The 57,671-nt window shown below is 46.8% G+C and carries 41 protein-coding genes (2 of these 41 only partly in view); 17 read left to right on the top strand and 24 right to left on the bottom strand.

The window, feature by feature from the left end:
• Positions 1-6, top strand: the 3' portion of a protein-coding gene (locus KOE27_RS27430; RefSeq protein ID WP_215242047.1) for a response regulator. It extends 627 nt beyond the left edge of the window; 6 of the gene's 633 nt are visible here — the last part of the coding sequence; its start codon lies off the left edge, out of view; it ends in the stop codon at positions 4-6.
• 86 nt (positions 7-92) lie between these two features.
• Here KOE27_RS27430 and KOE27_RS27425 read toward each other — a convergent pair whose 3' ends face one another.
• Together KOE27_RS27425 and KOE27_RS27420 are read right to left on the bottom strand one after the other, a co-directional pair.
• Positions 93-3,302 (bottom strand): sensor histidine kinase, encoded by a 3,210-nt coding sequence (locus tag KOE27_RS27425; protein WP_215242046.1) that lies wholly within the window; start codon positions 3,300-3,302, stop codon positions 93-95.
• Positions 3,303-4,484: 1,182 nt separating this feature from the next.
• Positions 4,485-5,924, bottom strand: a complete 1,440-nt coding sequence (locus KOE27_RS27420) for an arabinose isomerase (RefSeq protein WP_215242045.1) — start codon at positions 5,922-5,924, stop codon at positions 4,485-4,487.
• Between the two features lie 216 nt (positions 5,925-6,140).
• Between KOE27_RS27420 and KOE27_RS27415 the strand changes: the two genes are divergently transcribed.
• From KOE27_RS27415 to KOE27_RS27385, 7 genes are all read left to right on the top strand, one after another.
• The gene (locus tag KOE27_RS27415; protein WP_215242044.1) at positions 6,141-6,647 is read left to right on the top strand and encodes a DUF2911 domain-containing protein; all 507 of its coding nucleotides are present in this window, start codon (positions 6,141-6,143) and stop codon (positions 6,645-6,647) included.
• 272 nt (positions 6,648-6,919) lie between these two features.
• Positions 6,920-7,570 (top strand): RNA polymerase sigma-70 factor, encoded by a 651-nt coding sequence (locus KOE27_RS27410; RefSeq protein WP_215242043.1) that lies wholly within the window; start codon positions 6,920-6,922, stop codon positions 7,568-7,570.
• A gap of 55 nt (positions 7,571-7,625) precedes the next feature.
• Entirely contained in the window at positions 7,626-8,621 is a 996-nt protein-coding gene (locus tag KOE27_RS27405; protein ID WP_215242042.1) for a FecR family protein, read from the top strand.
• 1 nt (position 8,622) lies between these two features.
• Positions 8,623-12,120, top strand: a complete 3,498-nt coding sequence (locus KOE27_RS27400; RefSeq protein WP_215242041.1) for a SusC/RagA family TonB-linked outer membrane protein — start codon at positions 8,623-8,625, stop codon at positions 12,118-12,120.
• A gap of 31 nt (positions 12,121-12,151) precedes the next feature.
• Positions 12,152-13,717: a RagB/SusD family nutrient uptake outer membrane protein gene (locus KOE27_RS27395; RefSeq protein ID WP_215242040.1), complete on the top strand. Its 1,566-nt coding sequence runs from the start codon at positions 12,152-12,154 to the stop codon at positions 13,715-13,717.
• The gene (locus tag KOE27_RS27390) at positions 13,704-14,663 is read left to right on the top strand and encodes a DUF4380 domain-containing protein (protein ID WP_215242039.1); all 960 of its coding nucleotides are present in this window, start codon (positions 13,704-13,706) and stop codon (positions 14,661-14,663) included. The genes KOE27_RS27395 and KOE27_RS27390 overlap by 14 nt, the downstream gene beginning before the upstream one ends.
• A 74-nt stretch (positions 14,664-14,737) precedes the next feature.
• Positions 14,738-16,906 carry a pyrroloquinoline quinone-dependent dehydrogenase gene (locus tag KOE27_RS27385; protein WP_215242038.1) on the top strand — a complete coding sequence of 723 codons (2,169 nt, stop codon included), beginning with the start codon at positions 14,738-14,740 and terminating at the stop codon, positions 16,904-16,906.
• A 7-nt stretch (positions 16,907-16,913) separates the two neighbouring features.
• Here KOE27_RS27385 and ligD read toward each other — a convergent pair whose 3' ends face one another.
• Genes ligD through ku form a run of 3 tightly spaced genes read right to left on the bottom strand, consistent with a single transcriptional unit; the run spans position 16,914 to position 19,188 of the window.
• On the bottom strand, positions 16,914-17,819 hold the full coding sequence (ligD, locus tag KOE27_RS27380) for a non-homologous end-joining DNA ligase (protein ID WP_215242037.1): 906 nt from the start codon (positions 17,817-17,819) through the stop codon (positions 16,914-16,916).
• Positions 17,816-18,415, bottom strand: a complete 600-nt coding sequence (locus tag KOE27_RS27375; protein ID WP_215242036.1) for a DNA polymerase ligase N-terminal domain-containing protein — start codon at positions 18,413-18,415, stop codon at positions 17,816-17,818. Before KOE27_RS27375 ends, ligD begins: the two co-directional genes overlap by 4 nt.
• Entirely contained in the window at positions 18,415-19,188 is a 774-nt protein-coding gene (gene ku, locus KOE27_RS27370) for a non-homologous end joining protein Ku (protein WP_215242035.1), read from the bottom strand. The genes KOE27_RS27375 and ku overlap by 1 nt, the downstream gene beginning before the upstream one ends.
• Positions 19,189-19,548: 360 nt before the next feature.
• On the opposite strand from ku, the gene KOE27_RS27365 reads away from it, so the two are divergent.
• Together KOE27_RS27365 and KOE27_RS27360 are read left to right on the top strand one after the other, a co-directional pair.
• Positions 19,549-19,887 carry a PadR family transcriptional regulator gene (locus KOE27_RS27365; RefSeq protein ID WP_215242034.1) on the top strand — a complete coding sequence of 113 codons (339 nt, stop codon included), beginning with the start codon at positions 19,549-19,551 and terminating at the stop codon, positions 19,885-19,887.
• Positions 19,884-22,526, top strand: a complete 2,643-nt coding sequence (locus KOE27_RS27360; protein ID WP_229253015.1) for an ABC transporter permease — start codon at positions 19,884-19,886, stop codon at positions 22,524-22,526. The genes KOE27_RS27365 and KOE27_RS27360 overlap by 4 nt, the downstream gene beginning before the upstream one ends.
• 24 nt (positions 22,527-22,550) lie before the next feature.
• Here the strand turns inward: KOE27_RS27360 and KOE27_RS27355 are convergent, their stop codons facing one another.
• The 11 genes from KOE27_RS27355 to KOE27_RS27305 form a co-directional block, all read right to left on the bottom strand.
• Positions 22,551-23,363: a sensor histidine kinase gene (locus tag KOE27_RS27355; RefSeq protein WP_215242033.1), complete on the bottom strand. Its 813-nt coding sequence runs from the start codon at positions 23,361-23,363 to the stop codon at positions 22,551-22,553.
• A gap of 8 nt (positions 23,364-23,371) precedes the next feature.
• Positions 23,372-23,584 (bottom strand): hypothetical protein, encoded by a 213-nt coding sequence (locus KOE27_RS27350; RefSeq protein ID WP_215242032.1) that lies wholly within the window; start codon positions 23,582-23,584, stop codon positions 23,372-23,374.
• Positions 23,585-24,289: 705 nt separating this feature from the next.
• Complete coding sequence (locus KOE27_RS27345) at positions 24,290-24,685, bottom strand: GxxExxY protein (RefSeq protein ID WP_310590085.1); 396 nt, start codon at positions 24,683-24,685, stop codon at positions 24,290-24,292.
• A gap of 399 nt (positions 24,686-25,084) precedes the next feature.
• Positions 25,085-26,560, bottom strand: a complete 1,476-nt coding sequence (locus KOE27_RS27340; protein ID WP_215242031.1) for a hypothetical protein — start codon at positions 26,558-26,560, stop codon at positions 25,085-25,087.
• Positions 26,561-26,584: 24 nt separating this feature from the next.
• Positions 26,585-27,586 carry a DUF6807 family protein gene (locus tag KOE27_RS27335; protein ID WP_215242030.1) on the bottom strand — a complete coding sequence of 334 codons (1,002 nt, stop codon included), beginning with the start codon at positions 27,584-27,586 and terminating at the stop codon, positions 26,585-26,587.
• Positions 27,587-27,626: 40 nt separating this feature from the next.
• Positions 27,627-28,946 (bottom strand): Gfo/Idh/MocA family protein, encoded by a 1,320-nt coding sequence (locus KOE27_RS27330; protein ID WP_215242029.1) that lies wholly within the window; start codon positions 28,944-28,946, stop codon positions 27,627-27,629.
• Between the two features lie 55 nt (positions 28,947-29,001).
• Positions 29,002-30,156, bottom strand: coding sequence for a four-carbon acid sugar kinase family protein (locus KOE27_RS27325; RefSeq protein WP_215242028.1), 1,155 nt, complete (start codon positions 30,154-30,156; stop codon positions 29,002-29,004).
• Between the two features lie 14 nt (positions 30,157-30,170).
• Entirely contained in the window at positions 30,171-31,205 is a 1,035-nt protein-coding gene (gene pdxA, locus KOE27_RS27320; protein WP_229253014.1) for a 4-hydroxythreonine-4-phosphate dehydrogenase PdxA, read from the bottom strand.
• Positions 31,206-32,126 (bottom strand): dihydrodipicolinate synthase family protein, encoded by a 921-nt coding sequence (locus KOE27_RS27315; RefSeq protein ID WP_215242027.1) that lies wholly within the window; start codon positions 32,124-32,126, stop codon positions 31,206-31,208.
• On the bottom strand, positions 32,123-33,280 hold the full coding sequence (locus tag KOE27_RS27310) for an iron-containing alcohol dehydrogenase (protein WP_215242026.1): 1,158 nt from the start codon (positions 33,278-33,280) through the stop codon (positions 32,123-32,125). The genes KOE27_RS27315 and KOE27_RS27310 overlap by 4 nt, the downstream gene beginning before the upstream one ends.
• 72 nt (positions 33,281-33,352) lie before the next feature.
• The gene (locus tag KOE27_RS27305) at positions 33,353-34,396 is read right to left on the bottom strand and encodes a LacI family DNA-binding transcriptional regulator (protein WP_215242025.1); all 1,044 of its coding nucleotides are present in this window, start codon (positions 34,394-34,396) and stop codon (positions 33,353-33,355) included.
• 448 nt (positions 34,397-34,844) lie between these two features.
• Here KOE27_RS27305 and KOE27_RS29930 point away from each other — a divergent pair, with 448 nt between their 5' ends.
• Positions 34,845-35,291 carry a sodium:solute symporter family transporter gene (locus KOE27_RS29930; RefSeq protein WP_255573987.1) on the top strand — a complete coding sequence of 149 codons (447 nt, stop codon included), beginning with the start codon at positions 34,845-34,847 and terminating at the stop codon, positions 35,289-35,291.
• Positions 35,288-36,415, top strand: a complete 1,128-nt coding sequence (locus KOE27_RS27300; protein ID WP_255573986.1) for a sodium:solute symporter family transporter — start codon at positions 35,288-35,290, stop codon at positions 36,413-36,415. Before KOE27_RS29930 ends, KOE27_RS27300 begins: the two co-directional genes overlap by 4 nt.
• Positions 36,416-36,509: 94 nt before the next feature.
• Here KOE27_RS27300 and KOE27_RS27295 read toward each other — a convergent pair whose 3' ends face one another.
• Together KOE27_RS27295 and KOE27_RS27290 are read right to left on the bottom strand one after the other, a co-directional pair.
• A complete protein-coding gene (locus KOE27_RS27295) occupies positions 36,510-39,596 on the bottom strand; it encodes a PVC-type heme-binding CxxCH protein (RefSeq protein ID WP_215242024.1) in 3,087 nt (1,028 codons plus the stop codon).
• A 316-nt stretch (positions 39,597-39,912) separates the two neighbouring features.
• Positions 39,913-41,076 (bottom strand): DUF1624 domain-containing protein, encoded by a 1,164-nt coding sequence (locus tag KOE27_RS27290; RefSeq protein WP_215242023.1) that lies wholly within the window; start codon positions 41,074-41,076, stop codon positions 39,913-39,915.
• Between the two features lie 676 nt (positions 41,077-41,752).
• Here KOE27_RS27290 and KOE27_RS27285 point away from each other — a divergent pair.
• The 5 genes from KOE27_RS27285 (at position 41,753) to KOE27_RS27265 (ending at position 51,022) form a co-directional block, all read left to right on the top strand.
• Positions 41,753-42,373 carry an RNA polymerase sigma factor gene (locus tag KOE27_RS27285; RefSeq protein ID WP_215242022.1) on the top strand — a complete coding sequence of 207 codons (621 nt, stop codon included), beginning with the start codon at positions 41,753-41,755 and terminating at the stop codon, positions 42,371-42,373.
• Between the two features lie 85 nt (positions 42,374-42,458).
• Positions 42,459-43,544 carry a FecR family protein gene (locus KOE27_RS27280; protein ID WP_215242021.1) on the top strand — a complete coding sequence of 362 codons (1,086 nt, stop codon included), beginning with the start codon at positions 42,459-42,461 and terminating at the stop codon, positions 43,542-43,544.
• A gap of 198 nt (positions 43,545-43,742) precedes the next feature.
• Positions 43,743-47,135 (top strand): SusC/RagA family TonB-linked outer membrane protein, encoded by a 3,393-nt coding sequence (locus KOE27_RS27275; RefSeq protein WP_215242020.1) that lies wholly within the window; start codon positions 43,743-43,745, stop codon positions 47,133-47,135.
• A gap of 41 nt (positions 47,136-47,176) precedes the next feature.
• On the top strand, positions 47,177-48,814 hold the full coding sequence (locus tag KOE27_RS27270) for a RagB/SusD family nutrient uptake outer membrane protein (RefSeq protein WP_215242019.1): 1,638 nt from the start codon (positions 47,177-47,179) through the stop codon (positions 48,812-48,814).
• Positions 48,815-48,901: 87 nt separating this feature from the next.
• Positions 48,902-51,022, top strand: a complete 2,121-nt coding sequence (locus KOE27_RS27265; protein ID WP_215242018.1) for an alpha/beta hydrolase — start codon at positions 48,902-48,904, stop codon at positions 51,020-51,022.
• Positions 51,023-51,118: 96 nt separating this feature from the next.
• Here KOE27_RS27265 and KOE27_RS27260 read toward each other — a convergent pair whose 3' ends face one another.
• The 6 genes from KOE27_RS27260 to KOE27_RS27235 form a co-directional block, all read right to left on the bottom strand.
• The gene (locus tag KOE27_RS27260) at positions 51,119-52,480 is read right to left on the bottom strand and encodes a DegT/DnrJ/EryC1/StrS family aminotransferase (protein WP_229253013.1); all 1,362 of its coding nucleotides are present in this window, start codon (positions 52,478-52,480) and stop codon (positions 51,119-51,121) included.
• Positions 52,481-52,525: 45 nt separating this feature from the next.
• Positions 52,526-53,401, bottom strand: coding sequence for an amidohydrolase family protein (locus KOE27_RS27255; protein ID WP_215242017.1), 876 nt, complete (start codon positions 53,399-53,401; stop codon positions 52,526-52,528).
• A gap of 44 nt (positions 53,402-53,445) precedes the next feature.
• Positions 53,446-54,363: an amidohydrolase family protein gene (locus KOE27_RS27250; protein ID WP_215242016.1), complete on the bottom strand. Its 918-nt coding sequence runs from the start codon at positions 54,361-54,363 to the stop codon at positions 53,446-53,448.
• A gap of 67 nt (positions 54,364-54,430) precedes the next feature.
• Complete coding sequence (locus KOE27_RS27245) at positions 54,431-55,930, bottom strand: DUF7133 domain-containing protein (protein WP_215242015.1); 1,500 nt, start codon at positions 55,928-55,930, stop codon at positions 54,431-54,433.
• Positions 55,931-55,934: 4 nt separating this feature from the next.
• Positions 55,935-57,050 (bottom strand): plastocyanin/azurin family copper-binding protein, encoded by a 1,116-nt coding sequence (locus KOE27_RS27240; protein ID WP_215242014.1) that lies wholly within the window; start codon positions 57,048-57,050, stop codon positions 55,935-55,937.
• A gap of 237 nt (positions 57,051-57,287) precedes the next feature.
• On the bottom strand, positions 57,288-57,671 hold the final stretch of the coding sequence (locus tag KOE27_RS27235; protein WP_215242013.1) for a RagB/SusD family nutrient uptake outer membrane protein. The gene runs 1,104 nt beyond the window's last position; the window shows 384 of its 1,488 coding nt (coding positions 1,105-1,488); the start codon falls outside the window, past its right edge; it ends in the stop codon at positions 57,288-57,290.

The raw sequence follows: 57,671 nt of genomic DNA, 5'->3' as shown, positions 1-57,671 counted from the left end.
CAATAGCTTTGGTCTCGTAACTGAGGGTAAATAACAGAGCCGGCAGTATTTCGCTGCCGGCTCTGTTATTTTGATATTGAGCCTGCCTCTTATTAATTAAGATGAAATGCATTGTTCTCCGGCAGGTTATCTGTGGGGAAGTTTTCGAATATCAAGTGGATTTTGGTTCCATTGTTGACTTCAACCAGTATTTTTATGTGAAGTAACGAGGAGATTTCCTTTACAATAATAAGTCCTAGGCCTCCAAACTGGCCCGACAGATTCTTCAGGTTATCAATATGATCAAATGCAGGAGGCGTATTAAGCCACTGGGTAAGGGGGGCAGGCATTCCGGGTCCGGAGTCGGAAATAATCAGCCGAAGCATACTTTTCTCAAAATAGGAATAAATTCTTATCTGCCCGTTCCGGCAGTATTTATTCGCATTGTCGAGCAGGTTATGTAAAACAATAGAAAGCAAATGAGCGTGTGATTCAGTTGAGAGTGTTTTGGGTACTTCATTGAGAATTATATTATTATGTTCCTGGATGACGGTACTGAAAAGGTTTATCTTTAATGCCACCAGGTTATACAGGTTAACCGGTTCCAGTTTTACAGTACCGCCGTATACCTGTGTTTTAATAAAGCCTGTCAGGTTCACCATCAGGTCGTACATGCCGCTAATGGTGTTTTCTATGGTTGCGTTAATTTCGGAGGCATACTCGAAATCCTTTTGCTGGATGATATTAGACATTCTTCTGGATGCGGAACGTACAAATTTGAGCGGTGTTTTTACATCATGTGAAATGGAGGCCACCAGTCGCGACTGGATATGCATTTGTCTGGAAAGCTCATTTTCCGATTCTCTCAGAGCGTTCAGCGTATGCTGAAGTTCGCCGGTCCTTGTGGTGATGGCCAATTCCAGTTTCTGATTCATTTTTTTCAAATAGCGGACACGAAGCCTGAAGTAAATGAAGATTGCCATTAAAATAATGAATACGCAAAAAACTCTGAACCATACTGTTTGGTACCAGTGTGGCGGAACAATGATCCTTATTTTTTTATAGGTGTAATTGCTGGTGCCAAAACCATTGGCTAACCGGATGGTAAGCAGGTAAGTGCCCGATTTAATATTACCAAGCTGGATACTCTTGCTGCCGCCGATCACCGGAAGCCAGCTCTGCGTAAGTCGTTCATTGCCGTTTTCAACCAATGAATAAGAAGCCTGCAGATTGGCTTTATGGCCAAAATAGGGCGTAGCAAAATAAATCACCACCTGTTCAGGGTCAAGGGGAAGTGTCAGTGTATCCGATGAGAAAGTCCTAACTTCGCCTTTTTCCCCGTACCGATCTGCTATGATGGTTCTGCCAGGCGTATCTGGATTTATTTTTTCGGGATTGAACCACACCAGACCGTCAAGCGAAGGTAGTGAGAGGTATCCGTTTGCCAGCCTCAAAGCACAGGGCTGGCATCCTCCGTTGAATTCATTGGTTCCAAAACCATAACTTTTATCATAAAACTGATAGTAAAGGTCGAAGGGTTTACGAGCATAGTTCAATAGGTCCTGATGAGAGATCTGGAAGAGCCCATGATTGGTAGGCATCCAGAAAAAACCCTTCTTATCCAGCACAATGCAGTGGGTTGCGGCCAAATATTTGTTCTGGTCCAGGGGAAAGGAGGTGAGTTTTTCACCTTGATATAAATGAAACCCATTTTCATAGGTCGAAAACCATACCTGTGCCTGTTTGCCGGGGTGGATATAAATACTCCTGATATACATCCCTTCAGTACCCTTGATGGGCTCCTTTTTGCCTGTTGCAGTATACAGACGGTACAAGCCCTTATTCGTTCCCACCCATAACACATTTTTGGATTCCTGCATGATATAGGATACACCAGCTCCTTTGTCAAGGTTGAATCTTTGCTTTGGGGCTGCTCCGGCCTTGGCAATACTATAGAGCCCACGGTTTTGGGTGCCGATCCAGATGATCCCATCCGGTCCTTCATACAACTGGCTGACTTGGTCGCCTATATCCCATACTGCCATTTTTTCGGTCCCGTTGCCGTTAAAGCACAGTACACGTGTTAATTCCTTAGTCCATATCTGTCCCCTTTTGTCCGTCAGGATACTGTATCGGTCCCAGTCCATATTTTTGGCGAATGCCGGTAACTTGGGGCGGTCGGATGGAGTGGTAAGGCCGGCAACCACGCCAAGAGGACTGAGTACCGCGTCTGGACCAAATGGCGTTTGAGCATAAAAAATATTCTCCGTAATACCCAGTTCGGATCTGACTGTCTGAAACGGCCGTTTTGTTAGTATCAGCAAACCTTTGGTAATGCTGGCCAGGAAAAAGCGCTGGTTAAATTCATCATAATATACGTAAGCGATACCGTTTGATATGAAATCTAAATCGTTGATTTCCATGGTTGTGTATATTCTTCCGGTGCTAATAACTCTGACTGCATACAGATTTTTGTCCAGGTAGATAAACGCTTGGTCACTCGCACTATTCCAGATAAGCTGCATATCGTTTTTTTTGTCCCTGTATCCAGGATGTAGTAGGATATCGCCCTCTAAAACGGTCGTGGAGACAATGTGCTGGCCTACGCGGGTAATTTTTCCCTCGTTCTCCAAATAAAAGAGCTGGTTTCCGATCGTAAAAAAGTCTGTCAGTTTTTTACGATTCATGGTTACCTCAAATTTTTTCTTCCACAAAGCGTAAAATTCAATTTTATCCGGATGGCATACGTAAAAGGATCCTTTTTCACCAGGGACCATGATGATGTAGTGCTTTGGAGGGCGTACCGATTTGTTTTCAAATGAAAGGCTGGCGGCTATATATGTGGAGTCTTTTCCAGCCTCCATGTATGGTAGTTTTTTAATCATTTGGGTGTATGTGGGATGCCTAACAATACGTCCGGCTTCTATCATATATGCCACGTTATCATCGATTCCGGCGACCAAGGGAATTTTAGGATACCTTCTTTCCGTTGAATCCGATTTTTTTATGGAGAATCGGGTATATGCCTGGTTTATGTCGATTCGGGGCTTCAGAGAAAAGAAACTGTTGGTAGTCAGCGGAAGATTGGATTTGTCAAAAATGTAAAATTGTTGTCCGTCAAACCTTACCAGCCCGTTTTCAGTAGAGAGCCATATAAAGCCATTTTCGTCAGCGGCAATACTTTTAATGGTGTTTTGAGGTAGTCCGTTTTCGTCCGTATACTGGGTAAGGTTAAATTTGGAACGATCGTATTCGATACCCGTTTGCGCGTAACCGGAACTTAAAATTCCGGCCAGGAAGAAAATTACATAAAGCGTTTTCATAATAACGTGAATAAGTGTGGTAGTAAATAAAAGTTAATGATCAAGCATCGGACTTGTTGTTAAAAAAAGCTTGGTAGTAGTGTTCATGAATTGATTTTGTAATTAAAAAGTTGAGACCTTAAAAGAATATCATACCCACTTACAGGTTAGCCTACCATGCTAACCGCTGCATATATTTCATGCCATCTATTATTACAATAGTATGACATAAATCATTGGAATTTTTTAAATATATCTTAATAGACCGGCCATGGTCACAGTTGTATCTTAAATGGACCATTTTATAAATAATGGTTAGCACATGCCTGAAATAGAGTTGAAACGATAAAATTTTTAAAATTCTATTTTTTACTGCCTGGAGATGACTATTGCGCACAAATTTTAATATATATAGTTACCTATGGATAAATAAAGTAAAAAACTTTTATCTGTGTACTAATTATTTTAAAATTTATTGCAGAAACCCCACCGGATTACTTATAAAAAGAAGAAGTATTACTTTATTCGTTCAGTTGAATAATGATGATCCTGATTCTATTTTTTTCTCTTCTGCTTTTAAGCTATTAACAGAGTTCAAATTAAACACTTTTTTTTATAAATTAAACGCTATTCTACATTTCAATAAAGCGTTTAGACTTTTATTGTATCAGCGGGTCACCAAAATTTATAAAAAATATATTCTATTTTATTATAGAATTAATTATGTTTTTTGTAGTAAATATTTTTGATATAAATTCTATATTAGGCTTCTATTTGTAGAAGTATGGCAATTATTACTGCTCTGGCGGAGCTTCTCCTGATGATATTTTGAATTCTGTAAATGATCAGGATTTAATCACTTATATAGGTATACGTAATGTTTTTTGTAGAAAATTTCACTGAAATTTATCCGGAAATAGAAATTCAAATGAGATTCCCATCGTTAATTTTTCATAGGATCATTTTGTATGCTTTTATTAACGCACATGCATTAGAAAATTTATTATCTTTTATGTAGACTTATTTTTAAATAAATTTTTATAAAATTGCGAGCAGTATATATCGATTTTGAAATTGATTTGAATGGTTTTTTAATGGCAGAAAAGGCTGGCCGGGATGAATGTTCCAGGCCAGCCTTTGATTTTACAGGATGTATTCTGTTAAAAAAATAAAAAATATCTGGACTGTTGAAAGCTTATCTGGTCAACATACGATCACAGTTTCTATTCCCAATAGCTGCCCCAGTTTTTTAATTCTTGAACTAATATGTCCCAGGCCCACTGCGCAGTGATGCGCGGGGCCATGACTATTCCATGCTTCCACAAATCGGCGGGCGCCGATAGAAAACTTGTAACGGCTATTGGTGTTACCAATTTCCAGAATAGGACCCGGTACTGATTCTCCTTCGGCAACAAGCAGTAATATCTTTCCGTCAGCAGTTTCAACTACGGACAAGAGCGTGACGGGGCCGTGTTTTACGCTCATTTCAACGGAAAGCCCTTTTCCGACCTTTCCGTGATAAACATACAGCGGGCGTACTTTGGTTTTACCCTGTGCAATGGCGATATGTCCGGGACCGTCGTGGCCCATAAGAACTACGTCGTCGGTAAAATCCATGGCATAATATTCAGTAAATGAGCCTCCTGCTCCAAAACTGTCCATGATCTTCATAGCCTGGGCATTTTTGATTTCATATTCACCGGCAACAGGGATTCCGGCGGAAGTCAGCAGGGAATTACCAAGAATCACCGATGTCATTGTGTCTTCGTTGGGTAAGTTTCCGGTACCCTTGTGATAGTAGGCCATAGATCCAAGGTCATGTTTTTTTACCAGGGTATTGAGCGCAACTGCTGTCCTGGCGGCACGTTCAAGTTCGGCTGGTAAACAATCATCCTGAATATCAAAGGTTTCTTTGAATTCATCCAGCATACTTTGAACTTCCAGATCAGAGACTTCCTGCCGAATAGCGGAAAGCTCATCTACTTCCATGATTTCGATGTGTCCACCAAACACGGCGCAATGCCGGGTGAGGTCGGAATAGATATCCAGCATGCCGCCGTAATAGTTTCCCAGTACACCAAGTCGGTTGTGGTACATGATGTTAGCTACTTTCGCCGCCTCGATCCATTCGCTGATGGCGGTCCAGGCTTCCGGGTCGTCATCCAGCACGCCCGTTATCTGATAAAAAGGTATGCCTGCACGTTTGAAAACGTTTGCAATTTCGGGTACCGGGCATGCGGAACAAAAAGCAAGCCATTCGCCGGTCATTTGCGTCCGGTTTCCGAGTGCATTAAACCGGTCGTAGTCAATAGCGGCTTCAGGCGCAAGATTTAGCACGATAACCGGTACTTTGGCCCGTTGAACAACCGGCAGTACCGTGGAAGACAGGGCATAGGTTGTTACATACAGAAAGATAAGATCCACATCTGCCCGGCGGAAATCGTGCCCGGCCTCAAGCGCTTTTTCGGGGGTATCAATCAATCCCAGATTGACGATTTCCGCTCCAAAACCGGCCAGTTTCTCTTCCACAAGGCGCACATAACCTTTTAGCCGTTCTTCCAGCCCGTCGAACTGCTCCCAGTATGCCTCCAGCCCTATCCCGAAAAGCCCGATTTTTAAAGGGAATTTATTTTGCTTATTCATCAGATAATGTAAATTTAAAAGGTTGTTGCATTTATAGGTATTCGGTCAGGTGGTAATGGAGGGAGTATTGCTGGTTGATATTTTATATTATTGCATTAATAAATACAAATCTAAGGTAATGAGAGGATAGCAGCCAATGGGATGACGGTAACATCTCCTGCGTTTTCTCATTTTGTTTGCTTCAATAATTTCCTTCATTCAAAACGGGTAAAAAGTATGAAAAAAGCATTGTTGTTTTTCGGTTTAATGCTAGTTGGCATGCAGACATTTTCTCAGGGAGATAAAGGAAGCCGTCCAAGCCCACCAGCCGTTGCCAAGGCGACCGTTGATGGGAAAACCATCACTGTAGATTACAGCCAGCCATCGGTGAAAGGCAGGAAGATCTGGGGTGGGCTAGTACCATACGGCGAGGTTTGGCGCACAGGTGCAAATGAAACAACCACCATCGAGTTTTCTGATCATGTAATGCTGCAGGGAAAAACGGTACCAAAAGGTAAGTATGCACTTTTTACCATTCCGGGCGAAAAGGAATGGACGATTATCATCAACAAGGGAATTAAATGGGGCGCGTTTAGCTACAAACAGGACGAGGATGTTTTGCGTGTGGCAGTACCTTCTAAAAAATCCGGAGAGTTTCACGAAAAGATGCTCATCAAAGCTTCCAGCAACGGTTTGATTTCGATCCTATGGGAGAATCTTCAGGTTGATTTTACAGTGAAATAACAAAACACCGGAAGGATAGTCTTCATTTGTTCCTATTATGAGGGCACCTGTGTCCCTGGGCTCCGCCTCCTGAAAAACCGTCGCGACGGCATTTTCAGGAGGTGTATTTTTGTTGTCCGGGTAATTTGTTTTATTTTGTAAATAGCCATTTTTCTTGTTATTATATTCTGTTTAAAAGAATTTTGGTATTTTATTATTTGTGGTATAGGGAATATTACTACATTATTGTCTGGTGGTTGTAAGCGACGCTGAGCACTTGTAACCACATTCCTATGACTGCATTTCCACTGTACGATCCTGACGAAATTCCACAGGGACGAAGTTCGGACACTCCGGCAGAATCAAACGCCGGGACCAGGGTTACCGACGATGAGTGGCTTCTCAGAGCGCAGTTCGAGAGCGATCCGGATAAAGGTTGTGAGCTGCTTTTCAGGAGATATTATGTTAACCTTTGCAACCATGCGATCCGGTTTGTCCATTCCAGGGAGGTAGCGGAAGACATTGTATCCGAAATATTTGCGGTTTTCTGGCAAAAGCAGCTTTATAAGCAGGTGAATACCTCTTACAGGGCCTACCTGTATAAATCGGTAAGACACCGTTCCTATAATTATCTTAAGTGGCAGGTCAAATATATACATACGGAGGAAGGAGATGATCAGCCAGCCGATGTGCTGAACCCCGACGAGGCCCTCCAGTTCACTGAACTTCACCAGAAAATTGAGAACATCATTGGTAACCTGCCTCCGCAATGCCGGAAAGCTTATTTGCTTAAGCGGGTGGAAGGCAAAAAATATGAAGAGATAGCCGCCGAACTTAGGATCAGTTCAAAAGCTGTAGAGGCCCTGGTGAGCAGGGCACTGGCACGCCTCCGAAAGGAATTGGCGGTGTACTGGATACTGAGCCTGCTTTTACTCTTAAACTAACCCATGATTCAGCTCTCGCCCCGAATCGTTTAATGTTCTCTTTATTAGCAATCACATGAAGGAATCACTCATTAAGATACTTTTATTTGACTTTTTTGACGGTAAAACAACCTCGATCCAGCGTAAGCTGATAGAGGAGTGGATGGAAGACACTCGTAATCAGGATACTTATTATCGTTACCTGGACGAATGGGAAAGTACCCATCCGCAGTTCCAGCCCGAACTGGACCAGGCCCTTTTGAACTACCATCATATCAGAAAGGGGAAAAGCGTGCCCGCTACAAGCCTTTCAATTTCGGAAAAACCAGCATTTGCCAGCCCTATCAACAAATGGTTGTGGGTGGCGGCGGTTGCCTGTACAGCCATTTTCGGGGGATACGTTTTCAGGAAACAGATATGGTATGAAACGCTGGAATCCCTGCCTGGTAAAACGGTTGCCTACACTTTACCGGAGGGGACGGAGGTTTTGCTCAACGGAAATTCCCAGCTCCTGGTTCCCCGGTTCGGGTTTGGAGATGACAGCCGCGAAGTATTTCTCAGCGGGGAAGCAGAATTTAACGTTACACACACTTCCCGCAACGACAGGTTCATTGTAAGTATGAGCGAAAACTACCAGATTGAAGTACTTGGTACCGAGTTCATCGCTTTTTCAAGAGACAGAGGCAAAAGGGTATACCTCAAAAATGGTAAAGTGAAACTCCAGCTTCCGGAAGGCAAGCAGCTATATATGAAGCCCGGAAACCTGTTTGTTGCCAATAATAAAGGTGACTTCAAAATGACTGAGGCAGCGGATCCCCGGCCTTATGCAGCATGGAAACAGCGGACTTTTTACTTTAATAATACCTTGCTTTCCGAAGTGGCCGTACAGATCCGAGAACAGTTTGATGTGGACGTACGTATAGCAGATACGTTACTGGCAAAACGGCGCATTGCCGGAATTTTTAAGGCTGAACAGGCAGACGACTTGCTTCAGATTTTGTCCGAATTACTTGAGATAGAAATTACTCAAAAAGATCATTTTATAGAACTGTCTACTTCTAAAATTCCTTAATATGTCAAAACCAATACTTAAAGGAGCAGCGCTGATTCCGATGGCGCTGTTGCTCGGGGGTGTCAGTATGGCACAGAATGTTGCATTTGTTCAGCAGACAATGCGGCCACAGACGTATAGTCAGCCTATTTCTGAAACGCAAAGACTGAAAGATGTCCTGTTGGAACTGGGAAGAAAATATCAGGTCAATATTGTTTTTGAAGAATCCAGCGTCCAGGGAATCTCGGTATATCCAAATACTGATCCGCACAATGTGAAGCTGGAGAAAAAACTGGAGGCATTACTCGGTCCGAATAACCTTGAATTTAAAAAATCAGGAAAGGGGACCTATCTGATCATGAAAACCTCGGCGAAAAGGCCATCGGCAGAGGAACACAAAGAAGCAAAAAGGCCTGACAATGATGTGAGAGTACTCAGCCCGAGCAGTGTGGCCGAAGGAAATGTTACGGTAACGGCTTCAGTGGAAATCGGGGTGAAGGGGAAAGTACTGGACTCAAAAGGAGAGGGCCTGCCCGGAGTGAGTATCGTGGTACGGGGAACCAACAAAGGGGTCATCACTGATTTTGCAGGAAATTATCAGCTCTCTGTCGATAATGAAGAAGCCGTTCTGCTGTTCAGTTTTGTGGGGTTCAAGAGTCAGGAGATACCTGTCGGAACTAAAACTGTGATTGACGTAGTACTGCTCGAAAATGTGAATGCACTGGATGAGCTAGTGGTGATAGGGTATGGGGAGCAATCACGGAAAGACCTGGTAGGTTCTGTGGGCGTACTTTCCCGGAAGAATTTCGGGGACGTTGGTGTGAGTAATACTTCTCAGTTGCTGCAGGGTAAAATTGCCGGAGTACAGGTTATTAACAACAGCGGGGTACCTGGCTCAGGTGCGCAGATCGTGGTGAGAGGTACAGGATCCTTTACCAGTGCTTCACCATTGTATGTAATTGATGGTATCCAGAGCGACGTTACCATGTTTAATTCTCTTAGTCCCTATGATATTGAATATATCAGTGTTTTAAAAGATGCTTCGTCGGTTGCTATTTATGGTGCGCAGGGAGCCAACGGGGTTGTGGTGGTGACCACAAGGCTTCCTAAAAATGGTAAGCCACGCATTACCTACAACGGATATGTGGGCCTGTCCAGGCCATGGAAGCAGTTTGACATGCTCAACGCACAGCAGTATACCGATCTTGTAAAAGAGTGGTATACCAATTACGGTCAGCCGCTGCCTCCGCGCCTGGCCACACCGGAAGCGAATATTACGCAAACAGACTGGCAAAAGGAGATGTTCAGGACCGCAAAAATGACAGAACATCATATTAACATTGGTGGAGGAACGGAGCATGTTAATTACAGTTTTTCAACAGGTTTTACCAAACAGGAAAGCCAGGTCGTAGACATGGATTTTACACGGACTAACCTGCGCTTCAATATTGAAGAATACGTCGGAAAGAGAATAAAGCTTGGCCAGCAGCTTAATATCCGTTATCAGGTTACCGACGGCCAGACGGCTAACATCCTCAATGGCTTGCGGATGCCGCCGTATATATCGGTGCTGGACCCAACCAACTTACTTGGAGGATATGGTATTGCCACCAGTGCCCGGGATGGTAATGACTCACAGAACCCGCTGATTGTTCCTAATTTGTACGATACCAAAAACCGGAGCCTTAATAACTATCTCCAATTGTTTGGAGAGCTGGATATCCTGGAGGGGCTTAAATTCCGTACACAGTTTGGAGGAACTTATAACTTTAACCAGAACTACTCTTATAATCCCACATACGCTGGAAATCAGCTGGTTACTCAGAGCCAGATTTCAGAAGGGTACGGCTACAATCTAAGTTATATCCTGGAAAACTATTTTACATATAACAAGCAGTTAAAGGATCATGGATTTGGCATAACGGCCGGTAATTCCTACAGGGATGGTTATTTGTCCAGATCGGTGGGCCTGGTGGGAAGTAACTTTGCCAACGAGGAGATTCATCAGATTGGAGTTGCCAAGACGGTCAATTTCAGTTCGGGTAATGCTAATTCCAATTCAAGATTTATCTCCTATTTCGCACGGGTAAATTATAATTATAAAGACAAATACATACTTACCCTCACAGGCCGCCGCGATGCAACTTCTCTTTTCAGCGAGGCCAACAGGGTAGGCTATTTCCCATCGGCGGGGCTTGCCTGGCGGATTTCAGAAGAAAAATTCATGAAGAAGCTTCCCTTTATTTCGGATATGAAGCTCCGCACCAGTTGGGGGAAAACCGGGAACTCCAACATAGCTGGATTTTCTTACCAGTCCACCGTCTGGACCGGTTCTGGTAACAGTGTGGTATATCCATTGGGCGGGAGCGAAACGCTGGCAAATGGTGCCACGGTGGCAATCCCTTCAACCCCAAATCTGAAATGGGAGGAGACCTCAACAGTAGATGTTGGCCTGGACGCCACCTTTTTTAACAACCGTTTTAGCCTGAGTGCGGGTTATTACAACCGTACCAACAAGGACCTCCTGGTGGACGTACCGGTGGCGTTGTCGACAGGCTATGGTGGAGTGAGCGGGGCGTCCAGCAGCCAGCTGATCAATGCGGCATCAGCTTTTAATAAAGGGTTTGAGCTCACGCTTGGTTACAATGGTAATACCAGAGACCTAACCTACAGTGTGAATGTCAATGCTTCCTATAACAAAAATCAGGTAACGTCTCTGGGTACTCAGGGTGCGGTGCCGATTATTAACGGGGCATTTTATTCGGTTCCTGCTATGTCACGTACAGAGGTGGGGCAGCCCATTGGTTCTTTTTATGGTTATGTGTATGATCATATCGCGATTGACAATGCAGATATTGAAAAGTACAATGCAATGGCCAGAGAGAAGTCGGGTGACCCCGCAGCTGTATATCAGGCGGGTTTGTTGCCTGGCGACCGGATATTTAAAGATGTGGACGGAGATGGGCAGGTAACCCTTTCTGACCAGACTTTTCTGGGCAGCCCTATCCCGAAATTTACTTACGGAATGGACATCAATCTTAATTATAAAAACTTCGACTTTATGGCTGGTCTGCAGGGCCTTGCCGGCGTGGACATCATCAATGGTACCAAATATTATCTGGAAGGCGTTGCACTTCCTTTTAATACCAAAACAACCGTACTCGACCGCTGGCAACAGCCGGGAGACGTTACAGACATTGCCCGCGCAGGCCAGAATTACGGAACTGCTGCCAACCTGAGGAATTCTTCCTGGTTTGTGGAAAACGGTGCCTATGCCAGAATCAGGAACATGACTTTGGGATATACCGTTCCAGCTGCAAAGATCAAGCTGTTAACGGCCAGTGTACTATCCAGTCTGAGGGTGTATGTGACGGCGCAGAATCTTTTCACTTTCACCCGCTATTCGGGATATGATCCCGAGGTGACCGGGAGTGGAAACTTCATTTTCGGAAGAGGAATAGATACAGGCCAGGTACCTCAGCCACGAACTTTCATGTTTGGCGTGCAGGTTGGATTTTAATCAGAATATAAAGCTTTAAACAGGCGTGAAAATGAAAAGGATAAAATTACTTCTATTTACAATGCTGTTAACGTCGGCCTGCAGCGATAGTCTGCTCGACGTAAAAAATGAGAATACCTATACTGACGCAACGTATTTTAAAACCAAAACACAGTTTAATGAAGCTGTGCTGGCTACTTACGCCGTTTTTAGCCATACGGGCATGATGGCCAGGGAATGGTATTTCATTTTTGACCTGCTGGCCAACGAGGCAGAAAGATCAAGTGCCCTGGTGGGTACCGAACTTCAGCTGACCGATTACAGCTATACCAATAATAACGAAGATATAGTGGGACTTTGGTCATCATTATACCGCATGATTTTTCGGGCAAACCTGTCACTTAAAGTGATGGAAACCTGGACGCCCGCCGACGCAAGCGAAGAAACCCTGAAAGCACAGTATATTGCCGAGGCCCACTGGCTGCGTGGTTTCGCATACTTCAATCTGGTAACAAACTGGGGAAGGGTACCGTTGAAAATGACCTATGACGAATCCAAAGTGAATTCGTCGCCCCGGGCCTCGGTAGAAGAAGTCTGGAAAGTGGTGGAAAATGAATTCACCCTTGCGATTCCTGATCTGCCGGTGGCTTACAGTGCTGATCAAAAAGGGCGCGCAACGAAGGGAGCTGCCATTGGGTTTCTGGGTAAAACATATCTGTTCCAAAAGAAATACGACCTGGCCCTTGCGGAGCTTACCAAGCTCACCGCTGCACCCTATACCTATGTGCTGGACCCAAGTTACGATCACCTTTTCAGTGAGGACAACATTAACAGTCCGGAAGTAATTTTTGCGGTAAACCATGTGTATACCACGTCCAACACGCAGTACTACATGTTTGGGGGGCAGGAAGGTGAGGATGGAAAAACATTTCATACCGGGCGCGCCCAGGAATATGGTTTCAACGACTGGGAAAACGTAACGATTTCAAATGCACTTGTGGCGGCTCATACCTATGCAGATCCTGCCAGTGGAGCGGCGGGGTATATAGATCCTCGTGCCGGATATACTTATTACGGTAGCGCTGCCAATGGCGGCGATGTGGAGTATTGTGATTTCTGCAGTACTGGTGCGATCAAATATCCGTTTGATTTTTACAGTAACCGTTACCGGAAATATGAACCCTACGAATTTCAGAAATACACAGAGGCGCCTATGAGTGGGATCAACACCCACGTGATGCGCTATGCAGATGTACTGCTGATGATTGCCGAGGCCTACATTGAAAAAGCCAGCCCGGATGTTGCCAAGGGAATCGGTTATGTGAACCAGGTGAGGAACCGGCCGGATGTGATGGCCAAAAATTATACGGTATCCGTTTCGCAGTCTGAAGCACGCACCATCGTGCGGAGAGAACGCCGGATTGAACTGGCAGGGGAGCAGTCCAGATGGTTTGATCTGAACCGCTGGGGAATTGCCAGGGAAGTACTCAATGCAGAACATCCTGAAGGTCCCGGACAGTATCCTTTTCTGGATAAACATATACTGCTTCCCATTCCGATTGCGGAAAGAAATTCAAATGCAGAACTGGCCGCAGATGTATCAAATGACTGGAATTAATTTATCGGGTGCAAGGCATATTCAGATCTTCCTGGTTGTTTGTCTGTTACTGATGCCTTTCTGCGAAATCCGGGCACAGGATGAGAGTAACGCCATACCGGAAAAGATCAATGGCAGGTACAGGATATCTGTTGGTAATAAGGTGATGGAAATTGATCCTGCCAGAGGGGCCAGAATTACCTCGTTTCTGATTGACGGCGTCAATTTTCTTACCGACAGTACCATCAATGATTTTAACTGGGGCTCAACTTTCTGGTTGAGCCCCCAAAGTGACTGGCACTGGCCACCATCCGCCGCAATCGACAACCGGCCGTATGCTGTTGCATTAACTGGAAATGTTATAAAGCTCATCAGCAGTATAGACCCATTGTCGGGATGTGTGGTTTCCAAGGAGATTTCTGGAAATATTGGCAGTGGTTCTTTTTTGATCAAATACCGCGTTACCAATTTTTCGGGCAAAACAACAAAACTTGCTCCCTGGGAGGTTACCCGCGTCAAAACCAATGGGCTGGCTTTTTTTCCTGTTGGGAAAAACAAAGCACGAGGCGGATTGCTTGCCTCAACATCTGTTCATGACGGTATATTCTGGTATCTGTACCAAAAGGAAAAACTTCCAGTAAAAGGTGACCGTCAGATCTACGCCGATGGCGCGGAAGGCTGGCTGGCACAGGTAAACAAGGATGTTGTGCTCATCAAGAAATTCAGGGATGTTTCTCCGGAAATGACGGCGCCAAAGGAGGGAGAGGTGGAACTCTTTGCCAGTGAAGTAACGAAGACCAATCAGGGATATGTTGAAATTGAGCATCAGGGTCCCTATCTGGAATTGCTGCCGGGCAAATCTTTCTGCTGGGAAACAACCTGGTTGCTGGCCAGATTACCTGCGGGTATCAAACCCATACCCGGAAATAGTGCCCTGGTGAAATGGGTAAGACAAGCCGTTCAGTAAATAACCGTGAAATGGTAAAAGTAAGATTTACAGGCAGAATCCTTTTCCCTGTACCGAGTGCAACCATTCCCATTATGATATTTAATACAAGAGTGCTGAAAAAAATCAGGTTCAAAACCTTCGTGATTTTAATTCCTGTTGTTGCATTCGTTCTTTTTGTGGGCTACCAGACCCGCCAGGATGATGACCGTACCTGGAGTATCTACAAGGCGGATGCGGAAAGTACAAGTTATTCAAAACTGAGCCAGATCAACACCGGAAACGTAGGTCTGCTGCAACCCGCATGGACCTTTTCACTCAAAGACATGGCGGCAACCGGGCGCCCCGGAAGCAGTGAATGTAATCCTATTATTGTGGATGGCGTGATGTATGCAACCTCCGCCAAGCACTGGGTGTATGCTGTAAACGCCGAAACCGGCGAACAGATCTGGTCATTTGATCCTTTTGCCGGTGCTGAAGGAGGAGGGGTGAGCCGCGGGGTTACCTACTGGGAAGATGCGGAAGATAAGAGAATTCTGGTTACAGGCGGCGACCAGTTGTTTGCGCTGGATGCCCGGACGGGCAGGCCGATCCCGGAATTTGGAAAAAACGGAGCAGTGAGTATGAATGTGGGCTTAAGGGATGATCCCGAATCCATTTCGGTAATCCCCACCTCTCCTGGTATTGTTTTCAAAAATCTTTTGATTATGGGTGCGGAGGTGTCGGAACTCTATGGTGCGCAGCCTGGGTATATCCGAGCTTATGACTGCCGCACGGGTAAGCTTGTCTGGACGTTCCACAGCATACCCCTTCCAGGTGAGCCTGGTTATGAAACCTGGCCTCCGGATGCTCATAAATATGCAGGGGGAGTGAATGACTGGGCCGGTATGAGCCTGGATATCAAACGTGGCATGGTATTCCTGGCGCTGGGATCACCTTCCTATGATTTTTATGGCGCGGACAGAAAAGGAAGCAATTTATACGGAAACAGTGTCGTGGCGCTCGACGCGGCTACAGGTAAGTACATCTGGCATTATCAGATCGTCCATCATGACCTGTGGGACTACGACCTGCCCGCACCGCCCAATCTGGTGACGGTGGTGAGGGACGGCAAAGAAATTGATGCGGTTGCGCAAGTCACCAAACATGGTTTTGTGTTTGTTTTTAACCGCGTTACGGGCGAGCCTCTTTTTCCGATTGAAGAGCGAAAAGTACCGGTTTCGCATATTCCGGGAGAAGAGTCATGGCCCACCCAGCCATATCCTCTAAAGCCCAAGCCTTTTGCAAGGCAGATCATGACGGAGGCAGACCTGACCCATTACACAGCGGCTGGCCATGACTCTATACTGAAAAAATTCCGATCCATGCGGTATGAAGGATTGTTTACACCACCCGACCTCAAAGGTACACTGATGTTACCTGGCACCCGTGGCGGAGCGGAGTGGGGGGGAGCGGCCTACGATCCTGCCAGCCATGTACTTTTTGTGAAGTCGAATGACTCGCCGGAGATTGAATCCATGCAGAAAGTGGATGTTGAAAAGGAGACACAAAATCAAACGGTTTTTGAGCAGGGGAAATCCATTTACATGACCTATTGCGTGAGCTGTCACGGGAAGGATAAAAACGGTGATGAGCCTACCTACCCTTCGCTGATCGGCCTCCGCAACCGCATGACGCGGGAAGCTGCACTGGACAAGATCAAAAAGGGGGGCGGGAAAATGCCCGCTTTCGCAAGCGTGATAAAGGGCAAGGAAAAAGGCATTGTTGCTTTTTTATACGAAAGAGAACAGAACTCGTCCAAGGTTACCAAAATGGAAACCGGACAAACTAAAGCCGGAGCCGATAAATACCTGAATCTGACGGCCTATGGCCATTTTCGTGATCCGAATGGAAACCCAGCTATTAAGCCTCCATGGGGAACTTTGAACGCCATCAACCTGAGTACTGGTGATTATGAATGGCAGATCCCGCTCGGAAATGATGAAGCCAGGCAGGAAAAGGGAGGCCCTGAAACCGGACAGGAAGGCTCCGCCGGGCCAATTGTGACAGCCGGCGGGCTGGTTTTTATCGGAGGCACGCGCGACAGTAAATTCCGTGCTTTTGACAAAAGCGATGGTAAACTGCTTTGGCAGAGTGCACTTCCGGGGGTGGCGAACGCTACCGCATGTACCTACATGGTGAAAGGGAAACAATACGTTGCTGTGTCAGTAGGAGGGAATAAAACCAATCCTTCGGGATTTATTGTGGCTTATAAGATCCCTTGATCAAACACTACGAAGATGGTTGGTGAAAGGCTTCCATGCGCTTCAGTGCCGCTTCCATGTTGATGCCTTTCCCCAGGATACCTTTGAAGATATCGCCTTTCTCCCTGATCCGCTGGGCCATATTTTTAATGGTAAAATCTTTGGGGCTAAGACCATGCCTTACTTCCTCCCAGCTCAGCGGGGCTGATACAGTGGCTCCGGGTTTAGGGCGTACGCTGTAAGCTGAAGCTAATGTCTGCCCGCGGCGGTTCTGAAGGTAATCTACATAAATCTTATTCTTTTTACGTTTGGATAAAGACCTTTCCAGGGTAGTTAGTTTTGGTAATCGTTCGGTTACTACTGTTGCTATAAAATGAGAGAAATCTTTGGCTTCTTCGTAAGTGTATTTTTTGTTAAAGGGAATATATACATGCAGACCGGAAGATCCTGAGGTTTTGCAGTAACCCTTAATATCCATCTCATCCAGAATATTTTTGATTTCCAGCGCAACATCAATTACTTCGTCGAACGTATTTTTTTCGGAGGGATCAATATCCATGACAATATAATCTGGCTGTTCCGGTTTGTTAATTGTGGAATTCCACGGGTTCATTTCTATACAACCCAGATTGGCAATGAATAGGAGGCTGTTCTTGTCATTACAAAGCAGATAATTGATATACTTCTCCGTCGATTCGGAATAAACGCTGGCAGTTTTCATCCACGCTGGTGCCAGATCACCTGCATCCTTATGAAAAAATCCCTCCTCATTAATGCCATTAGGATTTCTTTTGAGGGACATAGGCCGGTTTTTCAGGTAGGGTACAATCACATCCGCTATGCTTTCATAGTAATCCAGCAAGTCTCCTTTGCTGATGTTGTCATCAGGCCAGTAAATCTTCTCTCTGTTTGTCAGTTCTGGTTTTACTTTCATGGCTTATCGGTGGTTTTGACTTTTTCTGAACTTCCTTTTTTGACTTTACTTTTAGCAGCAGATTTTTTTCGGCCTTTTTCGATGTCAAATTTGGTATCTATAGAAAAATCATCTTTGTGTTTGATCAGGAGCCAGTTTTTTTCATCCTTTTTCATTTTTACTAATACAAAACCACCCGCCAGTTTTTGGCCTTTCAAGAAAATCTTCAATTCTCCTTTCTTCAGCGCCCGCAAGGCTTTTGTCTCACTGATTTTTTCGAGGTCTTCATCCACTGGAAAAAAAATACCCTCATCCCATATTTCCACACTGCCAGCTCCATAATTTCCTTCCGGAATCTGCCCCTCAAAACCTATGTAACTCACCGGATGATCTTCCACTTCTACGGCCAGCCGCTTGTCTTCCGGGTTCATGGAAGGTCCTTTGGGGACAGCCCAGCTTTTGAGTACCCCGCCAAGTTCAAGCCGAAAATCATAGTGAAGGTGTGTGGCATCATGGCGCTGCACCACAAACCTGAACAGATTCTCATTTTCACTCTTGCCTTTGGGTTCGGGGGAATCCTCAAAATTCCGCTTCTTATTATAAGTGATCAGTGACATCAGGACGCCTTACGTTTAGATGATTGCAGACTTTCTTTCAATTGTTCCATTAGATCACGGCTCCGGGAATGTACTACTTCCAGTTTCGGAGCAACGGTTTTCTTACCTTTTGCTTTGGCTTTTATTAATTTAAGCAGCTTTTCGGTGTAGGTATCCTTGTATTTGGATATGTCAAAATCGGTAGTGAGTTGTTCAATCAACTGAACCGCCATTTTAATTTCTTCGGGCTTGGTTTTGGACTCCGGCACGTTGATTTCGTCTAAAGGTCTTATCTCATCCTGGAATCTTATCTTGTTTAATATCAATATATTACCTGCCGGTTTTATCAATACCAGGCTTTCCCGGTTTCTTAAAACGTAAGTTCCGAGCCCGGCTTTTCCTGATTTTTTTAATGCATCCCTGAGCAGACCATAAGCTTTAAAACCCGATTTTTCGGGCTGGAGATAGTAAGGCGTTTCATAGTAAATACTATCAATATCTTTTTCATTGACAAATTCCGCTATCTCGATCATCTTTGATTTTTCAGGACTGGCTTTTTTAAAATCCTCATCCGTGAGTACCACGTAATGATCTTCGATCTTGTAACCGCGTACAATGTTCTCCCATTTCACCTCTTTGCCGGTATTAGCATTCACACGTTGGAAATGGATATTAGCGCTATCCTTTTTATCCAGCATATCCAGGTCGAGTTCGCTATTCTGGACAGCACTGAAAAGTTTGACCGGGATATTTACGAGACCAAATCCGATAGCCCCTGACCATATTGCTCTCATATTCTCTAATATTTAGATACCTGATGTTACATCAAAATGATAGAAAATACTACTAAAAATCTATGCCCGGGGTGTTTGGAAGGAACAAACATTTGAAGATAAGCTTCTGCTGATCAAGTTGCATGATGTCAGGCAAACGGACGGGGTTTTTAAGCCTAAAATGAGCATGCATGCTCCCGGCTTTGATAGGATGGCCAATAACCGGAGGCTGTACGGCGCCGAACAGAACTTGTTCAAAACCGGACAATAGTTTAATTAGAGGTTTAAATTAATTGTTTGATATATAGGTAATTAAGTACGGTTCGTGCTGATGGCAGGCTATTTGTACGATAAAATAGATACTAATACCAACTCAGTTAAATGAGAAGAACATATCTGGGAGAGTTCGAAGAAATTGTACTCCTGACGGTTGCTATTCTGGACGGCGACGCATACGGCGTTTCTATCAATCAGGAGCTTGAAAAGCATACAGGGCGTAAGGTAACGTTCGGTACGGTTCATAATACATTGATCCGGCTCGAAGAAAAAGGGTTTTTAGTCTCACGCCTTGGCGGTGCAACAGCAGAACGGGGCGGAAGGCGTAAAAGGATTTTTGTTGTGACCTCTCTGGGGAGCCGCGCCTTGCAGGACATCTGGACGTTGCGGGGCCAGCTTTGGGATCTGGTTCCTCCCCATTTTATGCAGCTTAGCTCATTATGAACGTACCGAAGAAAAACAAACCTCCCCGGTGGGCAGTGAGTATCCTGGCTTGGCTCCACCCGGAGGAAACACTGGAAGAGGTGCAGGGTGACCTGGAGGAACTTTATGATTCCTGGTTATCGCAGCATGGAAGAGCGTTCGCTAACACACAGTACTTCATTAGCTTACTGTCGGTTTTGCCGCCGTTTGTGCGCCGTCGCAAAAGAAAAGAGTTATACCATCAACCCAATCCAATACATCCGGTCATGATCAGTAATTATTTTAAGATTGCCTTGCGCAGCCTGCGGAAGAACAAACTTTATACTTTTATCAATCTGGCGGGCCTCACTTTGGGCCTTGGGGTAGCGATTACGTTATTCTGGATCGTAAGGTTTGAATACAGCTTCGACAATTTTCATCCCAAAGCCGACAGGATTTACCGCGTTACATCGCTTGATAAATTTGGGGAGCCCCAATCGCATGTGCATCAGGGAGTTACCAAAGCGCTCAATACACAGTTTCCAGGTGTAGAAGCTGCGGTGAACATCTATGGCTCCAACCCGACAAGTATCAAAGTAGGTACTCAAATTTTTAATCAGAAAAATATCTTTTTTGCACATCCCGAAATAATTAAAATACTGGATATCAAATGGCTTTCGGGGCGGCCGGAGCAGTCTTTACTGGCGCCTGGTAACGTTATTATCGATGAGGAAACGGCAGATAAATTGTTCCATGGTGATGCGTTGGGAAAAACTTTCCGGTATAATAACCAGGTGGATCTGACCGTAACGGGGATTTTTCATAAGATGCCGGTTAATACTGAATTTCCTCTTCAGATGGTCATTTCCTGGGAAACCCTCAGGCAAATCAGTCCTGAATATAAAAATGAAGCACAATGGGGGGGAGGGGATTCCATGAACCAGGGGCTGGTACTTTTAAAGGAGGGGAGTTCGCCGGAACCTGTAAACAAAGGCCTCACGGCTATGGCAAAGCTGCATCAGCAGGAAAGTAAAGTGGTGACTTACGAATTGCAGCCACTTTCAGAAATGCATTTTGACACCGGGAAAGATCCGTTTAATTATTCCACGCCGGAATGGATATTATATACATTGATGAGTATTGCAGTTTTCCTGGTATTTATTGCCTGTGTAAATTTCATTAATCTTGCCACAGTTCAAGCCATTCAACGTAGTAGAGAAATAGCCATGCGTAAAATTCTGGGCAGTGCGAAGAGCCAGCTGATTGCCCAGTTTTTTGGAGAAACGGCCGTTCTGGTTTATCTGGCTATTATATTGGGAGCGCTGTTTGCCAGCCAGCTTATCCGATATTCTTCCGAATTACTGAATACGCAGGCAGACCAAGCCCAGGTCTGGGAATTGGGGACATTTGTATTCCTGCTGCTTTTGGGCATGATCGTTACTTGTATGGCAGGGTTTTATCCCGCCATCGTCCTGTCCGGATTTCAGCCCGTGAGGGCATTGCAGAATCGGTTATTTACCCCCGTTGCCAGGGGTATTTCGCTTCGTTCCACCTTGGTTGTTCTGCAATTTGTGATTGCCCAGGTTCTGGTCATCTGTACGCTGCTGGGCATTAACCAGATCCGTTATTTTTATGAAACCAATATTGGCTTTGAGAAAAGCGGCATTATTACCGTGGCCATGCCGGATCGGGGAACTAATTTGCGGGAACGGTTCCAGCAGGAGCTGAAACAGTATCCGGAAATAAGGGAGGTAACCTTTGGACTCACAACGCCGGCAAGTGAACGGAACCATTGGTGGGGCAATGTGAAGCATGCCAATTTTGCGGACGGAGAGCAGACTTTCAGGATTCAGCATGTAGATACCAATTATTTCGATTTTTTCCATATTCCACTCGTAGCAGGGCGCAAACTTACTTCTGCTGATACGACGGTTGGCCTGGGAACTGATTTTGAAAATGTCAATGTAGTGGTGAATGAAATGGCAGCCAGAGATTTAAGCGCTGGTGATCCTGAAAGGGCGCTGGGACAAAAGATGGAAATATGGGGTACAAAGTGTATGATTGCTGGGGTGGTAAAGGATTATTATTCAGAGGATTTAAGGAATAAACCAATGCCGCACGTGTTCCTTTACGGTGCCTGGAATTTCCAGCTGGCAAGCATCCGGATCGACCCCGGTAAAAAAGCCGAGGCACTGGAGCATATCGGACAACACTGGAAAGAGCTCTTCCCCAATAACTATTATGCTCCCCGGTTTCTGGAAGATGATATAAATAACTTTTATGCAAGTGAACGCAAGCTTTCCAATTTTCTTAAGCTTTTTGCAGGTGTCGGAATTGTCATCGGGAGCTTGGGGTTATTTGGCCTGGTATCCTTCGTAGTAACGCAGCGCACCAAGGAGATAGGGGTACGGAAAGTACTGGGGGCAACTGTTTCAGGGATTGTCCGCCTCGTATCAGGCGACTTCATTAAACTGGTGGTGGTTGCCTTTGTCATTGCTTCACCATTAGCCTGGTATGCCATGAAAACTTTTCTGGAATCTTATCCTAACCGGGTAGCTATTGAATGGCGGGTTTTTGCCCTGGCGGGCGGATTATCATTAGGGGTGGCTTTGCTTACAATCAGTTTTCAAAGTGTAAAAGCAGCTTTAAGGAATCCTGTAAAGAGTCTGAAATCGGAATAGACGGTAGCCGGAGAAGAAGTATTTCTAGCGGCCGGACCGTCGGAGGGGAAGGGTGATGGTAAACCTGGCTCCATGTCCCTCTTTTCCGGAAGCCGAAATGGTTCCATTGTGACGGTCCATAATTTTTTTAGCAATGGCAAGTCCTATACCGGAACCCTCATACTTATCCTTGGTATTCAGACGCTGAAAAAGGGTAAATATTTTTTTGCTGTACAATTCGTCAAATCCGATTCCATTATCCGAAATCTCTATGGAGCAGGTACGGACAAGACCTTCTTTTTTAGGTGTAACTTCGATTTTTGGGTTTTCCCTGCTTGTTATTTCAACCATAAGGGGAACGTCCGGCCGGGAAAATTTCAGCGAGTTGCTGATCAGATTTTGAAACACCTGGCGGATTTGTCCACGGTTCACTTCCGCTTCGGGTAATGTACCAATGATGATAGTCGCCTTTTTTTCACTGATTAAAATTTCATAATCGTCCAATACCTCCGTCACTACCTCAGCCAGGTTCGTGATCTCAAATTCGTCCGTGTTTCCTGGCAATCGCGAATAACTCAGGATATCGCTGATCATGGTCCGCATTCTTTGGGAGGATGCAATGATTTTGCCAAGAAAGGATAAACTGTTTTCCGAAAGTTCATGCTGCTGCTTGTCGCGGAGCATCGTGGAAAAGATCAGTATTTTTCTCAAAGGCTCCTGTAGGTCGTGGGAGGCTATGGACGCAAATTGCTGAAGTTCATGATTGCTCGTTTCCAGTTCAGCATTTATTTCTTCAAGTGACTTGTTACTTTCCTTTAACAGTCGCTGAATTTCCTTCTGAAATGTCAGGTCAGTCACGATAATACTCAAAGAAGGGCCTTCATCCAAGTGTAGGGAAGCAACAGAAAGCTGACAGGAGAAGCGTTTCCGGCATCATACAGGGAACTGGAATTGTGAATCAGATCCCGGATGTCACGGTCCGATCTTAAAGTCTGAATGATGACCTCGTGAAAAACGATATCGATCTGATAGCTGTTCGTTACCTCCGTTGAGGTGGTTATGATTGTTATCTCTTCCATGGTTTTATGAATTAAGTTGATTCTTGCTTGTAGCAAGTTGTGGCAAATTGTATGCCAGTGTATTTCGAATTGAAGAGGATGCAGTATGGAGCTGGGATACCGACGCAAAGTAGGAATATGAAGATTGTGCTTTACCTCACCCTTTCCTACATCCTCCGTTTTACTTCATTTACGTTCTTCATACTGTCTTTGACATGTTCCAGATGTGCTTCCATTTCATGTTGAGCCTTGTCAAAATCTATGTCCGGCAGGGCTTCCAGGATGGTCACATGGTGGCTGAGGACACTTCTTGTAAAGTCTATCTACCATAAATGAAAGACGATCAGGGTAAAATGGAGTTGTATGAAGTTTCAATAAACCGGTCGCCGGGTGTATTTGATCCGTCCGGGGGGAAGGGCTACTTACTAAGGAGATGAGGAGTTGGGAGTTAAATGTGCTTCGGAAATGTGATCGTGGCGGCCGACTGTGGCATACTCAATAAAGATATTGGCATGACCAACGGAAACTTGAAGATTTTAAATGAGGGAGATATATACCAAAGCCGGGGCGGGCGGATTCTAAGCAGCCGCCCGCCCTACCAGAACAATCTGCGTTTATCCGTGGGAATTTAACTAAGGGTTGCTCGCAGATATTACAGATTTAGCCTGCAGATTTCCGCGGAGAAAAAACTGCGGTTACTTGCAGGTAAACCTTTTGCGCTGCCCACTAGTCCGTGAAATCCTGAAATCCATTTACCTTCCTGAAAATGGATTTTGAAATGTCATCGGAGTTGAAATTTACCAGCAAACCCAGCTTTAATCCTGATAATTTGAGGTATGTGATGATCTGTTTATGGTGGACATTTAATAACGTTTCAACCGATTTAATCTCAATTATGATTCTATTTTCAACCAAAATATCTAGGCGATACCCGATTTCCAGACTAAGTTCTTCATATACCATCGGCAAGCCTACTTGCCTGGCAAACGAGAGGTTTTTCTTGTGTAATTCATATGCAAGAGCTGCTTCGTATGCAGATTCAAGCAATCCGGGGCCAAGGTTGTTGTAGACATTAAAAATGCAGCCTCGGATTTCGTAGGAAAGTTCGTTTGTAGTCATCATGTGTGATAGTGTTTGGTGACAAGTTAAGAAATTCGTGAGAAATATTACCCGCAGATTTACAGGATTTTAATCCGCAGATTTCCGCAGACGAGTATCTGCGTTGATCAGCGGGTAAAGAATCAGCGTTTATCCGCGGGAGATATTTACCCGGCCGATTTGTAAGATTTCATCCCGCCGATTTGCGCAGAAGAGTTTCAGCGTTGATCAGCGGGTAAGGAATCAGCGTTTATCTGTGGGAAATATTAACCCGCAGATTTGTAGGATTTTACTCCGCAGATTTTCGCAGAAGAGTTTTAGCGGTGATCAGCGAGTTAGGAATCAGCGGAGATCCGCGGGAGATATTTAACCCGCAGATCTTTGCAAACACCTTAAATCAAATTGTTTCCTGGTAGGATTTCGTTACAACGACCATAACAAGAGACCTGCATCTGCTGATCTGGAGTTCTGGATCATATGCAGGCGCAGCAGGCCGGCTACCAGATCACTCGTTCCAAGTTTTGCCTCATAATAAGGATCTTTGGGTTCACGAACAAACAACTTCCCGCTCCATAGTTTATTGATGCCGGTATCTGCGTATTTTCCGGCCAGATCAAGAAGTCTGGTATCGCCTGTCACTTCATATGCATCCATGGAAAACTGAAGTGCACTGGCAAGGCTGTTCACTACGAAGGTGTCGGGCCACGAATGTTTCAGCAACATAGCGGAGATCTTTTTTACCATTTCCAGATAGGCCTTATCACCCGTAACTTTATAAAAATAGGCGGCTATCCTGCCAAAAAGCAGGATGTCCGCATTGCCATATCCTGTTTCCACAACGTTAACGAGTTCCTTGTTAAACACGGTGCCGTCTAGTTGCAGCTCTGTGACATACCCGCTTCTGGCTTTGTCCCAGGAGTATTTTTCCACGGATTTTAGCATTGTTTCTGCCTGTTTTCTGAAATGAGCAAAGCGGGGATCTACCTGCCATGATTTCAGCAGATAGTAGCTCAACAATCCCATGGAATTGATATTGGCATACATGCCGCTTGGGCGCGGGTCATCAATACAGCTGATGGTAAGATTTGTTTCCGGATTGCGGTATTTCCAGAAAAGTTTACCGGTTCCTTCTGCCCATCTTTTCCACTCCGGATTGCCGGTTTTTTTATAAAGAAAAGTAAAGGAATAACACTGTAAACCGGAATGTTTGATCCAGGCTTGGCCGCCGTCCTGATATTGTTCCAGGCCACGGTATTCGGGTTTCAGTATTTTATTCCATCTCGCGTGGCGGTTGTAAAGAAAGCTCTGGGTTACCGGTGACCGGAAGTGTCCTCTCACCCCGATGATGGCGCGGGTAGTTCGAGCCGAATCCATTTCCCACAAATTTGGCCAGGGAGGAGTATTTTCGATGAACTCATGTGTCAGGTAAAGTCCAGGCTGGTCCAGATCTCCTTCCCTTACTGAATCTGCATAAAAATTATAGTACAGATGTTCTCCCCAGCCCAGAAGTCCGGTGTAGGGATTTTGGCAAAGGGTTAAAAAATCATTGGTGTAATGGGTTGCGGCAGACTTGTATTTAGCGTCTCCGGTAAGTTTTGTTAAGGAATTTAACACTGTTATCGTTTGCACATCGTGATAATAATTACTTCCTCCTACGGCACGGTCTGACCCGCGGGTACCCTGGGTAGGAGGAACCTTCCACTTGGGTACACTCATGTCCCGTGTGTCGATGATGGAGGCTAGCATATCCGATTTTTTATCACCGTATACATCTTTGCCATGAGCAATGAGCTGGTCACAATGTTCTTTTACATAAAAAAGGTAGTCCTTTTTTTGTGCAAATGATTTCGCAGGAAAAAGCAGGTAGAAGCAAATTATTCCGGTGATGAAATTCTTCATAGACATACATTTACGAAATTCTGGTTACTCCTTTATTACTTTCAAATAATCCTGATAGGCACCCGCTATGTTCACTTTTTCACCATTGGGTTTGCAATAAATCAGTACCCCATAGGCCAGCCTGAATGTTTCTCCCTTTTTCACCACCACCGAGCTTTTTTCACCCTGTTTCATTGCATCGCGGCCAAAGGCGTTTGCAGCCATTAAACCGTAGTCCCGGGTATGGAACCAGCTGGGACGGAAATTTTTGGGGTCAGGCATGATGGCCACCCCCACATACTGGTTGTCGACAAGGCCACTGTAATCAACCCAGGCGGATGATTTCCCCCAGGTTTCTTTCCCGTCTTTCCGTCCTTCGGCATTGGTTATATGTCCTTTGCCATACTGTACAGAGAACTTCGTATTCACTCTTACGCCAAGTCCCATTTCTTCCTGGTCGCCGAAGGCAAAATCGCCGGCTTCCGCAGAAAATTTGCTGTCAGTCAGCAGCAATGTGCCGGTAGGCCTTACCAGAATCGTATATTTCACGAGTTCTGCCAGTACCCGGTCTTTGCCGTCGGTACTCATATAGTAGTTTCTTACCGTAAAAGTACCTTTTCCTGCTCCTCCTTCGGGTTGTTCCACAAACATTTCGTGTTCCACTTTTGCCTTGAGCCTCCAGTAGTCATTTCCGTTGATATCCCCAAAGCTGAGCCATATTCCGGGATGAAAAGTGGAGTGATCCTGAGGGTCTCCCTGCTGGGGAGGATAGTTACGTGTTACCTGAACACCACAGGCCGACTTCACATGGGCAAAATAGGGCCGCGATATTTTTGGGTCTTCGTATACATAACTTGCGAAGGGTTTTCCTCCTATGGTGATTGTCAGTTCACCCGGCTTTTGTTCAAATGCAACAACAGGTTGTTTAGTGCCCTTTTTTGACTGCTGAGCTGCCAACGGATTGTAAAATAGCATAGCAACAGACAAATATGCGGTCACTCCGATCCATTTTCTCAGGCCGGACAGTATCGTTTGTTTTTTTTTCATGATATGGTTGTTCAAGTTTTAGTTAACGGGGTATGAGTGTTTAACCTTTGTAGGGAAGTTCGTAACCTTTCCGGTATTCGCGGCCCAGCAAGGCATTGGCTTTGTCGTCAAACCCCGGGCATTTTACGATTTGTTTAATGGGGTCGTAGGTAATGGAAGGTGCGCCAAGGCGAGTGGTAATATTGGCCAGCATAGCCATATTGGTAGCAATAGCACCTCTCTCAATGGGTGAATTGAGCTTTGCAGGGTTGTTTTCCCGCACTGCCGTGAGGAAGTTAGGCATTATGGCCTCTACCTCAACAGGTGATTCTATCTTGATCTGTTCTTTTCCTTTCGTCACCACCACACCGCTGCGGCCAAACTCCATTTTACCGTCAGTACCATAGGCAACGTTTCCGTTGTCGTGGCCTTCGAGGTTGTAGGGTGTCCAAAGCCTCATTTCCCAGATGATCTGCGTGTCGTCATATTCAAAAATGGTGGTCTGGGTATCCGGAGTCTGGTGGTCGTCGTTGTAATAATATTGGCCGCCGGAAGAAATCACACGTTTTGGATAGCGGTCTCCCAGTGCCCAAACCGCTACGTCGATCTGATGCACTCCGTCGTTTGCGGCATCTCCGTTTCCATAATCCCAGAACCAGCGCCAGGTATAGTGCCAGCGATTTTTGGTAAATGGTACTTTTGGCGCAGCCCCAAGCCACATGTCATAGTCCACTCCTTTGGGAGGAGCCTCCGACGCAGCGCGACCGATGGCCTCGCGGTGCTGGTGATCAATGGCTTTAATGGTATGTACTTTACCAATGATACCATTACGTAACTGCTTCATCCCCTCTATATGTGCTCCGTTGCTGCGTCGCTGCGTACCGTGTTGCACACATTTGTTGAAAGCCTTGGACGCTTTCACTAGCAGGTTGGTTTCGCGGATGTTATGGCTGCACGGTTTTTCCACATATACGTGTTTGCCGGCCATCAGGGCATACAGCGCCATAGGCGTGTGCCAGTGATCCGGCGAGGCAATCGAGACCGAATCGATTGTTTTGTCTGTCAGGAGCTGTCTGAAATCGGCATACTTTTTTATCTTATCACCATTGGGCAGATCTTTTACTGCTTTTTCCAGCTGCTGGGGATCAACGTCGCAAACTGCCACCAGGTCGCATCCTTTGATATTTCCGAAGGTTTTGGTATGGTTGCGACCCATGCCTCCCGTCCCGATTACCGCGTGACGGATCATATCACTGGGAGCCGTCCGCGTCCATGCACTTTTTGCGATGTAAGGCGCGCCGATGATGCCGACGCCAGTCGTTCTGATAAAATCCCTCCGGGTAACTCCCGGTGAAACCGTTTCTTCTCCGTTTGCTTTCATTTTATTGGTTTGGTATAACTAAGGGTTGTTTGATTGGAATCTCTGACTGCTGGTTCTAATAGGGCCAGATAACATCCGGCCAAGTGTAACTACCTGGTTTTAAGGTTAAAAAAATATTTGCATTTTCTCTGACTTTCATCCGTATGGATCCAGGGCCCAACTCATTGACCGGATATAACCGGGTATATCCCAGTTTTTGCGTAACAGCATATGCGGTAGCTCCTCCTTCAATGATCAGTTCGTCGATCTCAGCTTCGTTCATTACGCTTTGTACTGCTGTCGCAACTGCCTGTCTTATTTTACACGAAACGTTTTCCTGTACGCCGGTGATTTTATCAATAGCGACAATAACCTTTCCAGTTTTTTGCAGGCCGTCACAAATCTCGTTTTTCCATCGGGCAAACAAACTGTGATCTGGCCCGTCATCTGTAAGCAGATTTTCAGGCATATAAGCAACGGCGTGCCCTGCCTGCCGAGCCTTTTGTACCAACATTCTGCTGTTATCGAATGCACTGCCACATATGTACATCATTTTTGGGCCTAACCGGAGCGGTGATATCTTCTGGTTTGCAGTCTGTTTTGGATGTGCTCTTAAAATGGCGTCAAAAAAACTGGATCCTCCCGCCGGAATCGTTTGGGAATCAATTTTTCTGACCCAGTTGTCAAGATCATCGGTATCGGATGTATTGCCTATGATGAGCCCCTTCTCCGGTAAAGCGTCGCCTATGGATACTACGGACGTGAAAGGCCGGACTGCTTCTCCCAAAAGATCAAGTACTCGGGAAGAAGTTCGTGCGTTTGATGTCCCGTTGGTAAAGCTGAATTCATTGAGCGGGATACCGTTGTAATAATAGATACCGTCCCGTATGGTCCTGTTTAATTGCGGATTGGCAGGGACAAGCATTGCCTTTTGTTTCCCGGAGGTTATGAGCTGGGCTGTTAATTCTGCCCCTACATTACCTCTTAAGATCGAATCTATTTTTTTGTAGATAAAATCAGGGTGCAGTGCAAGCAGTTCGGAAGTGATTTTTTGTGTTACATCTGCGGCTTTTTCGGGCGTCTGAGAACGTGTATCCGTTGCAATGATGAGAATATCGGCTGATATGTTTTTGTCGACCTTCGTTTCTATGACAACACTGAACCCATGGCGGATACCCACACCGCCAATTTCCGCCGCACCCGTAAAATCATCTGCAATAACTGCTATCATTCCGTTTAGTATATTTAAACCTTATTCTTAAAAAGCCTGACGGCATACTCAATCGCCAGGATCATGGCGTCGGGGCTTGCAATGCCCTTTCCCGCAATTTCCATGGCCGTCCCGTGGTCCACGGAAGTCCGGATAATAGGCAGTCCCAGGGTCATATTGACTCCCTTGACGCTGTTCATTTTCTTCGTTTCACTGTCCCAGGAAAAGCCTACCATTTTAAAAGGAATATGTCCCTGGTCATGATACATCACTACGCAGCCATCGTAACTGCCACCGATTGCTTTAGGAAACAGGGTGTCGGCAGGGATAGGGCCTTCTACTTGATAACCCCGGCTGAGAGCCTCTTCTATGGCAGGAATGATTTCGTTTTTTTCTTCCCAGCCAAACAGGCCTCCGTCACTGGCATGCGGATTTAAACCGGCTACTGCAATTTTAGGGCTGGCAATGCCTAACCGGCGGCAGGCGCCATGCATGAGTTCAATGGTATCCAGTATCCGGTCCTTTTTGACGAGGTCGCAGGCTTCTCTTAACGACACGTGCGTAGAAACATGGATAACCCTCAGGTCATTCTCCACCAGCAGCATGGCATATTTCTTTGTGTCCGTATAATGGGCGTAGATCTCCGTATGGCCCGAAAAACGATGCCCCGCCATTTGTATGGATTCCTTGTTGATCGGCCCGGTCACCGTTCCGTCAACCTGTCCTCCCATGGCAAGTCTGATGGTTTCGACCACGGTCTTAAACGCCACATCGCCTGCCGCGGCAGACATCTCGCCTTTTTTTAATGTTTCGAGCTTTACGTTGTTCAGGTCGTACACGTCGATTTGCCCGAAAAGGAATACCGCTTTCTCAACCGACTTAACGGCGTTTACTTTAATATCCAGCCCACAGAAACGGATCGCGTCCGCAATCACTTTTGCATCTCCCACGATCAATGGCCTGCAGATGGTATAAATCTCTTCTCTGGCCAGTGCCTTCACGGCTACCTCGGGGCCTATGCTCGCAGGGTCACCCATGGTGATCCCTAAAACGGGTCTTTGATCATTCATTTAATTCATGCTGTTTATTTGGTTCAAATCTCCGAAAAGAGATAAGGTCTGGCTTTGGACGGTTCGTTGTTCGTCTCTGGTTAAAGGGTACATTGGCGGGAGCATTTCTGGTTGGCAAAGCCCGTATGCGGCCATCATGGTTTTTAATACAGGAAGCGCTCTGCTCAATGTCCTGTCTTTTTGGTATAATTCAGAAATCCTGTCTGCCTTTTCCTGCGCCAGCCAGCCTTCATGTCCTCCGCCGGATGTGTAAATGACCTGATAGAGATGCGGTGTGAGGTTCCCGGTACTTGGAATGATTCCGTCCGCTCCAAGTTCGATGGCTTTGTGTGACATGGCCGCCCATCCCGACAGATATGAAAAATCAGTCCGTTCTTTCCATAATGATACCGACGTTTCCAGTCTTTCCATACTTCTTTCTGAATCCTTAAAGCCCACAATATTGGGGTGCTGGCTCAGCCGGTCTACCAAGCTTAGAGGGATGGATAAGTGGGTAGTGGCCGGGATGTTATAGATAATGAGAGGCGTCGGAAGGGCATCGGCCAGCTGGGTAAAATAGCGTTCCATCTGGTCGGGATCGGCGGGGTAATAACTGGGCATGGTGGCCACAAAAACCCCGATACCCAGGTCATGATACTGGCGGGCATCTTCGAGAGAGTCATACAGTGAATTTCCCGAAATACCTGCGTAAATTGTTCCCTTACCTGCTGAGGCATTGATTGTTGCTTTCACCAGTGCGAGTTTCTCAGACCGGGAAACGGAGGCAGATTCTCCGGTGGTTCCCAAAATAAAAGGATGCGCTCCGTTGCTAATGAGATGGTCTACCAGGATGGGCGTTGCAGAGCGGTCAATTCTGTAAGAGTTATCCACCGGTGTGACCATCGGTACTACAACGCCGCTGTATTTTTTTATTGCATTCATGATTTTACTCGGTTGAAGGCTTCGGAATATATTCTCTCAGCGTCGTCAGCATTTATTTCCCGGGGATTATTTTTTAACAAGCGTTGGATCTGAACCGCGCTGGCCGCCATGGTTTCCACGGCTTCAAAGGGGATATTAAGCTCGCCGAGACCGGATGGTAACCCGCAACTTCTGAGGAGGGTTTTGATCAGCTCAATCCCTGCCCTGGCAATATCTTCCTTGTCGCCCCGATCTTCCGCTCCCAGTGCAATTGCAATGTCCGCATACCGGTCGGTGGAGGAGGGGATATTAAATTCCATCACATAAGGCAGAAGCAGTGCTATCGAAAGGCCATGTGGGATGTGAAATTCTTTGCTCAGCGGATAGGCAAGTGCATGCACGGCAGCAGTATTGACTGGACCCAGGCACACGCCTCCGTACATACTTCCAAGGGCTATTTGAGTACGTGCTTCAAGGTCGTTACCGTTCAGATATGCCTTGTGAAGAAATCTGCCGATCAGCCTCACACCTTCCAGGGCAAGGAGGTCCATCATCGGGTGTGCAAATTTGTTGGTGTATGCTTCTATGCAATGGGCCAGAGCGTCTATTCCGGTTGCGGCGGTAACTAAAGGTGGTACACCGAGTGTTAGAGCCGGGTCTACGTAGGCGGCATCAGGTACGAGTTCCGGGCTGATCACCCCTACTTTGGTTCCTTCCGCATTGATAAAAATAGCATTGGGGGATACCTCACTTCCAGTACCTGACGTGGTAGGAATACATGCCAGATAGGGGGTCCTTTTTTTTGAAAAGCCATTGAGCAGAATATCTCCGATGGTGTGTTGATTGTGAAGTTTGGCCGCCACAAGTTTTGCAGTATCCATTACACTGCCTCCGCCTATACCGGCTACGCTGTCTGCCCCAAAATTTTCAGCTTCTTGCAAAAGTCTTTCAAAGTCTTGAAAACCAGGCTCATCTATGACGGAAGTATTTGTAAGAATAGAGATACCCGCCTTTTCCAGTGTGGTAAGCCTGGTTTGAATCAGTGCTGCCACAGGGGAGATGGTGATCAGGTACAGTTTTTTGAAGGGAAGTTTCGGGAAATCGGCAATGAACTGATCGAAGCTGCCTGGCCCGAACACCACCTTTCCCGGATTATATATCTGAATGTTTTTCACGCCGTTTTATTCAATTTTAACAATGGTTGTAAGCAATGTAATCGTTTACATTTTTATATAAAAAAATAGTTGTCAGATAGTGCTTTTCATTTTTCCGGATTTATGACCACAGGACGTTCTGACCATCAGTTCGGTTTTAAGGACGATGCTGACATAGGGGCGGGCAGGTTCCATGATGCGCTGGTATAGCAGATCTATCGTAATTCTTCCGATTTCAAAGCCCGACTGCCGCACGGCTGTCAGGGGTGGGTTCAGCGACGTGGACCAGTACATATCATCAAATCCCAGGATGGCTATTTCTTCGGGTATCTTCAGCCCTCTGGAATGAATGGTTTCCAATGCCCCTAGGGTAAGCAGGTTATTGGATGTAAAAATAGCCGTCGGCGGATGCGGTAGGTCCAGCAGCTGTGCGGTCAGTTCCACACCACTTGTATGGTCCGAATTCCTTCCCACAATGATCTCCCTGTCTATCGCTATCCCGTTTTTGGTCAGGGCAGCTTCATATCCTGATACGCGCTCTAGTGTGGTGGGAATCTGCATATTACCAGATATAAAACCGATGCGCCTGTGTCCAACTTTCACCAGATGTTCCACTGCGTCGAAAGCACCCTGGTAATTATCAACCTTCACCACGTCCAGATCCATATTGGAAAGCCCCCTGTCAATACAGACCACGGCATACCCTTCTTCTACCAGCTCTTTTACGTAGTCGTTCATTCCCGGGAATGGTGCCACAATAAATGCATCCACTGATTCGGACTTGAGTATATCAATGTAAAATTTCTGCCTCTCTTCGTTTTGGGAGAAGTTCCCGATCACGATAGCGAAATTTCTTGCATAGGCATACTGCTCAATACCCCGAATGACGTCCACATAAAACGGATTCTGGATATCGGGTATCAGCAAGCCAATGAGCTTACTGGCACCGTTGGTCGTCCTCAGCCGCTGTGCTACACGGTTGGGCCGGTAGCCAAGCTGCTTGATCACTTTTTGTACGCGCAATTCTGTTTCCCCCTTTACAACAGTTTTCGAATTGATCACTCTCGACACGGTAGCAGTGGAGACCCCGGCTTTATCCGCGACTTCCTTTAAACTGACTCCTTTGGGAATGGCCATACACGTAAATGTATTGTAAACGATTGCAGCAATATTAGGTCAATTTGTGCGAATAAAAAATTAAATCGCATTTTTTCTGCTATTTATACTACTATTTTAAGCCTTGACGGGCTTCGCATGATGGTATTCATGTCTGGTATCGAAATGTTATACATGCATACGCTTCTGTTTGTACCAGCTTCGATATGACGTAATTTGTTTTTAACTGTTTTATAATCAATATTTTAATACTTTTTTGGCTGCTGATATTCCTTTATATATTATCCTGAACCTGGAAATATCATATTTTTTTATCATTTAATATTAAAAGCTAGGATTAATATGTAAACGTTTACATATTTGCATGGCGGAATAAAGGCAGCGTAGCCACTAGCTACCTGGCCCTGCTCCGCGACTTTTCCTAAACCACTTAAAGTTTACTTCCTAAACCCTTAATCCTTTTTTATTAATGAGTTCAGTTCTGCATGTCGTAGATTATCTGATCATTCTGGTATTTTTAACGGGAAGTCTGGTATTTGGCCTTGTGTTTGCCAAAAGCCAGAAAACCACCCAGAATTATTTTCTCGCCAAAGGAAAGATACCTTCCTGGGCACTGGGGATTTCGCTGCTGGCCACCCTCATCAGCAGTGTAACGTTTCTGGCTTATCCGGGCACGGGGTACTCGTCCAACTGGATCTTGCTGGTGCAGGGGCTGATGGTACCCATCGTATTACTAGTGGTGATCTGGTTTATCGTTCCGCTTTTCAGAAAGGTCATTAACCTGAGTACCTATGAGTATTTTGAAAGACGGTTCGGTTCATTTGCGAGGTATTACAGTTCACTGGCGTTTGTACTGAGGCAGTTCTCGGGCATGGGGACTGTTTTTTTCTACTGGCCGTTTCACTGGAAAAAATGACCAATATTAATACAGTCACCATCATTCTTGTGGTTGGTTTCATCATCATCCTGATTAACCTGCTCGGGGGAATCGAAGCGGTGATCTGGCTGGATGTTTTCCAGGGATTTATGCTTTTTGCAAGCGGGATCATTTGCATCAGCGTATTACTATTTTCGGTAGAGGGTGGTCCGATGGAGGTGTGGAAAGTAGCTTCGGAGAACGGGCGTACTGGTTTCGGGCCTTATGAGTGGGATCTTACCAAACTTACGTTTATGGTAATGGCCATCAACGGGGCATTTTATGCCATACAAAAATACGCTACAGATCAAACCGTCGTGCAGCGGTATCTGACCGCCAAAACGGACCGGTCGGCCATTCACGCCTCTTTGTTGGGTATCCTGTTAACTGTCCCTGTCTGGACGTTGTTTATGTTGATAGGTACAGCGCTTTTTGTTTTTTACAAGCAGCATCCGCTTCCTGACGGACTGCGGGCGGATGCCGTTTTTCCCTATTTTATTATGACACAACTGCCAACAGGCGTAGTGGGCTTGATCTTGTCTGCCATGATTTCCGCAGCGATATGCAGCCTCAGTGCCGACCTGAATTCCCTTGCTGCGGTGGGGGTGGAGGATTATTTCAAAAAGCTGCGTCCCGGGCAAACAGACAGACAGTACCTGCTTGCCTCCAAAATCATTGTCGTTATCTCAGGGCTGATTGCCATTTGTATTGCGATGTTATACCTCGATGCAGGTGACGAAGGGGTACTGGGCATTGTTTTTACTTTATACGCCATTTTTTCGGGAGGTATTGTGGGGATATTCCTGCTGGGGCTGCTGAGTGCGCGGGCGAACAATCAGGGTATCACCATCGCGATCCTGGTGTGTATTCTTTTTACGGCCTATGCCGTGCTGACATCCACTCCATTTAATATTTCTGGACAAGAACGGCTGCTGGTGGATATGGGTGCTCTGAATTTTACCCATCACAAACTTATGCTGGGCGTATACAGCCACCTGATCGTCGTTGTAGTGGGATACCTGGCCAGCCTTTTTTTTCCCAAGCCGGTTGTAGACAAAAGGCTGCTTTACAGCGGCTGGCTTGAACGGAGAAGAGAAGAGCGGTTAAGCAATCAAAATTTGTAGCGTGAGGGCGGAGCTTTTCCGCCGTCGCACCAATTGGCAGAGCATCCAAAATACCTGGTCAAGGTAGCCAGGGAGTGAATCCGGCCATAGAGATTCACTCCTTTTTTTGCTGTGTAATAAAGGTGAACAGATCTCTTAGTTGCTGATCGGAAATACCTTCCAGCAATCTTTCGGGCATAACCGAAGTTTTTTGAGGCGTCATTTCCTTAATCTGTTCAACTCCAATGGATAACGGGTCTTCTCCAAAAGGCTTGATCGTGACGGAACGGTTGTTCTGGCTGAGGATATTCCCGGTAATGGTCCTGCCGTCCGTAGTGACGAGGTGGTAATTCACATAACCCTCCCGAATGAAAGCGTTGGGATCGGCAATATTCAGCAAGAGTTCTTTGATGTTACCGCGGTCATAGCCGGTCAGGTCAGGACCGATATTACCTCCTTCGTTATAGAGCTTGTGACAACTGCTGCACAGATTTGTGAAAACTACCTTTCCATGCGCTACCGTTCCAGTACCCGATTGGAGTGCTTTTTCCGCTTTGACAATCTGTTCATTGATTTCTGCCGACGACGATAATTTTACCTGTGGCCACAGCTTTTCGACATCCGCCTGAATTCCTTTTTCATTCAGCAGCAGCAACCTGCGAACGATCTGATCGGGAACATCTTCCTTGTGAATTTTCTTGGTCGCCACAATGTCATTCATCATCTGATGTGCCCAGGAAGGTCTGCTGGCAAATAAAGAAAGGGCTGCAAGACGCACGTCCGGATCAGCCCGGAGCTGATCGGGGTAGGCACTGGCTATTTTTACGCCTATCCCGGGCTGGTCGTAACGCTGAAGCGATTGCAAAGCCGCCTGCTGAATGGCCCCTGTGGATTTACCGGAAAGAACTACCGATAAAAAGACTGGCACAGCACCGGGCTGGTTGAGCTCACCCATGAGACGGATGTAGGTCAAACGGGCAGACAGACTTTCGGCAGGGTTTGCAATGATTTTCAGGGCTTGGTCCACTGCCTCTTGTTTTCCCTGACGTACTTCAAACGCGAGAGATCCCCCGCTGGATTCTGCCAGATAGGGCTGCAGGGTGCGAACCAGGTCGGCTGGGAGGTCGGTTATCTTTCTGCCCCGTAATCCTTCTTCCAGGCCGGTAAGTAGCAGACCGGCGTGCTCTTTGGAAGGTGCCATTTCCAGCAAACGGGTGCAGGCAGCGAAATCAGCCGGTTCGCCCGCCATTACATACCGTTGCATGATCCGTTTTAACAAAGCCTCTTTCACAGTTTTTTGATCCCATACTTTTTGATCCTTAAAAAAATCAAGTATCAGCTGGTGGTCCGTTGCGGCCTTGGATTCTATGGCCCACCATAGCAAAAGGGGCATGTCAGGATCGGCCGCGTCGTCATGGTAGATGACCAGGTTTTTAACAATGGGAAGCGCATCCTGTGCCGGAAGCCGTTTAGCAGTACAGGCAAGCTGGCTGCGCACCTCCGGATGCGATTCCGAAGTAGCAAGCTGGCGCAGCCCTTCAGATACGGCTGGAGATACCTTTTTTTGATCACCGGATAGTTTAACGGCCCAGAGGCGGACAAACGGATCTTTGTGTTTCAGTGTTGAGAGCAGGAGGTTGTCTGTAAGGCCGCCGCTCAAATGGATTGCCCACAGCGCCTCAAGGGCTGTCTGGGCCTCACCTGACTGAAGTAAAGGCAGTAATCTGGAAACAACAGAGCGGTCCTTGCGGTCGGCAAACTGCCTGAGTGCCTGCTGGCGGTACCATTTGTTGGAATGGGACAATAGTTTGATCAGTTCATCATTTGAATATTTTGACAGATCAAATCCCGGGGTAACAGCAGGTTTGTTCCCGGACCGGATTTTATAGATCCGGCCGGACATCTTATCCCAGGTGTCTCTGGGGTCTACATGGGAGAGGCGGCTGTCATACCAGTCGGAAATATAAACTGCACCATCCGGGCCAGCTTTGATAGCCACCGGGCGGAACCATTTATCCTCGGTTTCCAGGATTTTCTCCCGGTCAATATTTGCAAAGGTGGAACCTGTCGGTACAAAATCTACCATCTGCACATATCTCAAAAGCGGATTGATGGCGATCATTTTTTCTTGATACCGGGTCGGCAGGGCACCTCCTTCATATTTGATAAGGGCATGGGTAAACCTTTTGGGTTCGCCCGTCAGGGCCATGTTTTCGAGGTTCCCGAAAACATAAGGGTTGGTATGAGGGCCGTGTTTGCCAAGGCTTTTGGGATAATAAGCGCCTTGTTTAAAGTTGGGCCCCCTGTCATCGTTGTTGTTGCCTGAATAGACGCGTCCCTTGCTGTCCATTTCTATATTGAAGGTATTTCCTCCTCCTTCTGCATATATTTCAAATATCTGGCTTTCAGGGTGATATCTCCATATTGCCTGCCCCTTAAAGGCTACATTTTTAGAAACTGACGAATTAATGTTCGCCAGCGCGGTACTTCCCTGCCCGCCATAAAGCCAGCCGTCGGGCCCCCAGCAAAGGCTGTTGGCCACGGCGTGCGTATCCTGAAGGCCAAATCCTTCCAGGTGAACACTGGGTTTGCCGTTGGGAAGGCCGTCACCGTCAGGGTCAGGATAGGCCAGCAGATAGGGCGGACTCAGTACCCATATCTTCCCACGGCCCAGGGCGACACTTGTGGTGATATTCAGGCCCGTTATTACGTCTGTTGATTTATCAAAACGCCCGTCTCCATCGGTATCTTCAAACATCGTGATTTTATCGGCTCCTTTAGCTCCATCCGGTGGCGGCAGGGGTACTTTGTCGAAATTGAACCGCAGGTGATTATCCACCCCGGTAACCTTCACCCCCTTTGGAAAGGGATACTGGTTATACTGCACCACCCATAACCTTCCCCGGTGGTCAAAACTGATATCAACGGGCTGGGTGATCTGTGGTTCGGACAGGACAAGTTCCAGACTGAGGTCATCAGGATAGCGGAATTTTGTAACAGACTGTGTTGCGGGGGTAGGAGAAGAGCCATCCGTCAGTGCACCTCTGCCCTGAAATGATTTCAGGTAACCGGCTACCTCCTCATTGGCTGCCAGATCTTCCAGCGATGTTTTATTGTTTTTCGGGCTTTCCGGTTTCAGGCAGCCATACATTCCTGCACAGAGAAGAAGCGAAAGGGACAGATATTGATACGTTTTTTTCACTTAGTGGTTGTTGTTTACATCAGTATACCCTATGTACTTATCATTTTAATCATCAGTCTTTTCTGCCTATACCTGACTTCTATCTCACGCTGTTTGGTGGTATATGCTGGCCTCGGCTATGGAAGGTAGAATGGAAATTTTCATCTTGTTCGAGAGTATATGCATATCTTTCATAAAGTAAGTTTTATCAACCATTTAACCACAATTTATGAGATTTGTTGGTGTCTTTTCCGCTATCTGGTATACATGGCTGATTAGCGGGTGGCAATTAGCTACCAGCTAAACGGAATGGCTTTAAGATAAAACGAAGGGTTTCTCAGAGGTAACTCAGCCACCACTTTTCCCTGTGCGATTGCTTGTAACGATCAAATTTTTTACAGACAGGATAGAGCGCCAGGATGATTCCGATCCAGATCAGGTAAACGACTCCGAGATTAAACCCAAAAGTTTTCAGGTCAACGTCGAATGTGGTTTGGACCATCAGATCCCAGCCATGGCCGGTAAGTCCTGCCACCACCATAGAAAGCAACCGAATGGTATAAAGGTGCAGGATATAGTAAAAGAAAGGTACCCGGCCAAACACAATGAAGAAATCAACGGCCTTTCCGCTCCATTTTTCGGAATTGGCCATAAACAGAAACGCACAGGATAGCGTAACAAGCAGATATAAAAGTGACGGAGGGTACTTGGTAACATTGAAAAACGACATGAGCGTCTGGCCTGTGGTTTCAAACCGGACCCAGGGTGCCGGGTCGCCATACGAATTGGCCCATCGGATGAAAACAAACAGGGTGACCGCCGCAAGTCCCAGGCTGCTGAACAGCTTTTTTCTGGAGTCGCTTTGTATATCCTGATCATAAAGGCGACCAAAACAGTAACCCAGTGCCATCACTGCGATCCAGGGTAGGATAGGGTATACTACGTTGATGGTGCGGGTATCTGAGATTTGAAAGGAGGAAAATTCGTGCAGTATGCTCCACCCCAGGCTCCTCTCAAAGTGGACGTTGTCCAGCAGGTTATGCCCAAAGATCAAAACACAGGAAATAAGTAAAATGACGTTTCTGGGAAGGTAAACAAAACCCGCCAGGAATAACATGCTGATGCCTAAAACCCAGATCACTGCCAGGTCGATGTTGTTGTACCATACGTTCAGATACCAGGCATAGTTGATGATGGTCAGTTCCATCAAAACAAGCCAGAGCCCGCGTTTTACAAGAAAGCCGGAAAGCTCAGCTTTGGTTTTTCTTTTGCCCGACAGGTAGGCCGATATCCCCGCCAGAAAACTGAAGGTGGGTGCACAGAGATGAGTAACCCAGCGCGTAAGATATACTGCCCAGGTGGCATGTGCAGGGTCGGTAACACCTGAAAGGGTACTGGATTGGTAAAAGTAATCGCGGGTATGGTCAAGCGCCATCATCACCATTACGATACCCTTTAACAAATCAATAGAAGTAACGCGGCTTTTGATGAGCGTGGCCATGGGGATGAGGGGGGACAGGTTTTACTGTGTTAAAGAAACAGTAAATAAAAAACTACCGCATGAATGGCCAGTCAGTGGATAATATCAAATGATGGAATGTAAACTGACATTTACGGTTCATCATATTTGGGGTATACGCTTGGCCGGTCTTGAGACCGGAGACGCTTTGACGTAGTCTGGAGACTACGCCAAACGGGGCAGGCCCCACTTAGATAAACTCGAGGCGATGGAGGGCCAAAAAACCCACAGTGACTCGAATTAGCCAAAAAACTGGTATTGTTCCTGCTCGCCTGCGTTGTTACCGGATTATTCCTGTCAATCTCCAGCTCAAAAGGATAGTAATCACTTTTCTGGAAGATGGCGCCGTTTTCATCAAATACCAAAGAGGTAATAGTCAAATCCTATCGTATCGGCACTTGGTAGCAGTTGCCCTTCACTGGTTGCCACCCTAGCCTGTTTTGTACCCTGTTTTTTCAGTGGATTATTATTATTTTAAATTTTTGAAAAAAATAGGATTAAAATTTCGGTTTTTTACCATTAGTCAAAGAAAGGGGTCAGCACGAAGGGGTATCGGGGGGAAATTCTTTGGTCGCCAGTCATTGTAGTCCCGGTTGCAGAGAGGGTACAACGCTTTCTGATATTAGAATCTTAACCGATTAACTGTCTTTACCAGGAAATGCCGGATTTATCAATTCCCGAATTATGGAATGCCTTTCGTAGGGGCGAACGGTTTGCTTTTCAGCAGATCTACCAGCTTTATGCCAAAGACCTGATCAGCTATGGCAGCAAGGTAACCTCAGACGTACGCCTGATTGAAGACAGTATCCATGATCTTTTCATCGAGCTGTGGCAAAGCCGAAGTAACCTGAGCGAAACCGATTCAATTAAATTCTACCTTTTTCGCTCCCTTCGCAACAAGATTAACCACGCTCAGCGGAAAGACGTTTTTTTTGGCTTTACAAATATAGACAACGTACACGCGAGGCCTGATAATTATGTAATTGAGAATGATCTCATTGAAAAGGAGAGAAAGGAGCTGTTATTGAGGCGTTTACATAAAAGTTATGGCCGATTGAGTCCCAGGCAGCAACAGGCAATTGACCTTAGGTTTCGCAATCATTTCAGCAACGAGGAGGTTGCCCGTATCATGGGTATCAATTACCAGTCGGCCTGTAAGTTTATTTATTCAGCTTTAAAAGTACTTCGTGAAACGGTGCACCTGGTGTTTGCAGTCCTTTGGATGGGCGGTTCCTCTTTGGCAGCGCAGCCCTTGGAGGTAGCCACATTGTTTACTTAAGAAAATTGCGCATTGCAGATTATGACAGGTTCTGGTATTATGTCCGGGTTCATGTCAGAGCATCCATTAAATAGTTAAAATTAGCATGGATTACTATCAATTTGAGGCTGAAGATTTGGCCGCTGATGATTATTTTAAAGAGTGGGTGTGTTCACCCGATGAAGAATCGGACGCATTCTGGAATTCTTTCCTTAGGGATTATCCCGAACGTTACTATCATATTGAGGAAGGAAGACAGCTGGTGCTGGGGCTAAGTGGCCTGGATCCTGTGCTGGTACCCTCCGAACAACTTTCCAGGATATGGTCACGGGTGGAGGCCACGGTCTCAGGCCCAAGTTTGCTGGACGGACGTGGCAGCAGAAGGATCATCTGGACGGTTGCTGCGTCCATACTCCTGGTGCTGGGGATCGGATGGACATGGTTATCCAGGGGCTTGCTGGGAGATGATGCCCCTGCCGGGGCGGTGTTATCGGATTCGGGCGCGTGGGTCGAGACCGTGAGTGGCCGAAATGATGAACATGCCTTACTGCTGCCAGACGGGAGCCGGGTACGGTTGGGTTCTGCAAGCAAGCTTCGTTACCCGAAACAATTTGACGGGGACCGGCGAGAGGTTTACCTGACCGGTGAAGCGTTTTTTGAGGTTACGAAAAATCCCAAAAGGCCTTTCCTGGTTTATGCCAATGGATTGGTGACAAAGGTGTTAGGTACCAGCTTCAGCATACAGGCCAGGGACCATGAGCCGGAGGTTACGGTTGCCGTCAAAACAGGGCGGGTATCTGTTTACTCAGCCCGGTCGCCGGAAAAGAGCAACCGGGATCCTGAAACACGTGGTATTGTACTCATGCCCAACCAAAAGGCGGTTTACCTGCGAGAAACATCCACTTTGAGTAAAACACTTGTTGAAAAACCGGAAATGCAGATTCACCAGTCGTCGGCTCAGGCTCGGTTTGTATTTGAAGATGCACCAGCCGGGCGGGTTTTTGAAGCGTTGGAAAAGCTGTATGGAGTAGAGGTTATCTTTGATGAGGAGCTCCTGCGGAATTGTACTGTTACGATTGACCTCGACGATGAAGACCTTTTTCAAAAGCTTGAAGTAATATGCAGGGTGCTTGATCTCAATTATAAACTTATTGATGCGCAGGTAATTATATATGGAAACGGATGCCAATGATAAGAATGATTTTTCACGCTGAACAGTATTATTATGACTTAATCACCTGATAAAAATTTACCTTTTCCTTAAAAGTCAGTGAATTTCTGCATCGCTGATGTAAACTCCCTCTCTGCTTTCCGTTCAGTATCGTTTCGCTGGTTTTGCCGGCGAAGAAAGTTGCTTTTTGCTTTTAAAGTCACAAAACACCTAAATTCAATGAAAAAACGACTATTTCTAAACCCCATTTTAATCCGCCTTATGACATTTTCGCTCCAGCAGGTTTTTCTGGTATTGATGCTGACAGGAGTGTCTATGGCCCGCGAAGTTTCAGCGCAGGAACTTCTTTCCCGCAGGATCACACTCAACATGGAAAACCAGGAACTGCGCAAAGTTCTCACGAGCATTGAGCGGCAGGCGCACATTAAGTTTGCTTACCGCCCGCGTACGCTCCCTTTCTCGCAAAAGGTCAGCCTGGTTGCGAGTGATGAGCCTCTTTCCACGATACTGGATAAAATGACAGTGCCGTTGCAGCTGCGATATGAAGTAATTGGTAAGCAGATTATTTTAAAGAAAAGAACGGAGGCGGTCCGAACGGAATCCCATGCTGAGGAATCTTCCCGCCACATAATTCATTCTGCCGACAGAAGCCTGACGGGGAAGGTAACGGACGAAAAGGGCGAAAATTTGCCGGGGGTGAGTGTGCTCCTGAAAGGAACGCAGCAGGGGACAACCACCAATGCGGACGGTGCATTTACACTCCACATTCCGGATGAAAATGCTGTGCTTGTGCTTTCGTTTGTGGGGTACGTTAGCAAGGAAATTGCCGTAGGTAACAGAACAAACGTCGAAGTGTCACTGGCGGTGGATGCAAAATCACTGGAAGAAGTAGTTGTAGTCGGGTATGGCGCACAACGGAAAGCAACCCTGACGGGCGCTGTGGCAGGTATTTCCAGTGAGGAGGTGAAAAAAAGTCCGGTGGTCAACCTGAGCAACGCCCTGACGGGAATGATACCGGGTGTTGTTACCACCAACCGTACAGGTGAGCCCGGCAGAGATGATTCTGCCATCCTGATCAGAGGTAAAAGCACTACTGGCAATACCAACCCACTCATTGTGGTGGATGGTATTCAGGATGCCTCAGGTTGGCAGCGTATTAATCCCAACGACATTGCTTCCATTTCGGTACTGAAGGATGCATCTGCTGCGATTTATGGTGCCAGGGCTGCGAACGGTGTAATCCTGATCACCACTAAAAGAGGGAAAGTGGGCAAGCCCGTGATAGATTATACATTCAATCAAGGTTTTGTTAATCCCACGCGTTTACCTAAAATGGCCAATTCTGCTCAATTTGCAGGGTACGTGAATGAGTTACAGGTGAAGGCCGGACAGGGCATCCGTTATACGGATGACGAGATCAGGAAGTTTGCAGACGGAAGTGACCCACTGAATTACCCAAATACTGACTGGTTCGGCGAGGTTTTAAAGAAAGTCACCACACAAAGCCGCCATAATCTCAACATACGTGGAGGGACCGATGCGCTGCGGTTTTCAGTTTCTGGGTCTTATTCCAATGAAGGAGGTATATTCAAAAATGGCAGCCTTAATTTTAAAACTTATACCATACGCTCCAATATTGACGCGAACATTACGAAGAATGTTAAAATAGGACTTGACGTAAACGGGGGGCTTGACAATGGAAATTACCCTTCTTTTAGTACTACTACTACTTTTCAGCGGCTGTGGCAGGTACCTTTTGTGCCAGTATATTATCCTAATGGCCTACCCTCCTCAGGTATCGAAAACGGAGAGAATCCGGCTGTCATGGGAACCGATGCTACGGGTAACACCAATAACAGGTCGCAGCGGTTTTTGGCAAAGGGTACTTTTGATATCAACATAGCAGCCATTAATGGCCTTGGGCTCGACGGGTACTTTGCGTACGGTAATGATGTGATTACATCCAAAAACTGGCAGACTCCCTGGACGGTCTACGACTATGATAAGGCCAATAATACATATATCCCGAAGCTCGGAGGCGGAATTCTTAAGCCTCAGCTTACACAACAGTTTACCAACGCTTACAATACTCTTGTTAATCTCCGGGTCAAATACGACAGGCAACTGGGTAACCACCATGTCAATACGTTTGTAGCCTTTGAACAGCAGGAGGGGAATAACAGTGCTTTTTCGGCGTTCAGAAGGAATTATATTTCCAATTCGATTGACGAGTTGTTTGCCGGCAGCCTGGTGGACCAGTCGACCAGCGGTACGCGCTCAGAAACCGGCAGGCGTAATTTTTTCGGCAGGGTCAATTATGGATTCAAAGACAGGTATCTTTTGGATTTCAATTTCCGGTATGACGGCTCCGCTATCTTTCCGAAAGGCAAACGGTATGGCTTTTTCCCAGGCGTATCAGTTGCATGGAGGCTTTCCCAGGAAGATTTCCTGAAAAACCGTCGGAACGTGGATGACCTGAAAATAAGAGCTTCCTACGGAAAGATGGGGAACGACGCCGTGGATGCCTTCCAGCATCTTGCGTTGTATTCACTGGGTAATCAGGGATACCATTTCGGATGGCCTTCCAGTTTTTCACAGGGGCTCACCACGGGCGTTACGCCCAATCCCAACATCACCTGGGAAGTGGCTACCAGTACGAACGTGGGGGTGGACGGCAGTTTCTGGAAGGGATTGTTGGGTTTCTCTGTGGATTTTTTCAAACAGCGCCGTTCCAATATCCTTGCTACCCGCTCGCTGGCGGTGCCAGTTTATACAGGGCTTAAACTTCCTAACGAAAACATAGGTGTGGTAGAAAACCAGGGAATTGATCTGCAGCTGACAACAAGTAATACCGTCGGGCAGGTGCGGTATAGTATTGCGGGAAATCTGGGTTACGCCAGAAACAGGATCATAGATATCAGCGAAGCCAGTAATATACCCGAATGGCAAAAGGCGGAGGGGCATGTGATCGGAGCCACGCGATATTACCATGCACTGGGTATCTTCAGAACCCAGGAACAGGTCGACAATAACCCCAGGTTTGCGGGAACAAAGGTGGGGGACCTGCAATATCAGGACGTGAACGGAGATAAGGTGATCGATGCGGCAGACATGATCAGGATGGATAAAACCAATATTCCGGAGCTTACCTTCGGGCTTAACGCTTCGGTGGAATACAAAAACTTTTCTCTCTGGGCCAATTTTGCGGGCCAGAGCAGGTCATGGCAGTACTACCATCAGAACGCGCGGATTGCGATGAATGCACTAGAGGAGTTTATCGTTAACCGTTATACGCCGGGTAGTATGGATTCCAAATATCCGACGCTTCCCACCATAGAGGCCGGTGCCGGAGGTGAGGTGAACGGACAGTTATCCGATTTCTGGCTAATGAATACCTCGTTTGTCCGGCTTAAAACCCTGGAGCTGGGTTACTCAATTCCTGCCGAACTCCTGGCAAAGCTCAGGATCAATTCAGTACGGCTTTTCGTTAACGGCAATAATTTGTTCACGATAGATAAATTGAAAATATACGATCCGGAAAACAGCAACCAGACCGGTGGATATTACCCTCAGAGCAAAATTTTTAATGCCGGATTTAACCTAACCTTTTGAAATGACAACTCATGGACCAAATTCTTAACAATAGAAACAAAATGAAAAGGTTTATATCAATTTTAAGGCTATTTTTCCTCGTTGTTTGTTTGCAGCTGTGGGCATGTAATGATGCTCTTGACAAGACCCCCCTCGACCGTTTTTCGGATGACGCGGTATGGGTGGACAAGGACCTGATCAACGCATTTGTAAGCAATACGTACAGATTAATGCCTATCGGTTTTTCCGCGTCGTCACATCAGCGGCTTGCAGGCGTTTCGGACGAGTCTTACCAGCGGGGGGATGGAGGAAACTTCATTAATCTTGGCAACATAACGCCGTCGTCACTGGGGGTGCTGGATTCATGGACCGGTGCAACAGGCTTTAATTACTGGTCGGTGATTACGAATTGCAATATCTTTTTTGCCCGTATTGATCAGGCTCCGGTCGATGCGGCGATCAAGTCAAGGATGGTAGGGGAGATGAAGTTTTTGCGAGCCCACGCCTACTTTAAGCTGGTTGCCTTTTTTGGAGGAGTACCACTAATCACACAATCATTTGCATTGACTGACGATTTCAATGTACCCCGTAATACCTACGACGAGTGTATGGCCTTTGTGGTGAAGGAACTGGATGAATCTGCTGGTCTGCTGCCACTTAAATATGACGCAGCCAATATGGGCAGAATTACTAAAGGTGCAGCGCTGGCCATCAAAGCAAGAGCCCTTTTGTACATGGCCAGCCCACTCAATAACCCTGCAAATGACACTAAAAAATGGCAGGATGCGGCAAATGCGGCAAAGGCCGTGATTGATTTAAATCAGTATAGTTTATTTCCTGACTATAAAGAGCTGTTCCTGAAGAAGAACTCCTATAACCAGGAGGTGATCTGGTCCCGGGGATTCGACTATTCGGTAGATCCGCAAGCCGTGCGCGTTGAGCTTAGCCAGTATCCTAATGGATACGGTGGCTTCGGGCAGACGCACCCCTTGCACAACATCGTGAACGACTACGAACTTACCAGCGGTAAGCTTCCCAAGGACGACCCTGCCTATGATCCGCAGAAACCGTACATTAACCGTGATCCCCGATTTTACGCCAGTATCCTCTACGACGGAGCTCCGTTTCAGGGCAGGCCGGTGGAGACCTTCCTTCCAGGCGGTAAGGATAGCAATGAGGGGGCCCTGTCTGGCTGGAATGCAACACTGACGGGATACTACCTGCGAAAATTCATGGATGAAACCATTATCAATCCCAGTGATGTCAATCAGGGTAACTCGCCCTGGATATTTATAAGGTATGCCGAGGTATTGCTGAATTATGCCGAGGCAATGTACCATCTTGGAAATGAAGCGGTAAGTCGCGAATACGTCAATATGATCCGCAAAAGGGAAAGCGTGAAAATGCCTCCGGTTACTGAAAGTGGAAACGAATTACTACTCAGAATTCAGAACGAGCGTCGTATAGAACTGGCGTTTGAAGAGCATCGGTGGTTTGATGTAAGGCGCTGGAAAATTGCACCGGTAAAACTGAATGAAGATGCCATGAAAATGACTATCATCAGAGCTGCTGATGGTTCTAAAACCTATACCACTTCCGTATTTAACATCAGAAATTTCTATGATAAGAATTACCTGGTACCCATACCGCAATCGGAAATTGACAAAAATCCTTTGCTAAAACAAAACCCTGGTTATTGATAAACAGCTCAATTTAACCGAAGTTTGGGGCTGCCTGAAAACATTTGTAAACAGGCGGCCATTTTTGTCCTAAACCTTTAACATCGTATGAAAAAAATAGTATTATCGCTCCTCGCTGTGGTAGGGATGGTGCCAGTGTTTGCGCAGGAGGATCTGACGGTGCTCAATTATTGGAAATTTCATAAGTCGCAGCCGCATGTACTCTACAGTCAGCTTATGTCCCGTACCTCAGAGCAACTGGGGGAAAGGAGTGCCGCGGTTTCTCAACTGAAAAGCAGGGCAGAATGGACCCAGCGCCAAAAGAAAATAGCGGGTGTTTTGAAAGGACTGGCAGGTGCTTTCCCCGAAAAAACACCGTTGAATCCTGTTAAGACCGGTACCATTGAGCGGGACGGTGTCCGGGTGGAGAAACTTTATTTTGAATCCAGGCCCGGATATTATGTAACGGCGGCGCTGTTTATGCCCGCTCATCCAGCGGGGAAATTACCGGCGATCGTATACTGCAGCGGCCATAGTCCCAACGGGTTCAGAGCAGAGGCTTATCAGCGGATCATGATCAATTACGCTAAAAAGGGTTTTGCGGTACTGGCCTTCGACCCTATTGGGCAGGGAGAGCGTATTCAGTACCTGAAATCGGATGGTAAGCCGCGTTTTGGCCCTACGCATGAGCATTCTTATCCGGGAAGTTTATCTTTTGTGTCGGGATTGTCACCCGCCAATTATTTTATTTGGGACGGTATCAGGGCGGTGGACTATCTGATCAGCCGAAACGATATTGATCCCACCCGTATTGGAATTGCCGGAAGGTCAGGCGGTGGCACGCAGTCAGCCTACATTGCGGCAATGGATGATCGGATCCTGGCCGCAGCGCCTGAATGTTACCTGACCACGTTTGATAAACTGCTCCGCTCCCAGGGCCCGCAGGACGCAGAGCAGGTTTTCTTTCACGGCATAGCCAGGGGATATGACCATGCGGACTTGCTGGAAGTAAGAGCCCCCAAACCGGCTTTAATGGTGACTACTACTAACGATATGTTCCCGATCGAAGGTGCGCGTGAGGTCTACAGGGAGGTATCCCGGGCTTATGCGGCGTTGGGCAGTAAGCAAAATATTCAGATGGTGGAAGATGATGCACCTCATGCTTCTACCAAAAAAAACCGGGAAGCCAGCTATGCGTTCTTCCAGAAATACCTGAACCAGCCAGGCAATGCGCAGGAAGAAGATGTGAAATTGTTTACTGACGAAGAGCTGCATGTTACTCCCGGAGGGAATGTGTATGCCTCCCTGAAAGGAGAGAACCTTTATACCCTGATTGCGAAACAAACAGCAGGTGTCTTACACCGTAAGAAGGGAGAAGTTTCCCTTGAGGCTCTTCAGAAAAAGGTCATCCAAATCAATCAATACAAGTCCCCTGCAGCTGTGCCGGAGGTTATTTTTTCGGGAAGGGTTGTCCGGGAAGGATATGATATCGAGAAGTACATGATAAAAAGCACAGGCGATCATTATCTCCCGATTTTGTGGATGAAACCGAGGAGGCCGTCTCTGGGTGCTGTTTTGCTGCTGGATGAAAAGGGAAAACAGGAGGCGGCAGCCATTGGCGGACTGGCCGACAAGCTGGTGACCGAAGGTCACGAAGTCATTCTTCCCGATCTGGCGGGTATTGGTGAGCTGGTCAACGCGGCGCTGCCTGGCGGAGACGCGCAGATTGAAAGGGTTGCCCTTAATTTGTGGTACCTAGGCATACTGGCCGATAAGAGCTTGGTGGCGCTGCGTATGGAGGAGATCAAACGGCTCGGTGATTTTATCAGAAGCAAGATAAACAATAAACAAACCTTATCACTCATTGCAACCGGTGTACTTGGAGCGGATGCATTGCAGGCAACGGTTATCAGTACCGATTTGTTCTACAAAAAAATCCTGATTGGCCCGCTTGTCTCGTTTGAGTCGCTTTTTGAAAAGCCCGAATACAGAACTAAATTTCTTCCAACAGCACCGGCTGGTGTGTTGCAGCATTATGACCTGCCGCAACTTGCCGGCGTACAAAAGGCCCAGTCGCTGCTGGTGATCGGGCCGGTATCTGGCGAAGGGGTTACCCTGAGTCAGGAGGAGGTGCAGAAACAGTATGCCGGAGTAGTGGAAAAGCAGCAGATTATTCCAGGGGAAAGCACTTCGGATACACCGGCTCACATTATCCGCTTTTTAAAGTAAGAGGGCCTGAATGGCAGGTGAAAGCCAAATAAAAAACCAGCAAGTCGGGCAGAGTGGTTTCTGTTGCAGCTTGCTGGTTTTCTGTATGCTATTCATCTAAATCTCGCTCAACTTATCACGATGGTCATATACCTTCATGATGGCATCGATAATGTTATCCATGTCCTGCCTGCTTCCCAGCAACGGTCCCGATGCCCAGAGAGATACCATACGCGAACTGGCTATGTCACACTGCGGCAATACCATCTGCTCCTTAAATGTTTTAAGTCTTGCAGTTGAATACATCTTTTTGTAGGAGCGGAGGCCTGTCAGGTGGTCCACCCAGGGCTCCCGGTGCAGGCCGTTAGGAATGTAACCTGTGAAACCAATACCTTCTGCCTGTATAGCTTTCAGAAACTTACTTCGGTCTGCGTTGTTAAAATGTTCTTTGTGATAGGCAAGGGCATAAATGTATAATCCACCGTTTTCCGTTCCTTCATACCTTCGCTGCGGAACGAGTCCAGGAAAATCTTTCAGCTTTGCATTCAGATAATCGGCATTGGCATTCCGCAGCTCGAATCTTTCGCGCACACCGTCCAGCTGAGCCATCAGAATAGCACCTTCAAATTCGTTCATGCGGTATTTGGGGCCTATTGTCACATGTTTGCCGTTGCGGGCGGTTCCATGGTTCTGTACCGTGAAGCATTGCTCCATCAGATCGAAATCATTGCCTACCACCGCGCCGCCCTCTCCGCATGCAATTCCCTTGCTGGCCTGAAAACTGAAACATCCCAGATCTCCGATGGTTCCCAGTTTCTTACCCTTATAACCCGCCAGATGCCCCTGGCAGGCATCTTCAATGACCTTTAGGTTATGCTTTTTCGCGATGGCCATGATCCTGTCCATGTCGCAGGCCAGGCCTCCGAGGTATACCGGGATAATTGCTTTGGTATGAGGCGTTATTTTTCTTTCAACATCTTCCGGATCAATCTGGTAGGAATCGGCATGCAGGTCGGCCAGGACCGGAAGCGCCCTGCTGGTGATGATGGCTGAAACAGTACCCATGTCGGTGTATGGAGAGGTGATTACCTCATCGCCTGGCTCAATGCCCAGTGCTTCCACGCAGGTAGCAAGGGCCTGGGTTCCAGATCCCGTGCCCACACAATACTTTGTGCCGATCAGCTGGGCATAGGCCTTTTCAAATGTATCCACGTTTCCGTCTTTCAGACTGATGCGGCTCCATTTGGCGCTGCGGGTGGTATCTGCCATCGCATTCAACATTTTTTCGGTAACCTGCGGCCAGGCTGGCCAGGCTTTGTTTTTACGTATGGGCTCTCCGCCCAGTACGGCCAGTTTGCCTTTATCCAGTGAGGAGTGGATGCTGTAGGCTGGTATGGTATTGGCCGCCATCATAGCCAGGGTTCCCGCGCCGAGTTTTCCGAAAAACTTCCGGCGGTTTAAGTCATTGGTTTCTTCCATAAGTTTTGATTGATTAAATCCAGTGCTTCACAATTGGGATATTGTTCAGAGCTTAAGGGCCCATCCTTTTTTCTCGAATATGTTTTTGGCGAGTCGGCGATAATTGCCTCCGAACAACTTTTTCCGCTCTTCGAACTTAAGATCGGCATCCAGTATTTTGGCGAGTTCGGTGGAGTAGGAACGGCTCGGACCATGCCCTCCCCAAACGATGCGGTCGGTACCGAGTTCTTTTACCGCCAGGTCCACCGAGCCCGACTGAGGATCGGCTCCGCTGAATTCGAAGTATACATTTTCGTTGGCTCTGATGGCCCGGGCGCCCAGTTCCCAGTCACCACCGGCATGCCCGCAGATCATGTTCACCTGCGGAAACCGTTTTGCCAGCCGGGCCACATGCCATGGAGCGCTTTCTCCCGGCAGATTATCTCCCCCGATCACGTTTGCGGGCCCACCGGTTTTGATCCAGGTATGAATATAAATGACAGCTTTCAGTGAAACGGCCTTTTCAATAATCATATCATTATTCGGGTGGTCGCAAGTGACACCCAGCTGGTTGCCGCCCACATATTTGATACCTATGCAAGGTCCGTTTTCAATCCATTCCTCCATTTTTCGGCAACTTTCTTCGGGAAAACCCGGGTCGATCGGAATAATCCCGGAAAAAAACGACCGGTTTTTTTCAAGAAACGACCGTTTGGCAACATCGTAGGGCATCGGGATCAGCGGTTTGGCCAGGGTACCTCCTATATCCACAGACACCACCCGTTCGATACCCATTCTTTTGACATAAAAAAGCATTTCATCATTCTGCTGAACCGGGTCTCCGCCGGTCATATAGCCGTGGTAGTGGGTATCCCAAATCCGGTATTCTTTCAGCTCGCTGAAACCGGGAAGTCCGTAATTTTCTGGTGATGGTAAGGCCATAATTTATTCAGTTGTTTCGAATTTTCCGCCGTTGATAGATTTGGTTATTGAGTTCTCTTGAAATTTTCTGCATTTCCTCTGGTGATCAGGTTGAATTGGGCTTCACTCAGCGGCGATTCAAAGAGTTTGTACAATGCCGACTCCAGCGGGAAGTACGGCGCATGTGAACCGAACAGAAACCTTTCACTGCTGATTTTAAGGTTTTTCGGGCCGTACCATGAGTTTCCCTCCATTAACCTGCCCAGCTCTCCTGCACCTTCAATTCGGGAAATGTCGAGCGTTATTCTCGTCTCATTCATTATTTTTTCAAGAAGCGGATTCGGTATTTTCCGGTTCCAGTGAACCAGCTGAATGCGTGCACCGGGGATACTTTTTGCGGCATCCAGGAGGGGTTCAAATTTCACATCCTTCGTTTTCAGGGCTGCGTGATGATGACGAGGGTCTTCAACATCTCCGACGACCTGGATGAACATTCCCATGCGGGTAGTCATTTCAAGCAGACGGCCAAATTCGGGACTTTGCAAGTCTATCAGTTGGTAAATTGGTACGATCCTTATCCCCGGCATTTTGTACTGTTCGTGGCATCTGCGTAAGTCTTCTTCCCAGTCTGGCCAGTTAGGATTTACAGTTCCTATGGGAATCAGTTTAACCGGCCATGTTTTTTTGCATTCCTCTGCCAGCCGGGCGTTCACGGCATCGATGTTTTTATGAAGCAGACCTTCAAAACTTCCGGCCCAAGCCTCTGTGATACTGTGTTTTGACAATTTTGCTGTTATCTTCCCCGTGTCGGCATATTTCAGTTTTCTGAATGGCCAGTCGAACAGATTGATATAGCTATCGATGAAAGCAGGGGTAGCCGCTGATAGGGGTGCCTTCTCTGAAAATGCCGCCGCTTTTGAAGCTACGAGCAGTGAAGCGGAGGTCGCAATCGAATTTTTCCAGAAATCTCTTCTGTTCATCATGATGCTGATGGTTAAATAAACGGTTTAGTGACGGAATGGCTAGTAGCTGAGCCCATTCCGGTTATACTTATCTTAAATGGTTCAATGTGTAACAGATCAAACGGTTCACCAGCTGCTCCTGATCCGTGCTCTTCAAAGGTTCCAGCTTTAGTTCATAAACATACCCCTCTTTGAGCGCATCAATCCGCATGGATACCTTTTTATGGTCGGGTGAAAGGGTGATGGATTGTATGGGAACTTCCTGACGGTCGAACTGGATGGTTTCATCTACCGGTTCATTGGCCGGTTTTTTGTAATATTTGTACCGATAATGCCGCAGGTGATAACGGGCCGTATCAGTGACTGTTTTTTCATCCATTTCCTTGGTAAATGTGATATCAAAACCGGTTTTGGTCAGCGACATCTTAAGAATATCAGTCGGTACATGCCCTGTAAAGCTGATTTTCTGTATTCCCTTGCTGCCAATCCATCCGTGTTCGGTATGGCCTACCCACAGGCTGCCATCCGGGGCAAAGGCCATCCGGTTGTTTCCTTTCAGCAAACCGGTACCATCTATAAAAGGTATGCAGGCCCCCTGAAATTCTCCGTTCACCCGCTCGAGCACGACTCTGACGATTCTGTCGCGGTTCATTTCCCCGATAAACAACTGACCTTTGAACGGACCAAATTTCCCCTCAGTGATGTCAAATAGCGGCTGAGAAGGCGAATTGGCAATAATTCCCTGCGGGAACCATACGGCCGGAGCTGTTCTCAAACTGTCCAGATAGGTGATCGGAGTATCAAAAGGGCTGCCTTTGTCCCATCCTTTCTTCCAGACCAGCCCGGCCGGGTGCCCGTAAAAATGATCCTTGCGCACATTATACAACGCACTTGAGGCAACCCAGTCGCCCTGATTATCAGCGACAAACAGATTCCCTGCCGGATCCATGGCTATTCCATTGGGTGACCTCAGGCCACTGGCATAGGGGACAAGGCGTTTTTCAGGCGTGTACTGCATCACCCATCCACGATAAGGGACTACCGAAAACATCTGTTTGCGCCCTTCACCATCGCGTCCGAGCAGGTTCAGATCTCCGCGTACGCGACTGCGGATGCCATCACCGGATGAAGCCAGGTTAAGCGCTATATACAGATTGCCGCTGTAATCCTTTACCGGTCCGTAATTAAACTCATGGTAATTTCCTGAAATGCCAAAGTCCGCCGTCACGGTTTCATATATCTCCGCAATGCCATCGGCGTTCATATCTTTCAATCGCGTCAGTTCCGGTTGTTGCATGACCAGTACTTCGTTGTTGCTCACCACCAGCAGGCCCAGCGGGTCATGAAGTCCCTGTGCGAATAGTTTCCATGTTTTGGTTAAAGGGTGATAGGTCATCACTTCTCCACGGTGAAAGCAGGCAATCATTCTGCCGTCCGGCATGAAACTGATTCCTCCCGTTTCTGCATTGAGACCTTTTGGCAGTTCAATATTTTCCACTGTGTAACCGGCTTTCTCCTGTCCGTAACCCGAATGGTGCTGGTGGACCAACGCCATCGTGAGCCAGAAAAGTACTGTTTTTCTTTTCATTGTGTTAAAAGGTGTAGGTTACTGAAAAGCGGAGGGCTTCTGAGTTACTCAGGCTGATCACCCGATCCTTCATACGACCAGCACTATGGCGGACGGTATATTTCCCTTTGCCGCTGGTGTCAAAACAAATGCCTTTTCGCGCACCGGATACCCGGAACTGGTGGACCCACTCCATCCGGTTTTTCCCGGGAAGTATGGTTTCATAAACATCCAGAGAGCCTATGGTATAGTGGAATTCGGGGTATCCTTTTTTGAGGGTATATCCTTTGAAAATGACAGGGGCAGACTTCCCGCCCAGCGCGCTCAGCGGGCAGGTTTCTGCGGCCTGATAAAAAATCTCACCCAGAATTTCGGCTTCCGCATTTACGTGGCCCCGCCAGGCAACCGAATTGTCAATGAAACCACCCTTCCAGGCATATAACAGTCGCCCGTGTGAGGAGTCCCAGCAATAGGATAAGCTGTCCGTTATTCTGACTGCAAAAGAGGCCGGCCCGGCATTCGGCATAAAAACCCTGTACAACACAGGAGGGGACAAAGGATAGGGATGAAAGACCGTCTGGGAATGGGTATGTTTTGAAGCCGGCCCACTACTCACACGGGCGTATTCGGGAACATTCGGATCATCCTGAATGGGAAGCAACTCATTTCTGGTGACGTAAAGGGCACCATACATCACAAATCCGTGGCCAGGGAAAGTGCATACGTAAGGGTAGGCACCCTCCTGCTGCGGTACTGTGATGTTCAGCGCGCCTATTTCACCCGGACTTACCACAGGCAGGGACCAAAGGATATCCGGGACGTCGGGGATATAGTTTTTTTCTGGTCCTCTTTCGGCCAGCTTCAGTGCCTCTTCCACAACGTGTAACCGGCTTCCTGGTTTCACTATCAGGAAGTTGTGGCTCATATCATCTGCATTGGCAAATACCACTTTTATCTTTTCACCGGGCTCAGCCTTTATTCTGACCGGATCAAACCGCATTCCAGGAACCGCTCGGATGGTAATGGTTCTGACTGCTTTTTCATCAAGTGCGAGTGCCGCACATGAGGCGTGAAACAGTATGCAGCAGATCAGCCAACGGAAAATGATTGGGCCGTTCATGTTCTTCGTAGTTGATCTCATTTCTTACACAGGTAAAATGGATGATTGTCGGAAGGGTTTCGACAGGAGGTTATCCGAATAGACCTCCGGATCTGCCCGTCAATTTTTCCAGCGGGAACAAAGGCAGGCAGGCTTGTGCAACGGCCTGTCTCCCTTGTCCGAAAGGATAGGAGACAGGCCCGTTACAACAAGTATACCAGCCCGCAGTATTTACTTTTCATGGTTAAACGTTCATCAGACTGGCTTCAGCTACGCAGGTCAGTAGCCGTCATTCTGCTTCAGCACTCCTGACTTGGCAAGTTGTATCTGCTCATACGGGATCGGGAAGAATTTCATAAACTCTTTTGCGTTTACTTCCTGAATTTCGGCTGTTCCGGTCCCCGGGTTATATTCCCCTTCAAAATTTGACAGGACCTTTGTGAAACGGCCGGTTCTTACGAGGTCAAACCAGCGGTGATTTTCAAAGGCCAGTTCAAGGCGCCGTTCCAGAAGTAATACGTCCATAAAGGTTTCCCTGGTGGCAATAGCTTCCGGTTTATAAGCATGCAGGTCGTCTTTGAAAGCCCTTTTGCGTATCATGTTGATCTGTTCCAGTGCACCCGCGGTATTTCCGGTTTCATACAGTACTTCGGCGTACATCAG

Source organism: Dyadobacter sp. CECT 9275 (assembly GCF_907164905.1).
Classification (GTDB): Bacteria; Bacteroidota; Bacteroidia; order Cytophagales; family Spirosomataceae; genus Dyadobacter; species Dyadobacter helix.
This window is presented reverse-complemented; position numbering and strand designations above follow the sequence as displayed.

Bases quoted from the DNA above. Each gene is read 5' to 3' on its own strand.
- KOE27_RS27425 (WP_215242046.1), bottom strand. From the start codon at position 3,302: ATGAAAACGCTTTATGTAATTTTCTTCCTGGCCGGAATTTTAAGTTCC.
- KOE27_RS27420 (WP_215242045.1), bottom strand. From the start codon at position 5,924: ATGAATAAGCAAAATAAATTCCCTTTAAAAATCGGGCTTTTCGGGATA.
- KOE27_RS27415 (WP_215242044.1), top strand. From the start codon at position 6,141: ATGAAAAAAGCATTGTTGTTTTTCGGTTTAATGCTAGTTGGCATGCAG.
- KOE27_RS27410 (WP_215242043.1), top strand. From the start codon at position 6,920: ATGACTGCATTTCCACTGTACGATCCTGACGAAATTCCACAGGGACGA.
- KOE27_RS27405 (WP_215242042.1), top strand. From the start codon at position 7,626: ATGAAGGAATCACTCATTAAGATACTTTTATTTGACTTTTTTGACGGT.
- KOE27_RS27400 (WP_215242041.1), top strand. From the start codon at position 8,623: ATGTCAAAACCAATACTTAAAGGAGCAGCGCTGATTCCGATGGCGCTG.
- KOE27_RS27395 (WP_215242040.1), top strand. From the start codon at position 12,152: ATGAAAAGGATAAAATTACTTCTATTTACAATGCTGTTAACGTCGGCC.
- KOE27_RS27390 (WP_215242039.1), top strand. From the start codon at position 13,704: ATGACTGGAATTAATTTATCGGGTGCAAGGCATATTCAGATCTTCCTG.
- KOE27_RS27385 (WP_215242038.1), top strand. From the start codon at position 14,738: ATGATATTTAATACAAGAGTGCTGAAAAAAATCAGGTTCAAAACCTTC.
- ligD (WP_215242037.1), bottom strand. From the start codon at position 17,819: ATGAAAGTAAAACCAGAACTGACAAACAGAGAGAAGATTTACTGGCCT.
- KOE27_RS27375 (WP_215242036.1), bottom strand. From the start codon at position 18,415: ATGTCACTGATCACTTATAATAAGAAGCGGAATTTTGAGGATTCCCCC.
- ku (WP_215242035.1), bottom strand. From the start codon at position 19,188: ATGAGAGCAATATGGTCAGGGGCTATCGGATTTGGTCTCGTAAATATC.
- KOE27_RS27365 (WP_215242034.1), top strand. From the start codon at position 19,549: ATGAGAAGAACATATCTGGGAGAGTTCGAAGAAATTGTACTCCTGACG.
- KOE27_RS27360 (WP_229253015.1), top strand. From the start codon at position 19,884: ATGAACGTACCGAAGAAAAACAAACCTCCCCGGTGGGCAGTGAGTATC.
- KOE27_RS27350 (WP_215242032.1), bottom strand. From the start codon at position 23,584: ATGGAAGAGATAACAATCATAACCACCTCAACGGAGGTAACGAACAGC.
- KOE27_RS27345 (WP_310590085.1), bottom strand. From the start codon at position 24,685: ATGATGACTACAAACGAACTTTCCTACGAAATCCGAGGCTGCATTTTT.
- KOE27_RS27340 (WP_215242031.1), bottom strand. From the start codon at position 26,560: ATGAAGAATTTCATCACCGGAATAATTTGCTTCTACCTGCTTTTTCCT.
- KOE27_RS27335 (WP_215242030.1), bottom strand. From the start codon at position 27,586: ATGAAAAAAAAACAAACGATACTGTCCGGCCTGAGAAAATGGATCGGA.
- KOE27_RS27330 (WP_215242029.1), bottom strand. From the start codon at position 28,946: ATGAAAGCAAACGGAGAAGAAACGGTTTCACCGGGAGTTACCCGGAGG.
- KOE27_RS27325 (WP_215242028.1), bottom strand. From the start codon at position 30,156: ATGATAGCAGTTATTGCAGATGATTTTACGGGTGCGGCGGAAATTGGC.
- pdxA (WP_229253014.1), bottom strand. From the start codon at position 31,205: ATGAATGATCAAAGACCCGTTTTAGGGATCACCATGGGTGACCCTGCG.
- KOE27_RS27315 (WP_215242027.1), bottom strand. From the start codon at position 32,126: ATGAATGCAATAAAAAAATACAGCGGCGTTGTAGTACCGATGGTCACA.
- KOE27_RS27305 (WP_215242025.1), bottom strand. From the start codon at position 34,396: ATGGCCATTCCCAAAGGAGTCAGTTTAAAGGAAGTCGCGGATAAAGCC.
- KOE27_RS29930 (WP_255573987.1), top strand. From the start codon at position 34,845: ATGAGTTCAGTTCTGCATGTCGTAGATTATCTGATCATTCTGGTATTT.
- KOE27_RS27300 (WP_255573986.1), top strand. From the start codon at position 35,288: ATGACCAATATTAATACAGTCACCATCATTCTTGTGGTTGGTTTCATC.
- KOE27_RS27290 (WP_215242023.1), bottom strand. From the start codon at position 41,076: ATGGCCACGCTCATCAAAAGCCGCGTTACTTCTATTGATTTGTTAAAG.
- KOE27_RS27285 (WP_215242022.1), top strand. From the start codon at position 41,753: ATGCCGGATTTATCAATTCCCGAATTATGGAATGCCTTTCGTAGGGGC.
- KOE27_RS27280 (WP_215242021.1), top strand. From the start codon at position 42,459: ATGGATTACTATCAATTTGAGGCTGAAGATTTGGCCGCTGATGATTAT.
- KOE27_RS27275 (WP_215242020.1), top strand. From the start codon at position 43,743: ATGAAAAAACGACTATTTCTAAACCCCATTTTAATCCGCCTTATGACA.
- KOE27_RS27270 (WP_215242019.1), top strand. From the start codon at position 47,177: ATGAAAAGGTTTATATCAATTTTAAGGCTATTTTTCCTCGTTGTTTGT.
- KOE27_RS27265 (WP_215242018.1), top strand. From the start codon at position 48,902: ATGAAAAAAATAGTATTATCGCTCCTCGCTGTGGTAGGGATGGTGCCA.
- KOE27_RS27260 (WP_229253013.1), bottom strand. From the start codon at position 52,480: ATGGAAGAAACCAATGACTTAAACCGCCGGAAGTTTTTCGGAAAACTC.
- KOE27_RS27255 (WP_215242017.1), bottom strand. From the start codon at position 53,401: ATGGCCTTACCATCACCAGAAAATTACGGACTTCCCGGTTTCAGCGAG.
- KOE27_RS27250 (WP_215242016.1), bottom strand. From the start codon at position 54,363: ATGATGAACAGAAGAGATTTCTGGAAAAATTCGATTGCGACCTCCGCT.
- KOE27_RS27245 (WP_215242015.1), bottom strand. From the start codon at position 55,930: ATGAAAAGAAAAACAGTACTTTTCTGGCTCACGATGGCGTTGGTCCAC.
- KOE27_RS27240 (WP_215242014.1), bottom strand. From the start codon at position 57,050: ATGAGATCAACTACGAAGAACATGAACGGCCCAATCATTTTCCGTTGG.